Source organism: Kitasatospora sp. NPDC030952 (assembly GCF_055571335.1).
On the sequence record NZ_JBVIFM010000018.1, the window covers coordinates 115,344 to 171,608 of the forward strand.

Genomic DNA, 56,265 nt, shown 5'->3' on the forward strand with positions numbered 1-56,265 from the left:
CTGAGCCACCGAAGCCGCCCCCGCTCCAACACCACCGACGAGCAGTCCTGACCCCAACTCCCCCACCCCGCACCACCGCTGGAGCCGAAGTGCGCACCTCTCTGGTCCTCCTCTCCGCCCGTCTGCTCGACCCCGCGTCCGGCGGGTTCCTCCCGCAGTCCGCGCTTGCCGTGGTCGACGGCCGGATCGCCGCCCTGGGCGACGACCGGACTATCCGCGAACTCGCCGACGCCGCAACGACGGTGATCGACCTCAAGGGCGCCGTGGTCACCCCCGGCCTGGTGGACGGCCACCTGCACCCGGTCACCGGCGCCGAGCTCACCCACGGCCTGGACCTCTCCGGCTGCAGCGACCTGCCGTCCGTCCGCGCCGCCCTGGCCGCCGAGGTCGAGGGCCTGGCTCCGGGGGCCTGGCTGCACGCCTGGGGCCTGGACCCGAATGTGTTCGGCGACCGTCCCGTCGCCGCCTCCGCCCTGGCACCCGTGCTGGACGGTGTCCCCGCGCTGCTCCAGCTCTTCGACGCCCACTCCATGCTCGCCAGCCCGCGCGCCCTGGAGCTGGCCGGCGTCGACGGCCCGCGCGCCTTCGCCCAGGCGGCCGAGGTGGTCTGCGACGCCGACGGCCGCCCCACCGGTCTGCTGCTGGAGGACGCAGCCTGCGAGCTGGTCGAGCGCGCCGCCCCGCAGCCCGCCCGCGCCGAGCGCCGCGAGCGCCTGGCGGCCGCCCTGCGCGCCATGGCGGCGAACGGTCTCACCGGCGGCCACGCGATGGACGCGGGCGGGGACAGCCTCGACCTCTACACCGAGCTGGACGAGGCGGGCCAACTGCCGGTGCGGCTGCGGGTCGCCCCGTGGTGCCAGCCCGGCGTGGACCCGGACGGGCTGCGCACGCTGGTCGAACTCCAGGGCCGGGGAGGGAAGTTGTGGCGGGTGGACGGCGTCAAGCTGTTCATGGACGGCACCATCGACAACGGCACCGCCTGGCTGGAACGCCCGGACTGCCACGGGGAGTCCACCCACGCCTTCTGGCCCGACCCGGCGCACTACACCCGGGTGATCGAGGAACTGCATCGGGCCGGGGTGCCGACCGCCACCCACGCGATCGGCGACGCGGCCGTCCGCCACGCCCTCGACGCCGTCGCCAAGGCCACCGCGAACGGCCCGTCCGACGGCACCCCCGGCTCGACCCTGAACGGAACCGACGGCACCCCCGGCCCGTCCCGGGACGGAACCAGCGGAACCCCCACCCGCTCCGCCCCGGTCCGGCACCGGATCGAACACATCGAGACCGTCCCCGACGAGGCGGTGGGCCGCTTCGCCGAGCTGGGCGTGATCGCCTCCATGCAGCCCACCCACTGCTGCGACTTCACCCGCGCCGACCACACCGACAACTGGTCCCGCCGCCTCGGCGAGGAGCGCGCCGACCGGGCCTGGCGCTGCCGCGACCTGTGGGACGCGGGCGCCACCGTCGTCCTGGGCTCCGACTGGCCGATCGCCCCCTACCCGCCGCTCGGGGTCATGGCGGGGGCCCGCCACCGTCGCCCCACCCGGGACCTCGACCAGCCCCCGCACAACCCCGGCCAGGCCCTCACCGCGCTGGAGGCACTGCGCGCGATGACCGTCAACGCGGCCTTCGCAGCGGGCGAGGAACAGTCGACGGGCCGGATCGCGGTCGGCCACCGCGCCGACCTCACCGTCCTGGCCGCCGACCCGCTCACCACCCCGGCCATCGAACTCGCGGAGGTCCCGGTGCTGCTCACCGTCCTGGACGGGCGGCCCACCCACCGCGCCGACCGGCTCTCCTGACGCCGAGAACACCAGAACGCCAGAACCCCGAGAACGCCAGAACGCCAAGAACGCCAAGAACGCCGAGCACGCCGCCCCCGACACCCGCCCCCGCCGCCCCAACACCCCTCAGCCAGAGTGGCCAGGCCCGTAGCCATGCAGGTGCGCCGCCCGTTACCAGCAGTTCGCCCACCCGTCCAGGTGACCCTAGGGGAACCGTCCCGGTGCCCCCAAGGGCCCGGGGCGGGTGGGGTTGCCCCCCGAGAAACCTGGCGGCCCGCCCCAGCGCGCCGCACCCCCTCCTCGGCGGAGGATTCTCTCACCGGCCAGGACGGCCGGACGAGTTGAACCGATCGACCCGCACGGACCGATCGCCCCCGCGATCGACCCAGGTCGAACCCATGAGCTGAGGAGTAGCCATCATGACCGTGACCCTGAAGCCGATCGCCCGCCGGGCCGTGCTGACCGCCACCACGGGCACCGCAGTCGCCGCCACCGCCGCGCTGCTCACCCCGGGAACGGCCAGGGCCGCGTCGGCGACGGGCTCGGCCCCGCAGTCCGCGACCGTCTCCGCGGACCTGGACCGGATCGCCCACCTCCTGCGCTCCACCGAGCCCGACGCCCTGACCGGCGGCCTACGGGCGCTGGGCGCGATGATCGGCGACGCCCGGGTGGTGGGCCTCGGCGAGGCCACCCACGGTTCGCACGAGTTCTTCACCATGAAGCACCGGGTGTTCCGCTATCTGGTCGAGGAGAAGGGCTTCACCACCTTCGCCCTGGAGGCCAGTTGGTCCGCGGGCCTGCAGATCGACGCCTTCGTGCAGGGCCAGGGAGACGACGACGCCCAGCGGCTGGTCCGCCGGGTCATGGCCGGATCGCCGTGGCAGCGGCGAGAGTTCGCCGAGCTGATCGGCTGGATGCGCGCGTACAACGGCAGCCGGCCGCAGCACCCGGTCCACTTCGTGGGCACCGACCTCGGCTTCCCCGGGATCGGCGACCAGCCCTTCGCCGAGGTCACCGCCTACCTGCGGAAGGCCGCCCCGGCCTCGCTGTCGGGCGTCGAGCAGCTGTACGCCGGCCTGCGGCCGTTCGGCGATGCCATGGGCTACCTGACCCGGACCCAGCTGTCCGAGCGGCAGCGCAACGCGGACCTGGCGCAGCAGGCGCTGGAGCTGGTCGCGGCGGCCGGCCGGGACGGCGACGAGGAGTACGACTGGGCCGTCCTGCACGCCCGGAACATCGCCCGCACCTTCGCCTTCTGCACCATGCGGACCGAGGACGGCTCCTCCGTCACCGCCGCGCAGGTGCTCCGTGACCGGGCGATGGCGGACAACACCCTGTGGTGGCAGCGCCGCCTCGGCGGGAAGGTGCTGCTCTCGGCGCACAACGGGCACGTCGGCTTCGTGTCGTCCGACCCCGCGCTGTACCCCCGGACGGAGGGCTCCCTGCTGCGCGACGCGCTCGGCGCCGACTACGTCAGCATCGGCTTCACCTTCGGCGGCGGCTCCTTCCTCACCGAGGCCGACCCGTTCGCCGACGCCTGGCGGAGCGCCACCGTTCCGCCGGCCACCCTGGGCATGAACGAGTACCTCCTCGACCGGGTCCGCCCCCGCGACTTCTACCTCGACCTGCGCCAGGCCCCGCCCTCGGCCCGCGCCTGGCTGGCGACCGCCCGCCCGACCTACGACGCCGGGACCACCTTCCGCCGCGACCCGCTGCCCACCCTCGCCCTCGGTGCCAACTACGACGTGCTGATCCACCTCCACCGGGTCCGCGCGGCCGACAAGCTCTGACCGCCGGCACCCCGAGCCACACCCGCCGACGCCACCCGGCCCCGCCAACTCCGCCACGAACACGGCGAGTCGACCCCAGGACCAGCGCTCCCCCAACAGCCCTCGCCCCCGGGCCCACGGCCGAAGGCCCGACCGCCCCGCCCCGCCCCGCCCCGCCCAGGCGACGAACGCAGGCCCGACCGCCCCGCCCGGATCGGCAAACCTCCCGCCGTCCCCCGCCGAAGACCGCACGTGCCGTCTGACATGATCGTCCCCCGTTGCCCCGGCGGCCCGCCCGCCCGAGGACGGCACGACCGCGAGGAACCAGGGCATGAGCAGGAAGCGCAGGTCCGCGACGAGCTCCGGACGGGCCCGCACCGCGCGCACCTCCGGACCGGCACGGCCCGGATCGGCACGGCCGCGCGGCGCCGCCCGCAGTACTGGGGCATGACCTTCCTGGCGGTGCTCGCGCTCGGTGGGGCCGTCATCGCCCTCGGCGTCCTGGGCGGCCGGGCGGCAGCGACCCCGTTCGCCTACGCGGCCGGGATGAGCGGCCGGCCGGGCATGCTGACCGCCGACCGCTGCTGGGGAGACAGCCCGGCCGAGCCCCACCTGATCACCTCCTGCACCGGGGAGTTCCGCTCCGACGACGGCCGAACGGTGACCGAGGACTCGCCGATCGGCGGCAGCCACCGCGTCGGCGCCGCCCTGCCCGTCGAGTACGGCGACGGCGACAGCGACAGCGACAGCGACAGCGACAGCGACGACTACCACGCCACCGGGTTCTCCTACGCGACCGGCGACCTGGACGGACTGCTCGCCGGACTGCTCCCCGTACTACCGGTCGGCATGCTCGGCCTGTGGCTGGTCGGTCTCGCGTTCGGCACGCGTTCGGCACCACCCCGACCGGGGGCCGACCGTCGTCGACGGTGACCCGGTCGCCGCCCGGCTGCTCCGGTGGGCGTGGGCGCCGACCGAGCTGCGGGGCAGCGGGGGCACGGGATGCTGATGGCGTCGATCCGGCCCCAGGTCCAACTGGCCCAGCGCGCGCCGGTGAGCCGTGGGCCGGGCCGGGTGGCGCGCCTATCGTGGGCTGGTGACCGATCATCGGACCGTCCCACCACCTGCCGCCCGGACGGACTACCTGCTCGCCGCCTTCGCCTTCGCCGTCTGCATGACCGGGACCACCCTGCCCACTCCGCTGTACGGGCTGTACCAGGAGCGGATCGGCTTCTCCGAGCTGACGGTGACGGTGGTGTTCGCCGTGTACGCCTTCGGGGTCATCGGCATCCTGCTGCTGGTCGGCAATGTGTCCGACGCGGTCGGGCGCCGACCGGTGCTGCTGTGCGGGCTGGTCAGCTCGGCCTGCAGCGCCGTCGTGTTCCTGACGGCGGACAGCGTGCCGCTGCTGCTCCTGGGCCGGCTGCTGTCCGGTCTGTCGGCGGGCGTGTTCACGGGTACCGCCACGGCGTACGTGCTGGAACTGGCGCCGCCACGGCACCGGGGGCGGGCGGGCTTCGTCGCGACCGCGGCCAACATGGGCGGCCTGGGTTTCGGACCGCTGCTGGCGGGCCTGCTCTCCCAGTACGCCCCGCACCCGCTGGTGCTGCCGTTCGTCGTGCACCTGGTGCTGATCGCCATGGCCGTCGGTGCCCTTCTGCGGCTGCCGGAGACCGTCGCCGGTGCCCGTCCGCTGCGCACCGCCCGGCCGGTCCGGCCCGGTCTGCCGCCGGAGGTCCGGCGGGTGTTCGTGCCGGCCGCGCTCGCGGCCTTCGCCGGGTTCTCGCTGCTGGGCCTGTTCACCTCGGTCAGCCCGGCCTTCCTCGCCGAGGGCCTGGGCGTGCACAACCGGGCGCTGGTCGGCCTGGTCGTCTCCTCGGCCTTCCTGGCCTCCACCCTGGGCCAGCTCCTGGTCCCCCGGCTGGGCACCGCGCGGGCCATCCCACTGGGCTGCCTGGTGCTGATCGCCGGACTGGCCCTGCTGGCCGGCTCGCTGGCCTGGGCCGTCCTGGCCTTCCTGGTGCTCGCCGCGCTGGTCGGCGGCGCCGGGCAGGGCATGGGCCTGCGCGGGGCGGTGGGCGAGGTCGCCGCCGCGAGCCCGGCGGAGCACCGCGGCGGTGCCCTGTCGGCGCTGTTCGTGGTCGCCTACTTCGGCATCTCGATCCCGGTGATCGGCGTCGGCCTGCTCACCGGGCCGCTCGGCCTGGCCCACGCGGGTCTGGTGTTCGCCGCCTGCATGGCCCTGCTGGCCGCCGCCTCCGGCGCCTACCTGCTCCGCCAGGCGGGCGCCGGGGCCTGATCACGGGCCGACCCCGTCAGGGCCGACCGGTGCACGGCCACCCGACCCGTACACAGCCACCGGACCGGTGCACAGCCACCCGGCGGGTGCACAGCCACCCGGCGGGTGCACGGCTACGCGGTCGGTACACGGCTACGCGGTCCGTGCACGGCTACGCGGTAGGCGTCCGCCCGGCGCGGATCCGCTGGCGCAGGAAGAGGGCGGCGCGGTCGAGCGCCTCGTCCGCCTCGTCCAGGACGCCCGCGAAGCACTGGAACACGTGCGGCGCATCGGCGGTGATGTCCAGGACGACGTCCACGCCCGCCGCGCCGGCCCGCGCGGCCAGCCGGGTGGAGTCGTCCAGCAGCAGTTCGTTGGTGCCGACCTGAATCAGCATCGGGGGCAGGCCGGTGAGGTCGGCGTGCACGGCCGGGCTGAGCAGCGGCTGCCGAGGATCGGCTCCGCCGAGGTACATGGCCCCGGTGTGGTCCAGGGCGGCCCGGGTGAAGATCGGGTCGATGCCCTCCTTGGTCCGCATGCTCGCGCCGCTCCGGGTGGCGTCGAGGCCCGGGGAGAAGGCGAGTACGGCGGCCGGCTGCGGCAGGCCCGCGTCCCGGGCGGCGAGGCACGTGGTGACGGCGAGTCCGCCGCCGGCCGAGTCCCCCGCGAGGGCGATGGCCGAGGGGTCCTCGCCCTGGTCGAGGAGTGCGCGGTAGGCGCTCAGGCAGTCCTCGATCGCGGCCGGGAAGGGGTGTTCGGGGGCGAGACGGTAGTCCAGCGAGTACGCCCCGAGACCGGTCCTGGCCACCAGGTTGCCGGTCAGCGAGAGGGCGGTCTCGGGCGAGCCGAAGACCCAGCCGCCGCCGTGGAAGTACAGGATCGTCCCCGCCCCCGGACCACCGTCCGGACCGCGCTCGGCCCCGCCCTCGGCCCCGCCCTCCGCCACGCCCCTCGGCTCGACGCGCAGCGCGGGCCGGTCGCCGAGGACGGTCGGCGCGGTGCGGATGGAGTCGTGGGGCACGATCATCCCGGCCATCAGCTCCCGGAACCCGGCCCGGATCTCCTCCACCGACGGCGGCCCCGCGGGCCCCGCTGCCCCCGGCTTCGCCTCAGCCCCCGACTTCGTCCCGGCCCCCGACTGTCCCTCAGGCCCCGACTGCCCGGCCGCCCTCGGCTGCCGCAGCATCGCATCGATCCGGCTGCGCTGTTCCCTGCTCATGGGCACACTCCTGCCTCAAGTAGCTTCCCGTACACTATATGCCGTGGAAGATACATTGCACGGAGCCCTCTCCGCAGCCGACCTCCCGGAGCTCTTCGCCGACCTGGTCCGGTGCGAGACGCGCCTGTACAACGCCCTCAACGACCGGCTCCGCGAGCGGCACGGGATCGTCACCTCGCAGTACGAGCTCCTGGACCACCTGCGCCGCCACCCCGGCTGCCGGGTGGCCGACGTCGCCGCCGAGTTCGCCATCGGTGTCGGGGCGACCAGCAAGGGCGTCGACCGCCTGGAGAAGCAGGGCTGGGCCGCCCGCCGGCCGAACCCCGCGGACCGCCGGTCCTCGCTGCTGGTCCTGACCGACGACGGGGCGCGGCTCGTCGAGGCGGCGGAGCGGACCTTCAGGGAGGGCCTGGCAGAGTTGCTCGCGGGCGCGCTCGACGCCCCCACCCTGTCGGCGACCGCACGCACCCTGGCCACCCTGCGCTCCGCACTCGAACGCGACCAGGTCGGCACCCCCACCGGCTGACCCCCCAGCCCGCCCCGGAACGCCCTCCGAACGCAGCAGCCGCGGCGGTCGCGAGGGCGACCGGCGCGGCCGGAGCACCAGGCGCGGTTCCACCGCGCCGTCCGGTACCTGGGGGATGCCAACAGCCGCTCGCCCCAAGGAAGCCCGGGCTAGACAGGCACTGATTCCGCCTCCAGCCTGTTGTAGTCGCCCCAGGCGTGGAGGTACTTGTTTGAATCGGAGTAGAACGACAGGGGCTGGTGGTTCCACCGACACCGGAGCCGCTTGACGCCGTCGACGACTTCGAACCTCCACGGCACGGCCTTGGACCAACCGTGGAGCCCGACATAGGCGTTGTTGCTGCAGGAGAGGTAGGAGCCCTTCCAGCCACCTTGAGTGACCCGGAAGTAGATCTTGCCGCCGCTGTCCGTCTCTTCGATGAACGTCAGCGCCGAGTCGGACCAGGTGGTGCAGCCGTTCCCGTAGAGGCCCACGTACCCCTTGAAGGTGCCGTTGTAGGACAGCTTGATCTCGAACTCCCCACCGCTCTCGGCGAGATCGGCCGGAGGGTTCTCGACGCTCTGGGCGAAGCTTTCCGGGGACCTGGAATCATGAGGCTGCACGGGACTCCTTCGACGGAGCCTCCGCGCTTCTCCGGAGACCCCTGGAGTCCACTCGCCTGGCTGAGCGAACCCCGCAACCGTACAGGCGACTTGACCCCGAGTGATCACGCACGCCGACCACGACCGCGCCGGTTCCCCTAACCTTGGGGCCGAGGCCCCCGGACGCCGGGCGCCGGCCGACGCGACCAGCCACCGGGGGGGTCGCGTGATCCGCGTACAGCAGCACACCTTCGCCTTGATCCCGTGGCCGTGGCGCGTCATGCCCTGGGCCCAGGCGCCCGAGGGGCTGGAGTTCACCCTCTACGACGTCATCGACCCGACCGCACCACCCCTGCGCGGTGTCGGGGTGCCCGGGACCCCGGCGGAGGCCGCCCGCTGGAAGACCGGCCACGACGCCTACCTGAGCCTGCTGCGGGAGGCCAAGGAGGAGGTGCGCCACGCCCACGGGGTGCGCTGCCGGCCCGGTTTCATGGTCGACATGCGCTCGGTGCGGCTGCGCCGCTACGACCTGATGCCCCACCGCAAGGCCCGCTCCCGGCGGCTGTTCGCCGAGTGCCTGACCAGGATGCGCCTGTACGAGGAGACCTACCGGCCGATCCTCCAGGACATCGAGGCCCGCATCGCGGAGGCCTCCGCCGACGTGGCCTGACCGGGGAGCTTCAATCCCGCTGCGGGAGGCGAGAGTTCAGCACTTCATGAGTTTCGCGAGGAGTTCGAAGACCGGCCTGGCCAGGGCTCGTCTGACAGACACGCCCTAACGGACGATGACGACCTTGCCCGCGACGGTGCGCGACTCGGCCAGGGCGAGGGCGGCCGCGGCCTCGTCCAGCGGGAACTCCGCGGCGATCTGGGCGGTGAGCGTGCCGTCGGCCAGCAGGGCCAGCACCCGGGTGAGGTCCTCGCGCAGCCGGGCGCGGAAGGCGGCCGGGCGGCGGCTGCCCGCCCAGAAGTTGTAGAAGTGCGCGGACCGGCCGTTGGGGAGGTGGTTCCAGAGCGCCAGCCGGGCGAACAGCTTCAGCACCGGGAGCCGCGAGTCGCCCTCCTCGTCCTTGGTGGCGGCGGTGCCGTAGGACACCAGGACCCCGCCGCGGCGCAGCAGCCGCCACGATTCCTCCAGTCCGGCGCCGCCGACGTGGTCGAACACCGCGTCGACGCCGTCCGGTGCGAGCTCCCGGATGCGCCGGTAGGCGTCCGGGTCGCGGTAGTCGACCGGGGTCGCGCCCAGCCGGCGGACGGTGTCGTGGTGCCGGGCGGACGCCGTGCCGATCACCGTGATCCCGGCGTGCCGGGCCAGTTGCACCAGCGTCGACCCGACGCCGCCGTTGGCGCCGAGCACCACGATCGTGGCGCCCGACGGCACCTTCGCGGTGCGGTGCAGCATCTGCCAGGCCGTCACCCCGTTGACCACGACGGTCTCCGCGTCGGCGGCCGTGACACCGTCCGGCACCGCTACCAGGTCGGCGGCGTCGAGCAGTTGGAGGCTGGCCCAGGCACCGGTCTTGGTGACGGCGGCGAACCGCCGCCCGACCAGCGCGGGGTCGACCTCCGGGCCGGTCGCGACGACCGTGCCGACCACGTCGTAGCCCGGCACGAAGGGGAAGGGCGGCTGGTCGTAGTACTTGCCGCGGCGCATCTGCTGCTCGGCGAAGGAGACGCCGGTCGCGTCCATCCGCAGCAGGACCCGGCCCGCGGTGGGCAGCGGGAGGTCGCGGCTGCGCACCTGGAGGCCGTCCGGGTCGACGGTGCCCGGCAGGACGACCTCGGTGGCACGGGTGGGGAGGGTGTCGTTCATGGCGTCGCTCCGTATCGGCCGATGTGTGACTACGGCCGTAAAGTTACACCTGTAATCTCAGGGCGCACAAGAGCTGCCGCCCGTAAGTTCTCACCTGTAAGCTCACGCCATGGACAACGAACCGAGCGCACCCCCCAGCCGCCCCCGCAACCGCCGCGGGGAGGGTGCCCGCCTGCGGGACGACATCGTGGCCGCCGCGGTCGAACTGCTCGACGAGGCCGGCACCGAGACCGCCGTCACCCTGCGGTCGGTCGCCCGCCGGGTCGGGATCGCCGCACCCTCGATCTACCGGCACTTCCCCGACCAGCCGACCATCATGCTGGCCGTGGTGCGGCAGGCCTTCGACCAGCTGGAGGCCCAGCTGCGCGCCGCCCTGGACGCGGCCGGCGAGGACCCCCGGCAGCGGCTGCTCGCCCTCTGCCACGCCTACCTGCGGTTCTCCGAGGACCACCCGGAGCGCTACCGCACCATGTTCGGCGGCGTCTGGGTGCCCGCCCTCCAGGACACCGCCGTGACGGCGGACGAGATGCGCACCCTCGGCCAGGAGTCCCTGCAACTGCTCACCGAGGCCCTGGCCGGGTGCGTCGCCGCCGGCCTGGCCACCAGCGACGATCCCTCCGCGGACACCGTCGCGCTGTGGCTGGGGCTGCACGGGCTGGCGCACCAGCGGGCGGTGACGGTCGCCTTTCCGTGGCCGCCGGACATCGCCGAGCGGCTGATCACCGCGCTGGCGCACCTCAAGGCCGAGTAGCCCACTGTCCTGGTGGACGGCGGGCGGCCGGGTCAACCGATCGGTCGACCCGGCCGTCCTCCGTTCCGCCCCAAGAGCCTGACGGCGCGCGCCCACGCCTAGCGACGGGGCTTCCGGGACATGGCGGCCGCCCCGCAGCAGGCCGAGGAGCGGACGCCCGCCTCCTGAGCCCGAGCCCCCTCAGCCCCAGCCCGGCACCGGCGGCAACGGCCAGGCGGGCAGCGCGGGCAGAGCGGGCAGAGCAGGCAGAGCGTCGAGCCCCGACGCCGCCGCCCCATCCACCCGCAGGTCCGCCGCCGGGCCGCGCCCGGCCAGCCAGGCGAGCAGGACCCGCCCGGGGCCGCGCACCACCGGCCCCGAGCCGCTGACCGTCCACCCCGAGCCGAGATCCTCGGCCTCGACCCGGGCCAGCGGAACCCCCCGCGCGCCCAGCGTCGCCGCCGTCTCGGCCAGCGCCCGCTGAACGAACCCGTCCGGCCAACCGGACGGCGTAAGGCCGTGGTTCAGGTCCACCCCGTGCACCTCCAGCTCCCGCCAGGCCCGCCACAGCAGGTACCAGGCCGGGTGCCGCCAGCCCGCCAGCGCCGGGACCAGCACCGCCCGGCGGGCGGCGGGCAGTTCGGCGGCGTCCCGCAGCAGCCCGTCCAGGGCGGCCCGCAGGTCGGCCACCAGGGCCTCGGCGCCGCGCCCCGCGCCCTCGCCCAACTGCCGTGCCAGCTCGGCGGCGTCGACCCGCGGCCCGGGCGCGGTGCCGGTACGGGCCAGGGCGAACATCCACCGGTAGGCGTCGGCGCTGCGGGCGAGGTGGGTCAACACATGGCCCCGGCTCCAACCGGGCAGCAGCGAGGGCTCCCGGGCCTGGCGGTCGGTGAGCTGCTCCAGGCCCGTGCGGAGGCGTTCCGCCGAGGAGCGGACGGCCCCGTACAACTCGTCGAAGTCCGGCTGTCGATCGGCCTCCAGCACGCTAACTTCCGGCCTCGGCAAGGGACTTGACGCCCTCCAGGGTCGCCGTGATCCCGGTCCGCAGCTCGCCCAGCCGGAAGGCGACGATCTTCTCCTCAGCCTCCGGCCGGGCGTCGATCGCCCGGGTGACACCACTGCGACCCGGACCGATCACCACCGAGTGGCGCACCCGGGTGCCGCCGTCCTCGGCGGCCAGGTCGAAGCGCCAGCGGGCCAGTGCGCCGGCCGGCTCCGCCACCGGGTCGCCGTACCGGCCGTCCGCGTCCATGACGGCCCAGGCGAAGGCGCGGTGCTCGGCCAGCTCCAGCACCTCGGAGACCGTCCGCCAGTCCGGCATGCCCGCCCGGCTGTTGTGCCCCTCGAAGCGCGCGCCCGGGGCGGGGCCGTCCGCGCCGTCCAGCCACTGGACCCGCTGCAGCTCCGGGCTGAACCGGGCGGACAGTCCGATGTCCGTGACCAGCGCCCAGACCCGTTCCAGGCCGGCCCGGACGAACACCTCGCACTGGGTGCCCGGACCATCCGCGTACCGCATTCCGCTCCCCCTCGACTGCCTGACCGCCTCGACACTCGACCAGCGACCTCATGGGTCGACACCCGCCGTGCCCCCGCCTCTACGCGTCCGGAACGCCGCGAAGGCAGCGGGCGGGTTGCCGCCCTCTCGCGGGCCCTGGCAACGATGGTCGATCCTGGCGAACCTCCAAGTCAATCCGTTGATTTCCTGGGAAACCCCCAAGCTGCCGCTTGGGTGGGCGTGGGCCCGCGACCACCGGCTCGGTCCCGGCAGTACCCTGGGCGCTCGTGACCCTCGACGACCTCCGCGTGTTCGCCGCCGTCTGCCGGGCCGGCTCACTCAGCGCCGTCGCCCGCGAGCTGGCGTGCAGCCAGTCCGCCGTCAGCCAGCACGTCAAGCGGCTGGAGCGTGAGCTGGGCCTGACCCTGATCGAGCGGCATCCGCGCGGAGTGGTGCCCACCCAGGCCGGACGCCATCTGCAGACCGCCGTCGCCACCGGCCTGGGCGGCATCGACCACGCGCTGCGGACCATCGCCGAACTCGCGCGCGGCGAGGGCGGATCGGTGCGGATCACCACCGGTGCCACCAGCATCCGGCACTTCATGTCCGCGGCCGTGGTGGCGTTCCGCGAGCGGTTCCCGCAGGTCAGCCTGGAGTTCCAGACCGGCATCTCCAGCCGCAACTGCCTGGAGGCGCTCACCGCCGGGCACGTCGACCTGGCCTGGATCACCCTCGGCACCCCGGTCCGCGGCGTCGAGCAGCGGCCCGTCGCCGACCTGCCCTGGGTGCTGGCCGTGGCGGCCGCCGACCCGCTCGCCGCCCGGGAGCGCATCGAACCCGCCGACCTGCAGGACGCCCGGCTCATCGGACTGCCGCAGAACTCGGTGTCCCGCTCCCAACTCGACGACTGGCTCGGCAAGTCGGGGATCCGGCCGGTCTTCGACACCAGCGTCACCGACTGGGACACCGCGATCCTGCTGGCCGAACTCGGCCTCGGCCACGCCGTGGTGCCCGCGCTGCCCGAGTGGCAGGGCCCCGGCCACCCCGGCCTGCGGCTGGTCCCGCTGCCCGACCTGCCGGGCCTCACCGTCGGCTGGGCCGCCCGGGACTGGGACACCCTGGGGCCGCTGGCCCGCGCCTTCGCGGAGACCGTCGCCAGTCACTGGGGGCGCCCGGCCCCGCCGCCGGTCAGCCCTGGAGCCCCTCCTCGAACTCCCTGACCGACCGCAGCCCGCCGCCGCCCAGCAGCCGGGCCACCGGCAGGCCCTCGTCCCGGGACGTCACGGCCGACAGCCGCTCGAAGTCCTCGGGCAGCACGTCCAGCAGGCTCAGCAGCTGCTCGCCGGTCCGCAGCTCCAGCACCAGGTCGCAGCGCAACTGGCGTGGCAGTGCCGGGCGGTGGGCCATGGCATGCCACCGTGCCGCCCGCAGGTAGTGCCGCCCCTCGGGTGCCGCGTGCGTCCTCAGCCAGGCCGGGTCCAGGCGCTGGGAGAGGCCGAGGTCGGCGGCCCGCTCCGCCAGCCGCAGCAGCGCCGGGGTGTCGACGGCCATCAGGTCACCGGGCAGCGCCCGCTCCGCGTCCATGCCCCCATCCTGGCTCATCCGCACGATCGCGCACGACCTCGCACGTCCGGGCACGTCCGGGCCGTCAGTGCGTCTGGAAGGACAGGCTGCGGCCGATCTCGACGAAGCCCCGGCGCGCGTACCACTCGCGCGGCCAGTCGGCCGCGTCCGCCAGCAGGAACAGCCGCGGGATCCCGGCCGCCGCCGCCAGGGCCAGGCCACTGGCGAGCAGGGTGTCGCCGTGGCCGGCCCCACGGTGCGGGAGCGCGGTGACCAGATCCTCCAACTGGGCCAGCCCCACGGCCGGTTCGAGGTAGAGGTCGACCCAGGCGGCGACCTCGCCGTCCGCTGCCCGGGCGGCCAGGAAGTGCACCTGCTCGGCGCCGCGCAGCCTGGTCGGCCGACGGTCGGTGAGCTGCCGGAGCAACTCCTCGTCCTCGTACCACTCCCTCTGCTGCCGCCGGACGGCCTCCCGCAGTTCGGCGAACTCCGTCGGCAGGGCGGCCGGTTCGGGCAGTGCGCAGCCCGCCGTACCCCTGGCCAGGACCACGACGGCGCTGCGCTCGTAACCGGCCTCGGCCAGCACCGGCGCGGCCCGCTCGCCCCACGCCTCGTCCAGCACGCTGATCACGTACTGCCGGCGCGGCCCGAGCCAGCGCGCCGCCAGCCCCGGCAGGGCCGCCGGGTCGGTGCCCGGACCGGTGACGACCAGCTGGTTGTGCTCATGGGAGAGCACGAACTCCGGGTCCCGCACGGCGAAGACCCCGGGGAACTCCGGCAGTTCGATGACCTCGGCCGCCAGGCGGCGGGCGAAGGCGACGTGGAAGGCGGCTACCCGCTCAAGCAGATCCGACATCCTGCCATGATCGCCCCGCCCGCCGCCCGGGCCAACCCAATATCGGCCGCCGGTCAGCGCGCCCGGGCGCGGTCAGTGCGCCCGGCCGGGCGGCAGTCGTCGATGAGCTGCCGGAAGTGTCCTCGGTCATGCCCGCGGGCATGAACCACCGCGGCGCCAGCCCCGCACCGGAAGTCAGCCCGGCCGACTTCCTACTCCACCCCCACCCCCGCCCCCGCTGCCCCCACGCCCGCCTCCGCCGCCCGCCCGAAGCGGGCCGACCACTCCGCGATCAGCTCCCGCAGCTCCGGCGGGTGGACGACGTGGAACTCCGCGCCCAGGGAGCCCAGGGCCATCGCGGGCCAGTCCAGGGAGTCGGCGGTCATCCGCAGCCGGCAGCGGGCGTCGTCCACCGCCTCGACGTCGCCCCAGCGGCCGACGTGGGCGCGGACGCGGCCGGCGGGGGCGTCGACGAGGGCCTCGACACGGTTGGGCCGGGGCATGCCGCTGAGGCCCGCGCGGACGAACTCGGCGGCGTCGGTGGCCGGGAGGGTGCGCGGGGCGAAGCGGGCGCCGGTGGCCTGGGCGGCGGTGAGGCGGTCGAGGCGGAAGGTCCGCCAGTCGCCGCGGTCGAGGTCGTAGGCGACGAGGTACCAGCGCCGGTCGAGGCAGACCAGCCGGTGCGGTTCGACGTGCCGTTCGGTGCGTCGCGCGGAGGCGGCGGTGTACGAGAAGCGCAGCCGTTCGCCGTCGCGGCAGGCGAGGGCGGCGGCCGTGAGGGCGTCGGGGTCGACGCCGGTGCCGCCGGTGGTGCCCCAGTCGACGGGGACGGTGACGGCGCGCAGCGCCTCGACCCGGCGGCGCAGCCGGGCGGGCATCACCTGGACGACCTTGGCCAGGACTCGTACGGAGGCCTCGGCGACGCCCTCGACCGGGCTGTCGGTGGCGGCCTGGAGCCCGACGGCGAGGGCGACCGCCTCCTCGTCGTCGATGACCAGCGGGGGCAGGGCCGCGCCGGCGGCCAGCTGGTAGCCGCCGTCGACGCCGCGCTGGGCTTCGACGGGGTAGCCGAGTTCACGCAGCCGGTCGATGTCGCGGCGCAGGGTGCGGACGGAGACGCCGAGCCGGTCGGCGAGTTCCTCGCCGGGCCAGTAGCGGTGGGTCTGGAGGAGGGAGAGCAGTCGCAGGGTCCGGGTGCTGGTGTTCGCCATGTCCCGATTGTGGCCGGATTCAGGACAGGAAGTGGCCGCAATGGTCCGTAGCGTGGTGGTTGTCCGAAGGAGCAGGAACCGAACGGAAGGCCGGCACCATGACCACGACCACCACCACGTCCACCACCACCCCCGTCACCGGCGAGCGCGCCGACCTCCTGGTCGCACTGGAGAAGCAGCGGCACTTCCTGCGCTTCACCACCCGCGACCTCACCGACGAGCAGGCCGGCCTGCGGACCTGCGCGAGCGAGTTGTGCCTGGGCGGCCTGGTCAAGCACGTGACCTCGGTGGAGCGGATGTGGGCGAACTTCATCGTGGAGGGCCCGTCCGCGATGCCGGACTTCACCGCCTGGACGGAGGAGGACGTGGCCCGCCGGGCCGACGAGTTCCGCCTGCTGCCGGGCGAGACGCTCGCCGGGGTGCTCGCCGCGTACGCCGAAGCCGCCCGCCGCACCGACGAGTTGGTGACCACCCTGGCGGACCTGGACGCGACCCAGCCGCTGCCGAAGGCGCCCTGGTTCGAGGCGGACACCGAGTGGTCGGCCCGCCGGGTGCTGCTGCACATCGTGGCCGAGACCGCCCAGCACGCGGGCCACGCCGACATCATCCGCGAGTCCCTGGACGGCGCGAAGAGCATGGGCTGAGAAGAGCATGGGCCGGCCCGCCGCACCTCGGCGGCGGGCCGCGACCGGGCCGGGCTCAGATCTCGTCGACGAGGGTGAAGCCGGCCCCGTCCACCGCGCTGCGGACCGCCGCCGTCTCCAGCGGCTGGGCGGAGGCCACGGTGACCCGGCCGCTCGGCGCGTGCGCGACGACTTCGGTGACCCCGGGGATGGCGGCGAGGCCCGCGCTGACGGTCTTCTCGCAGTGGCCACAGCTCATGCCGTCGACGGTGAGGACGGTGGTGATGGACATGACGGCGCCTCCAGGCGGCTCGGGTGAGGGATCAACGGGGTGAGGGACCAGCGGGGTGAGGGACCAGCGGGGTGACGGACCAGCGGGGTGACGGATCGGTCGGGTGACGTCGGGGACGCCGGGTGACGCACCCGTCGGGTGACCGATCAGGGGGCTGTCAGCGGAGCACAGCTGATCGACCCGCACTACGACAGCCGAATCCGGCCGCGAACCCCAGGGACACGCCGCACGGGTGGCACCATCGAGTGGTTCCGGGAACCGGGCGCCCCCCGCAACCGACGGGGCCCCCTGAACCGTCATCACTGACGTCCTCGTTCCTCCCGTTGTACGCCCATTCGGCCCTGCCCAGGAGTTGTCCCACCACCATGGCCGTCAGTCCCGCCGCCCCATCCCGTCGAATACGGCACGCCGCGCTCGCCCTGGCCCTGGTCGCGGCGGTGACCGCCGGTCTGCTGTGGTGGCAGCCCTGGCACCACGAGCCCGCGCCGCTGGCCTTCACCACCGCGCCGGGCGGCTCCGCCCGGTTCGGCACCGGGGAGCACCTGTACCGCTACAAGGTGCGGGTGGAGGACGGGATCGCGGAGAGCCCGGCGCAGTTCGCCGCCGAGGTGGACGCGGTCCTCGGCGACACCCGGCGCGGCTGGGCGGCCGGGGACACCGCGTCGTTCCAGCGGATGCCCGCCGACCCGGTGGACTTCACGGTCTACCTGGCGACCCCCAAGTCCACCGACCGGATCTGCGGCCAGTACGGGCTGGACACCGGCGGCTGGGTGAACTGCGGTGTCCAGCACCAGGTGGCGATCAACCTGAAGCGCTGGACCGAGCTGTCCGAGTTCTACCAGGGGCAGCCGGAGCTGTACCACGCGCTCGCGATCAACCACGAGGTCGGCCACATCCTCGGCAACGGCCACGTGGACTGCCCCGGCCCCGGGGCGCCGGCGCCGGTGATGATGCAGCAGATCAAGGGCCTGCACGGCTGCGTCCCCAACGGCTGGCCGTACTCCGAGACCGGCACCCTGCTGACCGGCCCGCCGGTCCAGGCCCCGAGCAACGCGCCCTGACGGCCCTGACCACCCTGACCACCGCACCACTCCCCCGGGCACGGATAATCACTGGTCGGACCGGGAGCCGCCGCACGACACCCCGGTCCCGATCGTGTCCCTACCGTCCGCGCGTGGAGTGAAGAACCTTGTTCGATGTGGAGAACCTCGACTTCCCGGTCCTGCTGGAGGCCTCCGAGGCGGCCGCCCGGGCGACCACGGGCCGGGGCCATGTCGCCGACTACATCCCGGCCCTCGCCGAGGCCGACCCGGAGGCCTTCGGGATGGCCGTGGCCACCGTCGACGGCGAGCTGCACGGCGTCGGGGACTGGGAACGGCCGTTCTCCATCCAGAGCGTCTCCAAGCTGTTCTCGCTCGCCCTCGCCCTCGCCTACAGCAGTGACGGCGGCGAGGACCTCTGGCGGGGCGTGGGCCGCGAGCCCTCCGGCAACCCGTTCAACTCGCTGGTGCAGCTGGAGACCGAGCACGGCATCCCGCGCAACCCGTTCATCAACGCGGGCGCGCTGGTGGTCACCGACCGCCTGCAGTCCCTGACCGGCGACGCGTCCGGCGCCGTACGGCAGTTCCTGCGCCGTGAGTCCGGCAACCCGCTGCTGGACACCGACCCGGTGGTCGCCGCCTCCGAGGCCGAGCACGGCCACCGCAACGCCGCCCTCGCCCACTTCATCGCCAGCCACGGCAACCTGCAGAACCCGGTCGACACCGTGCTGGAGCACTACTACGCCCACTGCGCCATCGCCGCCAGCTGCCGCGACCTCGTGCTGGCCGGTGCCTTCCTCGCCCGCTACGGCGTGCGCACCGACGGCACCCGGCTGATGACCCGCAGCGAGGCCAAGCGCATCAACGCCGTGCTGCTCACCTGCGGCACCTACGACGCCGCCGGCGAGTTCGCGTTCCGCGTCGGGCTGCCCGGCAAGAGCGGCGTCGGCGGCGGCATCCTCGCGATACTCCCCGGCCGCGCCGCCGTCTGCGCCTGGGGCCCCCGCCTCGACCAGGCCGGCAACTCCGTCGCCGCCGTCACCGCCCTGGACACCCTCACCACCCTCTCGGGCTGCTCGGTCTTCTGACGCCGGACGCCGAACGCCGAGCGCCGAAGAACGAACTACGGCCGGGCCCGGCCGCGGCACCCACACCGCGACCGGGCCCGCCCACCGTTTGCCGATCGGTCCTACTCCACCGTGACGCTCTTCGCCAGGTTGCGCGGCTTGTCCACGTCCCGGCCGAGGGCGACGGCCGCGTGGTAGGCGAGCAGCTGGAGCGGGATGTTGAGGAGCAGCGGGTCCAGCTCGGGCTCGCTCTTGGGGACCAGGATGCAGTGGTCGACGAGCTTGTCCTCGGGCCGGCGGTGGGCGACGGCGATGACACGGCCGGAGCGGGCCTTGATCTCGCCGAGGGTGGTGAGGTTCTTGTCGAGCAGCTCGTCGTCCGGGACGAGGGCGACGGTGGGCAGCTCGGGGCTGATCAGGGCCAGCGGGCCGTGCTTGAGCTCGCTCGCCGGGTAGGCCTCGGCGTGGACGTAGGAGATCTCCTTGAGCTTCTGCGCGCCCTCCCGGGCGACGGGGTAGCCGCGGACCCGGCCGATGAACATCATGCCGGTCGAGTCGGCGTACTCGGCCGCCAGCTTGGCGATGGACTCGCTCTGCTCCAGAACCTCGCGGATCTGGTCGGGCAGGGCCTGGAGGGCGGAGACGATCCGGCGGCCGTCGGCGGGCGAGAGGTCGTGGATGCGGCCGAAGTGCAGGGCGAGCAGGGCGAACGCGACCACGGTGGAGGTGAACGCCTTGGTGGAGGCGACGGAGACCTCGGGCCCGGCGTGGAGGTAGATGCCGCCGTCGCACTCGCGGGCGATGGCGCTGCCCACGGTGTTGACGACGCCGAGGACGCGGCCGCCCTTGCGCTTGATCTCCTGGACGGCGGCGAGGGTGTCGTAGGTCTCGCCGGACTGGCTGACCGCGACGTACAGGGTGTCGGCCTCGATCACCGGGTTGCGGTAGCGGAACTCGGAGGCGGGCTCGCTGTGGGCGGGGATCCGGGCGAGTTCCTCGATCAGCTGCGCGCCCATCTCGCCCGCGTAGTAGGCGGATCCGCAGCCGAGGATCTTGACCCGGCGGATCTCGCGCAGTTCCCGGGCGTCCAGGTTGAGGCCGCCCAGGTGGGCGGTGCTGAAGCGCTCGTCGAGCCGGCCGCTGAGGGTGCGCTCGACGGAGCCGGGCTGCTCGTGGATCTCCTTGAGCAGGTAGTGCTCGTAGCCGCCGGTGTCGAAGGAGTCGATCTCCCAGTCGACGGTGGACGGCTGGCGGTGGGTGGTGCGGGCGTCCGCGGTGAAGGTGCGGAAGCCGTCGGCCCGGACGGTGGCGAGCTCGCCGTCCTCCAGGTGCACCACCTGGCGGGTGTAGCGGACGAGGGCGGAGACGTCGGAGGCGGCGAACATCTCCTTCTCGCCGATGCCGAGCACGATCGGGCTGCCGTTGCGGGCGACCACGATGCGGTCGGGCTGCTCGGAGTCCAGCACCGCGATGCCGTAGGTGCCGACGACCCGGCCGAGCGCGGCGCGGACGGCGTCCTCCAGCTCGACGCCCTCGGCGGCGTGGGCGGCGATCAGGTGGGAGAGCACCTCGGTGTCGGTCTCGGAGCGGAACACCGCGCCGTCGGCGGTCAGCTTGGCGCGCAGCTCGTCGGCGTTCTCGATGATGCCGTTGTGGACGACGGCGATGCGCTCGGCGTTGTCCAGGTGCGGGTGGGCGTTGGCGTCGCTGGGCACGCCGTGGGTGGCCCAGCGGGTGTGGCCGATGCCGGTGCCGCCCTTGAAGCGGGCCGGTACGGCCGCGGCGAGGTCGGCGACCCGGCCCTTGACCTTGCGGAGCTTGAGCCCGCCGGTGCGTCCGGCGACGGCGACGCCGGCCGAGTCGTAGCCGCGGTACTCCAGCCGGGCGAGGCCCTCCAGCAGGAAGGGGGTCGCGTCCTTGGGGCCGATGTAGGCCACGATTCCGCACATGCGTGGACTCCTCCAGAGATAGGGGTGGGACCGGGCTCAGCCGTAGACGATCCGGCGCAGCTGACGGGCCGAGAGCTCCGGCGCCGCGACACGGCGGGCGGGCAGCTCCTCGGCGAGCCGGGCGAAGATCCGTTCGTTGGTGAGGCCTCGTGCCTGCAGCTCGCCGTGGCGGCGACGGACGTACTCCTCGGTGGTCTCGGAGAAGTACGCCAGCACCTCCGCCACGACCCGCGCCGCTTCCCGGGGCCCGAGCGGGCTGGTCCGGGAGAGATGGGCGAGGAGGTCTTCGTGAGGGTGGGGTGAGCTCGGCACGACTGAGAACTCTAGGTCGTCTCGCTCGCCGAGACCAAAGATCTTGCCCGAAATCGGGCAGGCTTTGCGACTTTCCGCTCAGGTGACCAATCGGACCCCCTGCTGTCACCTTCCCGACGGACTCTTGATGCCGCGCCGATTCCGCCCTTAGCGTGATCTCCGGCACACACCCAGCCGAAGACCGGAGGGCTTGCTGATGTGCGGGATCACCGGATGGGTCGCCTACGACCGCGACCTGACCGCCGAACGGGCCGTCCTCGATGCGATGACGGCCACCCAGATCTGCCGCGGCCCCGACGCCGGGGGCGTCCACCTGGAGCCGCACGCCGCACTCGGCCACCGCCGCCTCGCGGTGATCGACGTCGAGGGCGGCGTCCAGCCGATGGCCGTCGAGCACGACGGCCGCACGCTGGCCGTGCTCAGCTACAGCGGCGAGGTCTACAACCACCGCGAGCTGCGCGCGGAGCTGGCGGCGGCCGGCCACCGCTTCCGCACCCGCAGCGACACCGAGGTCGTGCTGCACGCCTACCTGGAGTGGGGCGAGGGCCTGGCCGAGCGGCTGAACGGCATGTTCGCCTTCGCGATCTGGGACGCCCGGCGCGAGGAGCTGCTGCTGGTCCGCGACCGGATGGGCGTCAAGCCGCTGTACTACCACCCGACCCCGGACGGCGTGCTGTTCGGCTCCGAGATGAAGGCGCTGCTGGCCCACCCCTCGGTCCGCGCCGTGGTCGACCTGGACGGGCTGCGCGAACTGCTCGCCCACACCCGCACCCCCGGCCTCACCCCGTACCGGGACGTCCTGGAGGTCCGGCCCGGGCACCTGGTGCGGGTGCGCCGCGGCGGCCTCTCGGTGCGCCGCTACTGGGGCCTGGAGGCGCGCGAGCACGCCGACAGCCTGGAGTCGACCATCGCCACCGTCCGGGCGCTGCTGGACGACATCGTCCACCGCCAGCTGGACGCGGACGTGCCGCTCTGCTCGCTGCTCTCCGGCGGCCTGGACTCCAGCGCCGTCACCGCCCTCGCCGCCAGGACGCTGGCCGCCGCCGGCGCCGGCCCGGTGCGCTCCTTCGCGGTGGACTTCGCCGGGCGGCCGCAGGACTTCCACGCCGACCCGGTCCGGCAGTCCCAGGACGGGCCGTTCGCCCGGCTGCTCGCCGACCACGTCGGCGCCGACCACAGCGTGATCGAGCTGGACCCGGCCGAACTCGCCGACCCGGCCCTGCGCTCCGCCGCGGTGCGCGCCCGCGACCTGCCGAACGGCGTCGGCGACATGGACGTCTCACTGCTGCTGCTCTTCCGGGACGTCCGCCGGCACTCCACCGTCGCGCTGTCCGGCGAGTCCGCGGACGAACTCTTCGGCGGCTACCGCTGGTTCCACGACCCCGCGGCCGTCGCCACCGACGACTTCCCCTGGGCCGCCAGCGTCGCCGCCATCGCCGGCACCGGCTCCGCCCCGCGCGAGCGGCTGCTCGACGCCGACCTGCTCCGCAAGCTCGACCTGGACGGCTACCGCCGGGCCCGCTACCGCGAGGCGCTCGCCGAGGTCCCGCACCTGGACTCGGCCGACCCGCTGGAGCGGCGGATGCGCGAGATCTCGTACCTCAACCTGACCCGCTTCGTCTGCATCCTGCTCGACCGCAAGGACCGGATGAGCATGGCCGGCGGACTGGAGGTGCGGGTGCCGTTCTGCGACCACCGGCTGGTCCAGTACGTCTTCAACACGCCGTGGGCGATGAAGGCCTTCGACGGACGGGAGAAGAGCCTGCTGCGCGCCGCCGTCCGAGACGTGCTGCCGGCCGCGGTCGCCGACCGGGTGAAGAGCCCGTACCCGGTGTCGATGGACCCGCTGTACCCGGCGCAACTGCGCGCCGGACTCGCCCGGCTCGCCGCCGAACGGAAGTCCCCGGCGCTCGACCTGCTCGACCCGCGGCGCCTCACCGACGCGCTCGCCCCGGACACCGACCCCCAGTCCGTCCGACTGGCCGTCGACCTCGCGCTGGACCTCGACGCCTGGCTGACGGAGTACCAGGTGACGCTGGAGCTCTGACGCCCCCGGCGCGGCGGCGGCCCGCACCGGCGGCCGTTGCGCCGTCCGGGTGAACACCGGGAACCGGAGCCCCCGACCGACGGTTGACCACCCCGCCCGGGTGGTCGGCCGTCGATCCCCCTTGATCATCGGGAACCGGCCCGCCCCACCGGGGCGTCCCGACGATGCGGTAGCGTCGCCGACACCTCCCGAATGGCGGGCGAAAACGCGGGTTCCCCGCCCCCGTGCCGTCAGGATGGGAGCGAACCGTTCACCTCGATCCGCCGGGGGATCCCGTCATGCAGCCGCGAGTCTTCGCGATTCTCACCGCCTTGCTCCTGGGGGTCCTGGGCCTCGGCTCGGTGGCCGTCACCGACTGGTCGCCCGCCACGGCCACCACGTCGCCCGCCCCCGCCACGGCCCCCGCCGCCCCCGGCGCCCAGGCGGTCGGGGCCGGCGCCGCGAGCGCCACCACGCCCGGCGATCCGGCGGTGTGGACCCGCTCGACGCTGCGCAACAAGATGATGGCCGAGATGGACGCCACCGACCCCGGCGTCGCCCTCGCCGACCTCGACAAGATCACCAAGGAGAAGCCGTACACCGTGCGCTTCTGCCACCCGATCGCGCACGAGCTCGGCCACGCGGCGGTCAAGCGCTTCAACGCCGACTTCCAGAAGGTCATCTCCTTCCCCCACGAGACCTGCGCGGCCGGCTACCTGCACGGCGCGGTCGAGGAGATGCTCAACGCCTCCACCCAGCCCGAGGTGGACCTGCTCAAGCTGTGCGCCCCCAAGAACAGCGGCCCCTGCATCCACGGCGTCGGCCACGGCACGATGTTCGTCGCCAAGCAGGACGTCGCCAAGGCGCGCGAACTGTGCAACAAGTTCACCACCGACCAGAACCGGATCCGCTGCTCCGAGGGCCTGTTCATGCAGCTCTTCGGCCCGGACGAGGAGGACGAGCAGGCCAAGGCCAACCTGCCCGCCGACAAGCTCGCCCAGGACCCGCTCTACCCGTGCAAGGACCAGCCCTCGCTGTTCCAGTCCGCCTGCTACTTCTACGCCCCGACCTTCTACCTGTCCTCGCACGACTACCCGAACCACCCCGAGGTCTACGCCGACGCCCTCAAGTGGTGCCTCAACGGCAAGGCCAACGGCGGGGCGGTGGACTGCAGCCGGGGCGTCGGCTCCCGGACCATGAAGTACAACCTGGACCGCGAGGACTGGGCCGCCCAGCAGTGCGCCACCGCCGCCGACGGCTGGCAGCGCAAGGCCTGCGCGGAGGGGCTGGTCAGCTACTACACCGTCAACTACACGGACGGCGGCGCGGCCGGGCGGCTCTGCGCGAAGATCACCAACAAGGAGATGCAGGGCTACTGCCGCTCCGCGGGCGGGCTGTCCTCCTCCCTCGACTGATCGTCCCCGTCCCACCCACCGGGCCCGCGCCACACGGCGCGGGCCCCTTCCGTACCATCTGCTGATCACGGTGCGCCGAGGACGCCGCGCCTCCCCCGGCCCCTGGAGCACTCCGTTGACCACCGAGAACTTCCGCAGCGCCGCCCACGCCACCGCCGACCTGGTCGCCGACTACCTCGCCGGACTGCCCGCCCGCCCGGTCTGGCAGCCGATGGACGACGCCGCCCGGCAGGCCCTGCTCGACGCCCCGCTGCCCGCCGAGGGCCGACCGCTCGCCGAACTGCCGGCCGCCATCGGGCGGGACGTCCTCCCGTACCCCATGGGCAACGGCAACCCGCGCTTCTTCGGCTGGGTCAACTCCGCCCCCGCCCCCGCCGGGGTGCTCGCCACCCTCGCCGCCGCCGCGATGAACCCCAGCTCGGCCGGCGGCGACCACGCCGACGTCCACCTGGAACGCGCCGTCGTCCGCTGGATCGCCGAACTCGTCGGCTTCCCGCACCCGGCCGGCGGCGGACTCCTCACCTCCGGCACCTCGATGGCGACCATCGTCTGCCTCGCCGCCGCCCGCAACCGCGCCGCCCGCCGGGCCGGCCACGACGTCCGCGAGGACGGCCTGACCGGCCTGCCGCCGCTGGTCGGCTACGTCACCGGCGAGACCCACTCCTGCGTCCGCAAGGCCGCCGAACTCCTCGGCCTCGGCAGCCGGCACCTGCGCACCCTCGCCACCGGCCCCGACGGCCTCCTCGACCCCGCCGAGCTGCGGGCGGCCGTCGAACGCGACCGCGCCGCCGGACTGCTGCCCTTCCTGGTGGTCGCCTCGGCCGGCACCGTCGGCACCGGCGCGGTCGACGCCTTCGAGCCCGTCGCCGACCTCTGCCAGGAGCAGGGCCTGTGGCTGCACGTGGACGGCGCGTACGGCGCCTTCGGCCGGCTCGACCCGGCCATCGCCCACCGCTACGCGGGCCTGGAGCGCGCCGACTCGCTCGCCCTCGACCCGCACAAGTGGCTCGGCGTCCCGGTCGACTGCGGCTGCGCCCTGGTCCGCGACACCGAGGAGCTCCGCGGCACCTTCAGCCTCGTCCCGTCCTACCTGCGCGACGAGGCCGCCGGGGAACTCGGCTGGTTCTCCGAGTACGGCACCGAGCAGACCCGCCCGTTCCGCGCCCTCAAGGTCTGGGCCACCATCGCCCACCGCGGCCGCAGCGGCCTCGTCCAGGACATCGCCCGGTGCACCGCGCTCGCCCGCCGACTCGGCGAACTCGTCCAGGCCGACGAGGAGTTGGAGCTGCTGGCGGAGGTGCAGACCTCCATCGTGGCGTTCCGCCACCGGGCCACCGGACGGAGCGAAGCGGCCCGCGACGCCCTCAACCGCGAGCTGCCGGTCGCCGTCCAGCGGCGCGGACGGGTCTTCGTCACGGGCGCCCGGCTCGGCGGCCACGAGATGCTCCGGGCCTGCCTGCTCAACCCCGCGACCACCGAGGACGACCTGCGGCTGCTCCTGGACGAGGTCAAGGCCGCGGCCCGCGAGCTGCAGCCGTAACACAGCCGGCCGGACCTTAACGGACAGGTGACGGCGGGGTCGTGACCGGGAAACACCGGTCGGGCACGGTGGATGCCATGGAGCACTCGAAGCCTTCCCTCCACCGTGCCCGCCGCTGGCGCCGGGACACCGTCGAACTCGCCGCCGCCTTCCTCTCCGTCACCGCGGCCGACCTGATCGCGAAGGTCGTCCTCCACGGCTCCGACGGCCCGATCGTCCTCGCCGGCTCCGCCCTCGCGCTGCTCACCGCGGCCGTGCTGCACGCCTGGTGGTCCCCCCACGCCCCACCCCCGACCACCCTCTGGCGGGTTCGCACCACCGCCCACGCCCACACCGGCGCCACCCTCGCCGAGCACCGGATCACCGTGCTCTCCCTCCACCCCCACCCCGCCGCCGACGAACTCTTCCTCCGCACCCCCCACGCACTGACCCCCACCGCCCTCACCACCCTGCTCACCACCACCGGCCACACCCTCACGGACACCCCGACCCGCATCGCCTGACCGGCCCGGCCCGGCCACCGACGGCGACGGCAACGGCAACGGCGAGAACCGAACCGGCCGGTCAGTCCTCGGTCTCGACCTCGACGGCCGTGCGGATCTCCAGCGTCCGCCTGGCCAGGTCCTCCGGGCGGGTCTCCCTCACCGGCGGCTCCGCAGCGGGCAGCTACCGGAGTGGCGGCGGGCGCCTGATCGGGCGCCCGCCGCCGCCTGCCGCGCGGCCGGCTCAGCCCTGGTCGGCCGGCTGCACCACGCACACCGCGTTGCCCAGCATGCTGCCGAAGCCGCCGAGCAGGGCGCCGGTGACGCTCTTGCAGGCGGCCGCCTCCTGTGGGGTCTTGGGGCCGTTGTTGCCGCTGCTGCCGTTGGCGGCGGCGGCCGACTGGGCGAGGGCGAGCGGCGCGGCCAGCAGCAGGGCGCAACAGGCCGTGGCCAGTGCGGAGTTCTTCGAGAGCATGGGGAAGCCCCTTCGGATCGAGACGGGTTCGGCGGAAAGCCGAGCCATCCCTATCCGAAGGGGCTCCCGCGGTCACGGATCCTGGGCCATCCGTGAGCGTGTCCGCGTCAGCGGTGGCCGCGCCGCGTCAGGCCGTCTTCCGCGCCACCGCCCGGATGGCGGCGACCAGTTCGAGCACCCCGTGCTCCTTCAGCACCCCGTAGTGGTCCCCGGCCAGTTCCACCACGGTGGGCGGGGCGGCCGAGTAGCCGGTGCTGCCCTCGATGAAGGAGTAGTCGTCACCGGAGGCCTTGAGGATGGTGACCGGCGCCGCCAGCCGCCGCTCGGCCAGCTCGCGGAAGCTGTACTCGAACTCGTAGGTCTCGCCCACGATCCGGGTGATCCGGCGGATCACCCGCTCGCCCAGCGCGGGCAGCATCCGGTGCACGCAGGCCACGAAGGTGGACTCGTCGACGGTCTCCGCCAGGCAACGCTCCAGCTCGGGCCCGCTGATCGCGCCGGCGAACACCGAGAACAGGATGGTCACGTACGCGGGGTCGGCGTACGAGGCCTCCCGGCCGTCCTGGCGGCCGTACTGCCGGCCGTCGGCCCGCCGGACGTGCGGGTTGCCGGGGCAGATCAGCAGCAGCTCCTCGACCTTCTGGCCGGCCTGCTCCAGCTGCCAGGCGGCCTCGAAGGCGACCCGGGCGCCGAAGGAGTAGCCCCACAGGGTGTACGGACCCTCGGGCTGCACCCGGCGCAGCTCGGCGACGTCGGCGTCGGCCGTCTCCCGGATGGTGGCGTACGGCGTCTCGCCCTCGTTGATGCCGTGCGCCTGCACCCCGTAGAAGGCGCGGCCGTCGCTCGCCTCCCGGCCGAGCAGCCGCAGGTTCATCGGGTAGCCGCCCAGTCCGGGCCAGCAGAACACCGGTCGGCCGCGCTCCCCGGTCTGCAGCGGCACCAGGCGGGAGGCCGCCGGGTCGTCCGAAGTGGAGATCCGGGCCGCCAGGTCCGCCAGCTCCGGGCACTCGAAGACCACCTGCAGCGGCAGCGAGGTGCCGAACTCCCGGTTGATCCGGTTGACCAGCGCGACGGCGATCAGCGAGTTGCCGCCGACGGCGAAGAACTCGTCCGTCACCGACACCTCCTCGTACCCGAGCGCCTGCCCCCAGGCCTCGGCCAGCCACCGCTCCTGCGCGGTGCGCGGGGCGACGTACTCGCCGCGCACCTCGGCGGTGCGGACGGCGTCGGAGCCGGCCAGGGCCTTGAGGTCGACCTTGCCGTTCGCGGTGAGCGGCAGGGAGTCGAGGATCAGCACCCGGTTGGGCAGCATGTAGTCGGGCAGCAGGGTGGCGAGTTCGTCCTTGATGATCTCGGCCGGCCCCTTCATGTGCACGGTGTCCTCGTGCATGCCCTCGCTGCGGATCTGCTCCTCGCTCACCCGGCCGCCGAGGAAGAAGTAGGACGCGCCGGTGGCGATGCCCACCGAACCGAGGATCTCGTCGATCCGGCGCGAAGCGGGCAGCGGGTGGCCGGACTTGGAGCTGTAGCCGGAGGACATGAAGCCCAGGCCCAGGCCGTTGCGCTGCAGGTGGTGCAGCTTGGCGCCGAGGGCGATGTACTCCAGCCAGTCCTCCCCGGCGCGCGAGACGGCGGTGATGCCGAACGCGGCCCGGGCGTGGACGGCCTGGTTGATCGCGATCACCTGCCTGGCCTCCACCACGTCGTCCGCGACCCGGGCCAACTCGCCGTCGGCGTAACGGTAGAGGCCGGCCGGCAGGCCGTCCACCCGGTCGGCGTGGGCCTGGACGTACAGCTCGGTGTGCTCCTCGGGGGCCGCGCCGCGGTTGCGGTCGACGGTGAAGCCGCCCAGGTAGTGGTCCTCCTCGGCGACGTCCAGCCGTCGTTGGACGGCCGGGTCGAAGCCGAGCGGGCGCACCTCCAGCCCGTACTCGGGCAGCACCTCCTCCAGGACGCCCAGCATGTGGCCGGTCTCGAACTCCAGCACCTCGCGGATGTTGTTCTTGTACACCGGTTCGATCGCCCCGGTCCGGCCGGAGAAGTGCAGCGTCAGGTACGGCTCGTCGGCGGCGGGCGCCTCGCCGATCCGGATCAGGCCGTGCTCGACCGGGTGGTAGTAGTACAGCCCGGCCGCCAGGCCGTCCAGGCCGCCGGTCTCCAGGTACAGCTGGGTCGCGTACAGCGCGCCCGGGGAGGCGTACGCGTACTTGGGCAGCAGTCGCTCCTCGCTGTGGAACTGGCCGAACCAGCGCAGCACGCGGCCGAGTTCGGGGAAGCTCAGCAGACCGAGCGCACGGCCGAACGGGCCGGCCGGGCGGGGGGCGAGCAGCGCGGTGAGGTCGTCCCGGGTGACCGGTCCGCCGTCGTAGAAGCGGTAGGTCTTGCGGGCGAAGACCGCCCGCCGCTGGGCCTCGCTCTCCCGCCGGCCCGGCAGTTCGACCTTCTCCCGGCCCGCCAGCCGGGCCGGGTCGCGCACCCCGGGGTCGGAGAGCTGGGCCCGGACCTGGAGTCGGCTGGCCTTGGACCGGTGGTGGCCGCCGTGGCCGCCCTGGTCCATCAGGGCGGCCTCGCGCGGGTTCAGCTCGACGCAGGCGACCAGGTTCTGGTGGCCGGTGCGCTCGTCACCGGTGACCACGGCGGCCGAGCGGCGGACCCAGGTGTGCTCCTCGATCGCGCGGGCGATCTCGTCCAGCTCGACCCGGTAGCCGCGCAGCTTGACCTGGTTGTCGACCCGGCCGGCGAACTGGAGGGTGCCGTCCGGGTTCCACTGCACCAGGTCGCCGGTGCGGTACAGCTTCTCGGCCGGGGCGAACGGGGACGGCACGAACCGCTCGGCGGTCAGCTGCGGCCGGTGCAGGTAGCCGCGGGCCAGCTGGACGCCGCCGATGTACAGCTCGCCCACGCCGCCGAGGCCGACCGGGGCCAGCCGCTCGTCCAGGACGTAGCACTGGGTGTTGTCGACCGGGCGGCCGATCGGCACCGAGCCGGCACCCTCGCCCAGCGCGGCCGGGTCGACCAGGTGCGCGGTGGCGTTGATGGTGCACTCGGTCGGGCCGTACAGGTTGACCAGCGAGGCCCAGGGCAGGGCGGTGCCCAGGGCGCGGGCCAGCCGCAGCGAGAGCGCCTCGCCGCCGGAGAACAGCCTGGTCAGGCCGGTGCACTCGGTGAAGCCCTCGGTGTCGAGCAGGGCCTGCAGCAGGGTCGGCACGCACTGCAGGGCGCTCACGCCGTGCCGGCGGACGGCGGCGACCAGCGCCTCCGGGTCCCGGTAGAGGCCGGGCGTGCCGGCCACCACCCGGGCGCCGACGGCCGGGGCGAGGATCTCCCACTGGGCGGCGTCGAAGCTCATCGGGGTCTTCTGCAGCACGGTGACCTCGGGGTCGAGGTGCCCGGCGGTGAGCATCCAGCGCAGTTGGGAGACCACCGAGCGGTGCTCGATCTGGACGCCCTTGGGGCGGCCGGTGCTGCCGGAGGTGTAGATCACGTAGGCCAGCGACTCCGGCGCGGGCCCCGGCTCGGCCGGGCCGGGCGCGGCCGGTGCCTCCTCGAAGGTGAGGATCGCGGTGCCGGCCGGGACCAGCGCGGCCAGCCGCTCCCGCAGGTGCGCCTGGGTGAGGACGATCCGGGTGCCGCTGTCCTCGATCATGTAGCGGAGCCGGTCCTCGGGGTACTCGGGCGACAGCGGCAGGTAGCCGGCCCCGGCGTACAGGACGCCCCAGGCCCCGGCGACCAGCTCCACCGAGGGTTCGACGTACAGGCCCACGCAGTCGTCCGCCCCGGCACCCAGCGCGCGCAGCTCCGCGGCCAGCCCGCGGGCCCGCTCGGACAGCTCCAGGAAGGAGAGGTGGCCGCCGTCCCCCAGGACGGCCGGGGAGGCGGGCCGGATCCGGACCTGCCGGTCCAGCAGCCCGGTCAGCGCGGCGCCGGCTGGGGCCCGACGGGCGTGCGGGACGGCGGCGGCCGGGGCGGCCGCGGTCGTGGCGGTCGTGGTCGTGGCGGTCGTGGTCGTGGCGGTCGTGGTGGTGGCGGTCGTGGTGGCGGTGGCCGTGGTGACGAGATCGGTGGTGCGCATGGGAGAGAGCTTTCGGTGCGTGGACGTACGGACCCCGGCGGACCTGCTCACCAGGAACGCCGGGCATGGACTCCACCGTCGGCCGCCCGTCGTCCCGACCGCATGAGGCACCGGTCTGGACCTGTGCCGGGGCCGTCCCGGCGGGGTGCCCACGCACCCCCGGGCATTCGTGCGTTCACGATCACGTAACCGGCCGGAAGCGAGGCGTCGGTAGCGTCGGCCCCATGACGGCATCCCGCACTCGCCTCGAACGGCTCTGGCACCGGCCCTTCCGCAGGTCGAACCGCAGGTGCGCGCCGCCCGAGGGCCAGGCCGCGCACCCCACCGGCCCGCGCCGCCACCCGCGCCCCCACCCGGCGGCGCACCCGGCCGCCGCGGACCAGGTGTCCCGGTTGTCCCTGCCGGACGGGACCGAGCTGCTGCTGCGCCCCGCCGACCCGGCCGACCGGGCGGCGGCCCTGGCGATGCACGGCCGCTGCTCCGCCGCGGCGCTGCGGCTGCGCTACCACGGGCCGGTACGCGACGCCGACCGCTACCTGGAGCACCTGCTGGACCCCCGGCACGGCCGCAGCCTGGTGGTGACCGCCCCCGACGGCCGGGTCCTCGCGCTCGGGCACCTGATGTGGGACGAGGACGAGGCGGAGCTGGCGGTGCTGGTCGAGGACGCCTGGCAGCGGCGCGGGCTCGGCCTGGCCCTGCTCCGGCGGCTGACCGCGGCGGCCCGCACGGCCGGGATCGGCACGGTGTACGCGGTGACCCAGGCCGCCAACACCGGGCTGATCGCCGCGATGCGCCGACTGACGGCGCCGCTGGACTTCCGTACCGAGGACGGCACCCTGGTGATCACCGCCACCCTGGCCGCCGCCGCCCCCGCGCCCGCCCCAGGGCATTGATCCGCTGATCGGCCGATCGGTTCTTCACCAGATCCTCACCGGACTCCTCCGGGAACCCCGGTTCGGGGCGGAGCGTCCTGCACGGAGGAGCGGCCCTCCGTACACCGTCCTCCTCGACGGACCGTCAGCACCCCCCGCAGCGGCGTCGCAGCTGGCCGCATGGGGTCCGGATCGTCCGGTCGGGCGACGGAGTCGGTAGGCTGGCCCCGTCCCCGCCGCCCGACGGCCCGTTATCCGGCCACCGGGCGGTGCCGCAGCAAGGAGGAACCACTGAGCATGGCAGGCACCGAATCGGAGCCCACAGGCGCACGCGACGCCTCGCTGCCGGCCCGCGCCAAGATCGCGGTCACGGCCGGCAAGGTCGCCGCCGCCGTGTCCCGTAAGGCCGGTCGCGGAAGCGGCTCGGTGATCGGCGGCAAGGTCGCCCTCAGGCTCGACCCCGACCTGCTCGCCACCCTCGCCGACCACCTCGACGTCGTCCTGGTCAGCGCCACCAACGGCAAGACCACCACGACCCGGCTGATCGCCGAGGCGCTGCGCGCCGCCGGACCGGTCGTCTCCAACGCCCTGGGCGCCAACATGCCGGCCGGCATCACCTCCGCCCTGGCGGGCGGCACCGACGCCCGCTTCGGCGTGATCGAGGTCGACGAGAAGTACCTGGCCGGGGTCGCCCGCGACACCCACCCCAAGGCGATCGCCCTGCTCAACCTCTCCCGCGACCAGCTCGACCGCGCCGCCGAGACCCGCATGATGGCGGAGAAGTGGCGCGAGGGCCTCCAGGACACCGAGGCCGTGGTCATCGCCAACGCCGACGACCCGCTGGTGACCTGGGCCGCCTCCTCCTGCAAGAAGGTGGTCTGGGTGGCCGCCGGACAGGCCTGGAAGGAGGACGCCTGGTCCTGCCCCGCCTGCGGCGGCGTGATGCAGCGCCCCGGCGACGACTGGTTCTGCCAGGACTGCGGCTTCCGGCGCCCCAACCCGCACTGGGCGCTCCAGGGCACCCACGTGATCGACCCGCAGCGCGGCGCCTGGCCGATCCAGCTGCAGCTGCCCGGCCGGGCCAACCTGGCCAACGCCACCAGCTCGGCCGCCGTCGCCGCCGTGTTCGGCGTCTCCCCGCAGGTCGCCCTGGAGCGGATGCGCTCGGTGAGCGCGGTGGCCGGCCGCTACGACGTGGTCCAGTACCAGGGCCGGGACATCCGCCTGCTGCTCGCCAAGAACCCGGCCGGCTGGCTGGAGACCTTCTCGCTGATCGACGGCCCGCCGGCCCCGGTGATCCTCTCGGTCAACGCCCTCGACGCCGACGGCACCGACACCTCCTGGCTGTGGGACGTCGACTACGAGCGCCTCGCCGGGCACCCGATCTTCGTGATGGGCCAGCGCAAGCTGGACCTGGCCGTCCGCCTGGAGGTCGCCGGGCTGCAGTTCCACGTGGTGGACACCCTGGAGCAGGCCGTCCGGATGGCCCCGCCCGGCCGGATCGAGGCCATCGCCAACTACACCGCCTTCCAGCAGCTGCGGAAGGTCGTGGCCGGCTGATGCCGCGCCCGCACACCAGTCTTTTCGTGATGGAAGGCCTTCGAGGATGAGTGAGAGCAGCCTGCGCGTGGTCTGGGTCTACCCGGACCTGCTCAGCACCTACGGCGACCGCGGCAACGCCCTGGTCGTGGAGCGCCGGGCCCGGCAGCGCCATCTCAACGTGACCCGGATCGACGTCCGCTCCGACCAGGCGATCCCCACCAGCGGGGACATCTACCTGATCGGCGGCGGCGAGGACCGCCCGCAGCGGCTGGCCGCCGAGCGGCTGCGCGCCGACAGCGGCCTGGTGCGGGCCTCCGAGAACGGCGCGATCATCTTCGGCGTCTGCGCCGGCTTCCAGATCATGGGCCACGAGTTCGTCAACGACCTCGGCGAGCGCGAGCCCGGCCTGGGCCTGCTCGACGTCTGGACCACCCGCGGCGAGGGCGCCCGCTGCGTCGGTGACGTGCTCGCCGACGTGGACCCGCGGCTCGGCCTGCCGCAGCTGACCGGCTTCGAGAACCACCAGGGCGTCACCCACCTCGGCCAGGGCGTCCAGCCGTTCGCGAACGTCACCGTCGGCCGCGGCAACGGCACCGGCGACGGCACCGAGGGCGCCTGGCGGGACACCGTCTTCGGCACCTACCTGCACGGCCCGGTGCTGGCCCGCAACCCCGCCGTGGCCGACCTGCTGATCAAGCTGGCGCTGGACGTCAACGCCCTGCCGCCGGCCGACACCACCTGGTACGACGCGCTGCGCGCCGAGCGCATCGCCGCCACGACGCGCCCCTCGTAGTACTCACCGGTACGCCCCGCCCGGGTGCCCGCGATGCGGTCACCCGGCCCGCGGGCGGCCCCGGACGTACGACAATGGGGCTGCCTACTGCACACCCTCCTCGGCAGCAGGCCGCAATTCCGCGCGGGGGCGCCGACGGCGCCGCTCCCGCGTCGGCTCCTGCCCGGCCGGACCAGGGGCCGTATGCTCGACTTCGCGGCCGTTTTCGGACGTTCTGTCCGGATCGGCCGGTCCTTCACCCCGCGGCCACCTCCCCGCCATCCCGGTGTGGGAACGCCTCGTCACGGTGACGGCTCGTCGTCCCAGCCTGTAGTCCGGCCGTTCCTCGGTTCTGCTCGGGAGTTGCAAAGCTAATGCGTATCGGAGTGCTGACCAGCGGCGGTGACTGCCCCGGCCTGAACGCGGTGATCCGTTCCGTGGTCCACCGGGGGGTGGTCGACCACGGCGACGAGATCATCGGGTTCGAGGACGGTTGGCGCGGTTTCCTGGAAGGGCACCACCGCCCCCTGACCCTGGACTCGGTGAGCGGCATCCTGGCCCAGGGCGGCACCATCCTCGGGTCCTCCCGGGTGCAGCCGAGCCACCTGCGGGACGGCGTCGAACGGGCCAAGAAGTACTGCTCCGACCTCGGCCTGGACGCGGTGATCCCGATCGGCGGCGAGGGCACCCTCAAGGCCGCCAAGCTGATGAGCGACGCGGGCCTGCCGATCGTCGGCGTGCCGAAGACCATCGACAACGACATCGCCGCCACCGACGTGACCTTCGGCTTCGACACCGCCGTCTCGGTCGCCACCGAGGCCCTGGACCGGCTGAAGACCACCGCCGAGTCCCACCAGCGGGTCATGGTCGTCGAGGTCATGGGCCGGCACACCGGCTGGATCGCGCTGAACGCGGGCATGGCGGCCGGCGCGCACGCCATCGTCGTCCCGGAGCGCCCCTTCCACATCGAGAAGCTCACCGCCGTCGTCCGCGAACGCTTCGACCGGCAGAAGAAGTTCGCCATCGTGGTCTGCGCCGAGGGCGCCAAGCCCGAGCCCGGCACCATGCACTGGGAGGAGGGCACCAAGGACATCTACGGCCACGAGCGCTTCACCGGCATCGCCACCCAGCTCTCCCGCGAGCTGGAGCACCGCCTCGGCAAGGAGGCCCGCCCGGTGATCCTCGGCCACACCCAGCGCGGCGGCACCCCGACCGCCTACGACCGGGTGCTCGCCACCCGCTTCGGCTGGCACGCCGTCGAGGCCGTCCACAAGGGCGCCTTCGGGCACATCACCGCGCTGCAGGGCACCAACATCAACCTGGTGCCGCTGGCCGAGGCCGTCGCCGAGCTGAAGACCGTCCCGCAGGAGCGTTACCTGGAGGCCGAGACGGTCCTCTGACCGCCGCCCCCGCGCACCACGGGAGCCCCCGGCCGTCCGCCGGGGGCTCCCGCGCACCCGGCGGGCGTTCCGCCCACCGCCCGGTTAGCGTGGGCCGCAGGAGAGCGACCGGAAGGGACGGCCCATGGAGATCCTGGCGTACGGTGTGCAGGCCGACGAACGCCCGCTGCTGGAACAGGCCTTCGCGGGCCGGCACGGGCTGCGCTGCCTGGACGTGTTCCTCAACCACGACACCGCCCCGCTCGCCGCCGGCTACCCGGTCGTCAGCAGCAGCGTCAACGCCGTCCTGGACGCCGAGACCCTCACCGTCCTCGCCGCCGGGGGCACCAAGCTGATCGCCCAACGCTCCACCGGCTTCAACAACATCGACCTGGCGGCCGCCGCCGACCTCGGCCTCACCGTCGCCCGGGTCTCCCACTACAGCCCCCACGCGGTAGCCGAACACGCTTGGGCCCTCGCCCTCGCCGTCAACCGCCGCCTCACCCGCGCCGCCAACCGCACCCGCGAGTTCGACTTCCGCCTCGAGGGCCTGCTCGGCCGCGACGTCCACGGCATGACCGTCGGCGTCATCGGCACCGGCAAGATCGGCGAGTGCTTCGCCCGCATCGCCGCCGGCTTCGGCACCACCCTGCTCGGCTGGGACATCACCCCCAACCCCGCCTGTGTCCAACTCGGCATGCACTACACCGAACTGCCCGAACTCCTCACCCGCGCCGACCTGGTGAGCCTGCACGTCCCGCTCGTCCCGGCCACCCACCACCTGATCGACACCGCCGCGCTGACCCGGATGAAGCGCGACGCCATCCTCGTCAACTCCAGCCGCGGCGGCCTGGTCGACAGCGCCGCCCTGGTCGAGGCCCTGCGCGCCGGACGCCTCTCCGGCGTCGGCCTGGACGTCTACGAGGAGGAGACCGGCGTCTTCTTCACCGACCGCTCCATCCAGGGCATCACCGACGACACCCTCGCCCGACTGGTCACCTTCCCCCAAGTGCTGGTCACCAGCCACCAGGCCTACTTCACCCACACCGCCGTCGGCCAGATCATCGACGCCACCGCCCGCAACGTCGACGACTTCGAAGCCGGCCGCACCAACGAGAACACCCTGGTCCCCAAGGCCTGACCGAGCAGCGGGAGGCCTGGCCGCCGGGCGTGGTGCGCAAGGCGGGCGGCCGGGGGTCAGGCTTGCTGGGGGGCTCGGTCGGTGTCGGCCTCGTCGCCGGTCGTCTTCGGGAGGGTGCCGTCGCCCATCCGGCGGACGTCGGGTGCGAGCACGAGGAGGCCGCGGACGACGAGGTTGGCCACCGCGGCGGTGACCAGGACGGCGGTCGGGCCGACGACCGGGACGAGCAGGCCGGTGACCGCCATGCCCAGGGGGTTGAGCGCGAGGGAGCCGATCCAGTCGTAGGAGCTGACCCGGGACATCACCTCGGCGGGGACTTCGCGCTGGAGGGTGCTGTGCCAGAGGGCGTCGCTCATGGTCACGCCGGCCGCGCCCAGCAGGGCGACGGCCGCGACCGGTCCCACCCCGGCGGCCATGGTGAGGGCCAGCAGGAAGAGGGAGTCCAGGCCGACGAGGAGGTTGGAGGCGAGCAGGGGGCGGGCGGGGCGCCACCAGAACAGCAGCACGCTGCCGAGCAGGGCGCCGATCCCCTGGGCGGCGATGACCAGGCCCCAGGCGGTCGCGCCCATGCCGTCCTCGCCGACGGCCAGGACCGGGCCGACGACGTAGACGGCCGGGCGGACGACGCCCTGGTAGAAGCCGAAGCTGCTCACCATGGACCAGACCCAGTTGCGTCCGGCGAACTCCCGCCACCCCGCGACCAGGGACTCGCGCAGGCTCTCCTTCGCCGCGGCGACCGGCGGCCTGAGCGGGAGGCGGGCCAGCAGGGCGGCGCTGACCAGGAAGAACACGGCGTCGCCGAGCACGATGTAGCCCGGGTTCCAGAGCAGGAGCAGGCTGCCGGCGGCCGCCGGTCCGCAGATGGCGGTGACGCTGCGGCTCAGGGTGATCAGCACGTTCGCGTCGTGGATGCGGTCGACCGGTACGAGGTCAGGGACGACGCCGGTGTTGGCCGGGGTGAAGAAGGCGCGCGCCGTGCCCCAGACGGCCTGGAGGGCCATCAGGGGGACCAGGTCCGGGTGGCCGAGGACCAGCAGGAGGGCCGTGCAGGCCTGGCTGCCGGCCATGACGAGATTGGTCGCGATCATGACCGTCCTGCGTGCGCGGTCCCCGACCGCTCCGCCCACCAGCAGGAACAGCACCTGCGGAGCGGTCTGCGCGGCGAGCACCAGGCCGAGGGAGGACGCCGAGCCGGTGGCGTGCAGCACGGCGAAGGCCAGGGCCACCGGCGCCATGGTGGCGCCGAACATGTTCAGCGCTCGGGAGAGCAGGTAGAACGGGAACCCGGGGACGTCGAACATCGCCTTGCGGCGCAGGGTCTGCATGATTTCCGTTCCGCTCAGGCGGGGCTGACGGCCCAGGCCGTGCCGATGACGGCACCCCGGAGCTGTTTGACGGCGCTGGAGCCCAGGCCGAGGTCGATGCTGCGGAAGCCGTGCCGGAGGGCGTAGCGGACCGGGCCGTGGATCATGGCCTGGAGGTAGCTGTGGTCGCGGCCGGGCATCTCGTCGACCAGCCCGATCTCGTAACTCTCCAGGACGGTGTCCTGCCTGGCGAAGAAGGACGCGACGAGCAGCTCCCCGTCGGTGCTGCGGACGGTCGACGCCCGGCAGGCTTCCGGACCCAGGGTCCGGACCCACTGCCGCAGCCGGTACTCGCACAGTCGCGGGTGGTCGGGCACCCCGTACTTGCGTTTGACGGCGCAGACCAGCGGGGCGGCCTCGGCGATGACGTCCTCGGCGGGGACGCAGTCCGTGCGGTGGCCCAGTGCGGAGAACTTCCGGCGGTCGCGACGGCAGGAGGCGCGCTGACTGGAGGTCAGCGCAGCGGTGTGCTCCTCCTCGTCGCCACCGGTGACGGGCAGTTCGGCGGTGGTGTCGAGCGGGCGCACGGTGGCCCGGCCGGCCAGGCCCGAGGCGAAGGAGTCGACCTCGGGGTCGCGGACGTACAGGGCGACCGGGTAGTTCCCCGCCGCCTCCGCCCGGCCGAAGGCCTCGGCCACCAGGGCGGACCGCACCTCGGCCGCCTCGGCCGGGGGCAGTTGACGGGAGGTGAGGACCCCGGCGGCGAGCTCGCCGCTGCTGCCGACGAACACCCATCGCCGGGGGTCGTCGGGGAGGACGCCGCCGAGCAGGTCGGCCCGCTCGCCGAGGTCGTGGGGGCCGTTGGCCGACTGCGGGCTGCGCGGGCTCCGACTGCTCAGCACGCCGAGGACGCGGCCCTGCGACCTCGCCACCGTCCATCCGGTGGTCCACCGGGCGTCGTCCGCGGCGGCGAGCAGCCGGCCGGGTGCGAGCGCCGGTGCGCCGAACTGCCATTCACCGTGCCGAAGTTCGTCGGGCACCTCACTGAGGGTCTCGATGATCAGCTGCATGGAGCGGAGGCTACCAACTGTCATGCGCACCGCACCACCGTCCATCTCGCCATGCAAGACGCCACGGTGACGTGGTCCGCAGGGGGGGGCGTACGGGCCCGCCTCCTGCGGTCCGTGCCTCAGACCCAGGCCCCCAGGACCGCGAACCGGTACCGCTTGTAGAAGCAGTCCGCCTCCCGGAACCCCGCTTCCGCCAGCCACTCCAGATGGGTGCGGACCGGCACCGACCGGTCGTACGCCATGCGTTCCCTGGCTTCGGCCAGTTCCCGGGCGCTCGCGTTCCGGCGGGCCACGTCGCGCGACCACATCTCGTCGTAGAGGGCGTCGAGGCGGGCGGTGGGACCGGCGACCTGCTCGGCGTGGACGAAGACGCCGCCGGCGGCCAGCACCTCGCGGATGCGCGGGTACAGGGCGCGCTGGTCCTCGTGCGGCAGGTGGTGGATGGCGAGGGCGGAGACCACGATGTCGAACGGGCCGTCCGGGAGGGGCGCCCGCATGTCCGCCTCGATGACCTCGTGACGGACGGCGTACAGCGCGAGTTCACGGCGGGCGATCGCGAGCATTCCGGGCGAGGAGTCCAGGAGCGTGTAGGAGGCGTCGGGGAGGACGGAGGCGAGTTCGGCGGTCATCAGGCCGGTGCCGGCGCCCAGGTCGAGGATGCGCACGGCGGAGTCCCCGTCGGAGTCCCGGGCGGCTTCGACGGCGATGTCCACGGCGGCCTCGTAAAAGGGCGTCAGATCCGGTACGAGCCTGGCCCTGGCGCGGTCGAATGTCTCAGCGCCTGCGTCGAACAGGAGGGATGCGTCGAGCACGGAGGGTTCACCCGTCGTTCGAGGAGGGGGCGCTCATCCTACAGACGCGAACGGTTCTACCAGGGCACGCAGTTGTCGCTCTCTCATTATCTGAAATGACTGTTGCGCTATGCGGACAAGGTCTCTAGGTTGACGAAAGATCATCAAAAACCAGCCGCTCACCCGTGGGACGAGCGTCTTTCCTGAGGAGCACTCATGACGTCAGAGCAGTCGACCGATTCCGTCGTCCGCGCCCTCTGGTGTGCTGTCCTCGGGGTCGAGGAGGCGCTACCGGAGGACGGGTTCTTCGAACTGGGCGGACACTCGCTGCTGGCCATCGAGCTGCTCCAGCAGGTCGAGACCGACCTGGACGTGGAGATCCCGGCCGACGTCCTGTTCCTGGACGGGACGCTGGCCGCACTGCTGGACGCGGCGCGGAAGGCGACGGCGGAGAAGGCGGCACAGAAGGCGACGGCGCAGTGAAACCCCGGGTAGGGGTGCTGTTCTCGCCCCGGGGCGCCGCCTCCGCCCGCGACGTGCTCGTCGCGGCGGCCGGCGACATCGAGATCGTTCCGCTCCTGCGGTCCGGTGCCGGCCAACGGCAGCCCGCCCTCCCCCTCCTGATCAACCGGTTGTTCGGTGCGCCCCTGGAGATCGACGAGGAGCGCCTGACGGACCCGGGCCCGCCGCTGGCCGGGGTGGTGACCTTCGCCGACGCGGAGCTCGAACTGGCCGCGGCACTCGGCGCCCACCTGGGCGTACGGCACCGGGACGCGACCCCGGCGGACAAGTACCGGCAGCGCACGGTCGTCGGCGGGGCCGGGTTCTCCCGCATCGCCGCACTCCCCGTGGACAGCGCGCAGGACCTGGCGGAGGCGGCCCGCCTCCTCGGGTACCCGTTCGTCGTCAAGCCGCGGCGCGGTGCCGGCGGCACCGACGTCACGATCGTCCGGGACGCCGCACAGGCCGCCGCACTCACGGAATCCTGGCGCTGGACGAGCGGCACCCTCTACGCCGAACAGTTCATCCCGACGGCCGACCGCCCGCCGGGAGCCTGGCGGGCCGACTACGTCTCGGTGGAGGTGCAGAGCATCGGCGGCAGCCACGACGTGATCACCGTCTTCGACAAGTTCCCCGTCCACGAGCGGAGTTCGCAGACCCGGCAGGGCGGCCGGATGGCCACGACCGGCGACATCCTCCCCAGCGGACTGCCGCTGCGCCTGCGCACCGAGGTCGAGGAACTCGTCCTCGGCGCACACCGGGCACTGGCCATGGACGACGGCATCACCCACACCGAGGTCAAACTCGGCGCCGACGGCCCGGAGATCATCGAGATCAACTGCCGGGTGGGCGGGCACCTGAGCCGGGTGCTCAACCGCCGCTCCGGCTTCGACCTGGTGCGCCAAGCCCTGCTGATCACCGCCGGACTGCCGCCCCAGCCGCTGCCCGACAACACGGGCGAGCGCCATGTCGCCGGCCTGTTCGTGCCGTTCGCCGACACCGACGGCCCGGTCCGCTCGCAGGTCTCCCCCCGCGCGCTGCGCACCCCGGGGGTCGCGGCCGTCGACGAGGTCGCCCGCGCGGGCGCCGCGCGGACCGACACCGACGCGATCGCCTGCAACGTCGTCCTCGACTGCCCGCAGGAGGACGACCTGCGTCACGCCACCGCCGGGTTCCTGGCCCGCGTCGGCGAACTCTTCGCCGAGGACGGCGTCGGCCACCGCGACTGGACCGCCGAGATGAGCGCGCGGCTCGACGCCGAACCATCCGCGGCCCCCGCGCCGCGCCCCACGCCCTCACCTGGCAGGAGCCTATGAACGCCCAGGCACAACAGCACGCCATGCAGACCGTCCTGCTCGAGTCGCTGACCCGCAAGGCCGGCGGCGACCCGGCGGGCCTGAGCACCGCGCGCTCGTGGGCGCAGAACGGCGGCAGCTCGCTGGACGCCTACGCCGCGATCATGCGCATCGAGGAGGAACTCGGCCTGGTCGTGCCCGTGGCCCGACTGCTCGGCCCGAAGCCCCTGGACGAGCTCATCCGGCAGGCCGCCGCCCCCGCCGCCACGGCGCCGGCGGGGGTGCCGTCCGAGGGTGCCGTGGCCGCGACGGCCTCGCAGCGGCGCCACTGGCGCCACGCCCAGGGCGAGGGTTCGGCCGCCTTCCTGAACATGGGCCGCGCCCTGCGCTGCGCCCGCGACTTCGACGCGGACCGCGCCGAGGCCGCCTTCCGGGCCCTCGTCGCACGCCACGAGTCCCTCCGCAACCGTTACGTCCCCACCGCCGACGCGCTCCTCCTGGAGGAGGTCGCGGACTGGCCGGAGCGGGTCGCGTTCGTCCGCCACCCCGAGGCGGTGGACGCCGAGGCCGCAACGGCCCTGGTCCGCACCGCACTCGAACCCGCCTTCCGCCTGGCGGAGGAACCGCCGGTCCGCGGCGGCTGCGTCCCGCTGAGCGACGGCGGCGCCGTCCTGTACCTCGGTGTCCACCACATCGCGGCCGACGGCTGGACCACCGACCTGCTCGTCGGCGACTTCCTCGCCCTCTACGCGGACGCCGGCCACGAGCTCGCCCCGGCGACCCCGTTCAGCCGGTACGCGGCCGCCCTGGAGGCCGCGGCCCACTCCGGGGCCTACGCCGACGACATCGCCTACTGGCAGGAGAAGTTCGCCCGGCTCTCGCCCGACTTCACCATCGCCCGGCGCAGCGGCGCCGCCGGCGGCCAGCGGGCCGGCACCTCCCGCCTGCTCTGGGACGGCCCCGGCGAGGCGACCGCCCTGCGCGAGCGGGCCCGTGCGCTGGGCGTCACCACGTACAGCCTGCTGCTGTCCGCCCTCCTGACCGCCGCCCAGGTGCTGTCCGGCGAGGACGAGGTCGTGGTGATGAGCGGCGTCGCCAACCGCAACCGCGCCGAGCACCGCAACACCGCGGGCCTCTTCACCAACCAGATCTTCTTCGTCGGCGACTTCCGCTCCCCGGGCTCCGTCGACGACTACGTGCGGCAGGTCCACGACGACGTGGTCGAGAGCCTGGCCCGCTCCCAGCTGCCCGTCGAGGTCGTCCTCGACCGGATGGGCGCCTACGACGCGGCCCGCACCCTCGCCCCGTACGCCAACATCCTCTTCCAGGCCGCCGAGGCACCGATCGACCCGCCGGGGCTGCGTGACGGCACCTGGCGGCCCCACCCGCTGGGCAGCGGCTCCATCAAGCGGCACTGCAACATCCACCTGGAGGACGACGGCGCCGACGGCCTCGCCCTCGAACTGGACTACAGCCTCGCGCTGGTGGGCGCGCACGACGCGGCCCGGCTGCTGCGCGCCCTGCGGGCCGCCACCGACCGCGTCGTCCACGGCGGCGACGGCCCGGTGACGGAGCTGCTGGCCGTCGCCCGGGAGGCGGCCGGGGACCCCGCGCCCACCCTGACCGTCTTCTCCGTGGACTACCCCGGTGCCCGGGCCGAACCGGCGCTGGCGTCCGTCGTCCGCGACAGCCTCCCCGGCGCCGACCTGGTGGAACTCCCGGTTCCGCAGAGCCTGGACGCCGAGGAGATCGAGGAGTGCCGGCGCCGGGGCCACGCCCTGGTGGCGCGCGACACCACCGGCCCGACGGCCGTCCTCGGCTACTGCTCGGCCGCCGCCTGGGCCCGGCACCTCGTCGCCACCCTGGACGGGGACGCCGCGCCGGCCCTGCTGACGCTGAACGGCAACGATCCGACCGAGGTCGACTGGTACGAGGAGTTCGCCCACCTCATCGGGCGGTTCGACGCCGACGCCGACCTCACCGAGGTGGCGCCCGAGCGCATCGCCCTGCCCCGCGACGGGGACCTGCGCAGTCGCTGCGCGGCCGCGCGGGACACCCTCGCCGTCATGCGCCGGCTCCTGGCGGGCGCGGTGGAACGGCGGTTCGGCGCCCCGCTCGGCCGGGTGGCCCGGGAGACCCTGGACGTCCAGGTCAAGTGGCTGACCTACCTGGGGAGCTGCGTCGTCGTCGGAGCCGGGACGGCCCGCCCGGCGGAGCGCGCCCTGCCGGACGTGCGACTGGACCAGAGCGGCCGGACGTCGGCGTGGCTGCACGCCGAACTCGATCCCGACGGATCCCTGCGGTGAGCGAGGACGCCTTCGTCCAGCGCATGCTGGCGGCCCATCAACTCCAGCGCCGGTACTGCCGGGAACCGCACCCGGTGAGCCGTCGGGTGTTCGCCGACATCCTGGGGCAGGTCCGGGACACGGCCTTCGGGCGCGACCACCGGCTCGGCCGGGTGCGCACCGCCGCCGACTTCGCGTCGGCCGTCCCGATCGGCGGTTACGAGTCCTTCCGGGGCTACGTGGAGCGCATCAGGGCGGGCGAGCAGAAGGTGCTCACCGAGAGCCGCCCGTACGCCCTGCACACCACGTCCGGCACCACGGGCAACCCGAAGTACATCCCGACCACCCGCCACTGGCGCAACCGGTACCGGGGGCCGGCCCTGTACGCCCAGTGGGGCCTGTACTTCCAGCGCCTGGGCCTGGAGCACTACCGCCCCGGCAACGTCCTGGACATGTCGTGGGAGCGGTCGGTCATCCACCACCTGCCGGGCCCGGACGGCACGGTGCCCGTCTACAGCATCACCAAGCGGCCGTCCGCCGTCGGCCCCCGCGACTGGAACCCGCCGTGGTACGGGGAGCCCTGGTTCCTCGACGACGCCGGCCGGTTATCGCTCTACGCCAAGCTGCGGCTGCTGGCCGGCTCCGACGTCCGCATGGTCGTGGCGGTCAACCCGTCCCGGATCACGGCCCTCGGCGAACTCGTCAACGAGGAGCTGGAGACGCTCCTCAAGGACCTCCACGACGGCACGCTGCGCGGCGCGTCCTTCCCCGGCCTGGCCCCCGCCCGGGAGACCGCGTACCGCCTGGAGGCCGCGCACTCCTTCGGCGGGCGGGTCACCCTGGTCGACCTGTGGCCCCGGCTCTCGCTCCAGGTGTGCTGGAACTCGGCCTCCGCCCGCTACTACCGGGGCTGGCTCGACCGCCTCGCCCCCGGCGTCCCGCTCATCCCGTTCAGCACCACGGGCACCGAGGGCATCGTCACGATACCGGTGGACACCCACTCCTCCGCCGGTCCGCTCGCCGTCGACCAGGGCCTCTTCGAGTTCGTGCCCTGCGAGCCGGCGGACCCGGGGGAGCCGCTCCCGCCCGACGCGGCCACGATCGGCCCCGACGACCTGGTCAACGGCGGCACCTACCGGCTGGTCATGAGCCAGGCCAACGGCCTGTACCGGTACGACTCCGGCGACATCTACCGGGTGGTGGGGCGGGTGGGCGGCCTGCCCCGGCTGGAGTTCGAGGGCCGCGGCGGATCCGTCAGTTCGTTCACCGGGGAGAAGCTGACCGAGTCCGACGTGCACGCGGCGATCCGGGCCGCCGTCGGGAGCGCCTCCGTGCCCAGCGTCTACTGCCTGGTGCCGTCCTGGGCCCGGCCGCCGGGCTACACCCTGGTCATGGAGTGGCCGGACGGGCCGGGGCCGGCGAGCGAGGCGTTCTGCGACCGCGTGGATGCCACGCTCCGCCGGGTCAACTCCGAGTACGACGAGAAGCGCGGCTCCGATCGGCTCGCCCCGGTCAGCGGCCGCACCGTTCCGCCAGGCACGTTCCGCGCGCTCGCCGAGCGCCACGTCGCCCGGGGTGCGTCCGCGGCCCAGGTCAAGCACCGCTGGCTGCACACCGACGACACCTTCCTGGCCGCCCTCCCCGCGCGCCCGACCGACGCGCGACCCACCGACCGAGCAGAGGACCGCACATGACCGATCTGGACACCCTCGCCGCCGACTTCCACCGCGACGGCTACGCCGTCGTCCCGGGCGTGCTCGACGAGGCCGACTTCACCGAGGTCCGGCAGGAGTACGCGCGCCTGCTGGACGAACGCGCCGAGCAGTGGCGCCGCTCGGGCGCCCTCACCGGCGGCGAGGAGCTCGTGGGCCGGCCCTTCGACGAGCACCTGGTGGCCCTCGCCGCGCTCCCCGGTTTCGACACCGCGCTGCTGAGCGAGCTCGACATCACCCTGCCGCACATGCCGTTCACCTCGCTCCAGCCGGGCAGCCGGGTGCACACCGGGCCGGGCGTCCTCGGACTGCTCCGCAACGCCCGGGTCCTCGACGTCGTGGGGCGGCTGGTCGGCGAGGAGATATCGGCGAGCCCCAACCAGCACGTGCGGCTCAAGCTGCCCGCCACGAAGACCCCGGGCGGGTTCGGCGCCCGACGCGGCGAGACCATGCACGCGCCCACCATGTGGCACCAGGACGCGATGACCCAGATCCCGCAGTCCGACGACACCACCCTGGTGACCTGCTGGATCCCGCTGATGGACGTCCCCGCGGAACTCGGCTGCCTGCTGGTGGTGCCCGGCCGGCACCGCGAGGAGAACCTGCTGCCCTGGCCGATGGGCCCCGACGTCGTCCGGGAGCTGGAAGCCGCCGCCGTGCCGCTGCCCGTCAGGAAGGGCGATCTCGTCCTGCTGCACAAGCGCACGCCGCACGGCTCCACCGTCAACCGCTCCGAACGCCTGCGCTGGAGCTTCGACTTCCGCTTCTACCCCTCGCACGAGCCCTCGGACCGGCCGTGGTTCCCGTCCGTGGTGACCCGCAGCGCCGCCGACCCCGCCCTGGCCACCACGGACGCCGGGCACTGGCGCGAGCGGTGGGACCAGGCCCGGGACATGTTCGTCGCCTCGGGCCAGATGGTCCCCGGCCGCCGGGAGTTCTCCCAGCTCGTCGCCGAGTCGCTGATCACCCGGTGGGAGAGCGGCGACGTCCCCCACCTGGCCCCGGCCGGAACCGCCGCCGATGCCTGAGCCGACCACCCGCCCGGACCCGGTCGTCAGCCGGGTGCCGGCCGGCGGGGAGACCCTCGCCCTGCACACCTGGGACGACGGTCGGCCCGGTCTCGCCGACCTGTTCTACGTCCACGGCCTGCAGAGCCACGCGGGCTGGCTCTTCGAGACCGGTCCCGCCCTGCTGGAGCGCGGTGTCCGGCTGACGGCGCTCGACCGCCGGGGGTCCGGCGCCAGCACCGGCCCGCGCGGCCACCTGCCGGACGCCCGCACCGTGCTCGACGACTACGGCACCGTCCTGGCCGGCCTCGCCGCCGAGGCCCCGGGCCCGGTCACCGTGCTGGGCCAGAGCTTCGGCGGCAGCCTGGTCGCCGCCATGGTCGCCTCCGGCCGGATCCCGCGCGGCTCGGGCGTCGTGCTGTGCGCCCCGGCCCTGGGGCAGCAGCGCGCCCGCCTCGACGAGGCCGCCCGCCGCCGCGTGCTGAGCCGGATCGGCCCGGACGCCTCGGTCGTGCAGCTGGAGGACGAGCAGTACACCACCGTGCCCGAGTACCTCGCGTGGATGGCCAACGACGGCCTGATGGTCCGGTCGGTGACGGACTCCTTCCGCGCCGCCATGGTCGAGACGGAGGACCTGTACGTGGGCGCGGGCCCCGCTCCCTGGGCGGACCGCGAGGTCTGGGTGGCCTGCCCCGACCAGGACTCGATCATCGACCTCCGGGCCTCCGAGGCGATGCTCGCCGACCTCGCGCCGCAGGCCGTGGCACGGCACTTCCCGGTCGCCTCCCACTACCTCGAGTTCACCGACGTCCGGGAGCAGTACTGGGACTGGCTGGCCGCGGTGGTCCGGAACGGGGCCCAGCGGTGATCGCCGGACATCCCCCGGCAGGGGCGGGCTCCCCGTGCTGACCCTCACCGTGCACGAGGCCCGGATCCCGATGGAACGCCCCTTCCGGCACGCCCGGACGACCCGCCGGGAAACGGCTTCCGTGCTGGTCGCCGCGGAGTACGACGGGGAGACCGGCTGGGGCGAGGCGGCGCCGCGGGAGTACGTCACCGGCGAGTCCGTCCGCTCGGTCCTCGCCGCGCTGCGCGGACGGGAACTGCCCCCCTCCGTCGTCGAGCTGCTCGCGGCCCCGCCGGCGGAGTCGCTGGCCGGCCTGGCCGCGCTCGAACTGCCGGAACTCCTCGGGGAGCCCGGCCGGCCCGCCCCGGCGGCCGCGGCCGCCCTGGAGACCGCCCTGTTCGACCTGGTCTGCCGCAGGCACGGGGTGGACGGCCTCCGGGCCCTGCACCTGGCCGGGTACGACGACGTGCTGGCCGCCGAAGCCGCCCCCGCGCCGGTGGCGACCGTCCTGGACCTGAGCGGTGCGCCGCCGGCCCGCCTCGCCGCGCTGTCCGACGCCGCCCGGAGGGCGATCCCGCACGTCAAGCTCAAGGCCGGTCCCGACGTGGCCCCGGTGGCCGACCTGGTGGCGCAGGTCGCCGCCCTGCTGCCCGGTGCCACCGTGTCGGTGGACGCCAACTGCGCCTGGGAGGTCGAGGAGGTCCTCGCCCACGCCCCGCGCCTGCTCGCCGCCGGACTCTCCTGGCTGGAGGAACCCCTCGCCCCGCGCCGGTGGGAGGAGCTGGCCCGGCTGCGCCGGGCCGGGCTCTCGGTGATGCTCGACGAGTCCTTCTCCTCGGCCCGCGACCTCGCCGACTGCACCTCCCACCGGGCGGCCGACCTGCTCAACCTGCGCGTCTCCAAGTGCGGCGGCCCCCTGCGGCTGCTGGCACTCGCCCGCGCCGCGCGCGCCGCGGGCCTCGGCCTCCAACTCGGCGTCCAGGTCGGCGAGCTCGGCCCGCTGTGGGCCGCCGGCCGCCTCGTCGGCACGGCCCTGCGCGCGCCCGTCGCCGTGGAGGCCGGCCGGCAGGACGAGTGGTTCGCCGACCGCCCTCCGCTCACCACCCCCGCCTACCGGGTGGACCGCGCCACCTCCCGGGCCCCCGCCCTGGGCGGCCCCGGCATCGGACTGCGCCCCACCCGGGCCCTGCTGGACCTCTGCACCCCCGGCTTCCGGCGCCCGTGGACGGCGCCCCGGCCGGCCGCCCCGCACCGCGCCCGACCCACCGCCCAGGACACCCCACCGGAAGGACGACCGTGAACACCGACCCGAGCCGCCCGCTCCCGGCGCGCCGCGCCTGGGTCACCGGCGCCGCCTCCGGCATCGGCGCCGAGGTCGCCCGGCGCCTCGCCGCAGAGGGCGTCGACGTCCTCATGATCGACCGGGATCCGGCCGCCCTGGAGGCCACCCGGCGAACCGTGCCCGGGGCACGCCCGCTCCTGCTGGACGTCACCGACACCGAGGCCGTCACGGCGTACGTCGAAGGAGCCGACCCGGACTCGCTCCCCGACGTCCTCGTCAACGGCGTCGGCGGCGACACCCGCCGCATCCCCCTGGAGGACCTCCGCGAGGCGGACCTCACCGCGGCGATCAGCAACAACCTCCTCGGCTGCTTCACGCTGACCCGGCTGTGCGCCCCCGCCATGCGCCAGCGCGGCCGCGGCCGCATCGTCAACCTCGCCTCGATCGCCGGGCGCACCTACTCGATCTTCAGCAACGCGGCCTACGTCGCCGCGAAGGCGGCCGTCCTCGGCTACACCAAGCAGTGCGCCTATGAACTCGCCCCGTACGGCGTGACGGTGAACGCCGTCGCGCACGGCCCCATCGCCACCGAGCGCCTCGTCGCGGCCTGGGAGGAGATGCCGCCCGAGCGGCAGGCCGAGGTGCGCGGCCGCCTCCCCATGGCGCGCTACGGAACCGTCGGCGAGGCGGCCGCCGCCATCGTCCATCTGTGCGGCGAGGAAGCCGGATACACCACCGGTGCGCTCGTCGACGTCAACGGAGGTCTCCACATCTCATGAACAGTCACCCGACCCACTCCCCCGGCAACGACCTCAAGGACGCCGTCGTCATGGTCACCGGCGCCGGCAGCGGCATCGGCCGTGCCACGGTGACCGCGCTCGCCCGCGCGGGCGCCCTCGTCGTGGCCGCGGGACGCCGGGAGCACACCCTGCGCGAGAGCCTGGAGCTGGCGGGCCTGGAGCGCGACCGTGGCCTCGCCGTGACCTGTGACGTCACTGATGAGGAAGCTGTCGCGGCGTCAGTTGATACGGCCGTCTTGGAATTCGGACGCCTGGACGCGGCCGTGAACACGGCTGGTATGTTCGGCCCAAGTGGGCTCCTGTCAGAAGCGCTCCAGAAGGATGCCGTCGACGTCATGTCCGTCAATCTCATGGGCATGTGGCTGTGCTTGAAGCACCAGTCACGGGCGATGCTCCGGTCAGGTGGCGGAGCGATCGTCACCACGGGCTCGGTGGCCTCCTTCCTCGGGCACTCGGGCAGTCCCATGTATGCGGCGACCAAGCACGGCGTCGTCGGACTCACCAAGGCCGCGGCACTCCAGCTGGCCCCGCACGGGATCAGGGTGAACGCGGTCTGCCCCGGGTCCACCGACACCGCCATGCTGCGCGAGCTGTACCCGGACGAGGGACAGCTCGCGGCACGGGCCCGGCGCGCACCCCTCGGCCGGATCGGCCTGCCGGAGGAAGTGGCCGCGGCCGCCCTGTGGTTGGCCGGCCCGGCGTCGAGCTACGTGACCGGGCAGGCGCTGGCCGTCGACGGAGGCGTGACCGCCGGGTCCGCCGCTCCCGTCAGGCCCACCGCGTAACCGTTCATTTCTTCGAGACGACCGACGAGGAAAAAGCTCATGGGTTCAACGCTGTACAACAAGGTCTTCGACCTGCATACCGTGCGCGACTACGGCGACGACCGGGTTCAGCTCTTCATCGGCCTCCACCTGGTGCACGAGGCGACCAGCCCGCAGGCCTTCGCCATGCTGCGGGAGCGCGGCCTCGGCATCGCCATGCCCGAGTGCAACGTGGCCACCGCCGACCACGTCATCCCCACGGACACCATCGCCCGCCCGCTCCTCGACCAGCTGGGCGAGGACATGCTGGCCCAACTGGAGACCAACACCGAGGACTTCGGGCTGCGCTTCTTCTCCCCGAGCAGCGGCGACTACGGCATCGTCCACGTCATCGGGCCGGAGCAGGGCCTCACCCAGCCGGGCATGACCATCGCCTGCGGCGACTCGCACACCTCCACCCACGGCGCGTTCGGCGCGGTCGCAATCGGCATCGGCACCTCCCAGGTGCGCGACGTCCTGGCCACCCAGACCGTGACCATGAACCGGCTCAAGGTGCGCCGGATCCAGATCGACGGCGAACTCGCCCCCGGCGTCACGGCCAAGGACGTCATCCTGCACGTGATCCACGAGCTCGGCGTCGTCGGCGGCGTGGGCTACGCCTACGAGTTCGCGGGCTCCGTCATCGAGAACATGTCGATGGACGAGCGGATGACGGTCTGCAACATGGCCGTCGAGGGCGGCGCCCGCTGCGGCTACGTCAACCCCGACGACACGACCTTCGCCTACCTCAAGGGCCGCCCCGCCGCCCCCACCGGCGAGGCGTGGGACCGCGCCGTGGCCTGGTGGCGCTCCATCGCCTCCGACCCGGACGCCGGCTACGACGACGTCGTGGTGATGGACGGGGCCGACATCCGGCCCATGGTGACCTGGGGCATCAACCCGGGCCAGTCCGTCCCGGTGGACGGGCTGCTGCCCTCCCTGGAGGGCGCCTCGCAGGACGTCGCCGACTCCTACGCCGAGGCCTACGACTACATGGGCATGAAGCCCGGCGACAAGCTCGGCGACTACCCCATCGACGTCGCCTTCATCGGGTCCTGCACCAACGGCCGGGTCTCCGACTTCCTGGAGGTGTCCGAGGCGCTCAAGCGCAGCGGCGCCCGGGTCTCGCCCGGCGTGCGCGCGCTCGCCGTGCCCGGTTCCAACGCCGTGCGCGAGGAACTCCTCCGCCTGGGCGTGGACAAGGTGCTGGAGGAGGCCGGCTTCGAGTTCCGGCTGGCGGGCTGCTCGATGTGCCTGGCCATGAACATGGACAAGCTGGTGGGCCGCGAGCTCGCGGCGTCCTCCTCCAACCGCAACTTCAAGGGCCGTCAGGGTTCGCCCACCGGCCGGACGATGATCATGTCCCCGCTGGCGGTGGCCGCGGCCGCCGTCAACGGTTCGGTCTGCGACCCGGCGACCGTGTTCGGCCCCGCGACCGTCGTCTCTTCCTCCTAAGGAGCCCCAGCAGTGACCAGCGCCACCGATCCGCGGATCAGCACCGTCACCGGCACGACGGTCGTGCTCAGCGGCAACGACATCGACACCGACCGGATCATCCCGGCCCGGTTCCTCAAGCACCTGACCTTCGACGCGCTCGGCGAGCACGTCTTCGAGGACGACCGCAAGCAGGAGCACGCCCGCGGCGTCACCCACCCGTTCGACCAGCAGGAGCGCTCCGCCGGCAGCGTCCTGCTGGTCGCCAAGAACTTCGGCTGCGGCTCCTCCCGCGAGCACGCCGCGCAGGCCCTGCACCGCTGGGGCATCCGCGCCGTCGTCGGGGAGAGCTTCGGAGAGATCTTCCGCGGCAACTGCGGCACCATCGGGCTGCCCTGCGTGACCCTCGCCCCCGAGCACGCGGAGGAGGCCCGCGCCATCGGCCTGGCCGACGCCGACGCCGTGGCCGACGTGGACCTCGGCAAGGGCGTCCTGCGGATCGCCGGCCGCGAGTTCCCCGTGCAGATCCAGGCGTCGCTGCGGGACTCCTTCCTGGAGGGCACCTGGGACACGCTCGCCGAACTCCTCAAGAACGCCGACCAGGTGAGCGGGACGGCCGCCCGGCTCCCCTACCTGACCGGGTTCTAGTCGGATGCCGTCCATAGTTCCGCCGTCCGGCCACCGGGTCTTCGTCGGCACCGACCGGGTCCTCGACGAGCTGCTCGACGAGATCGCCGGGCGGCTCGCCGCCCTGGGCCACCAGGTGGTCCGGGCGGCGGATCCGCGGGCCGTCACGGACGGCCCGCTGGACGCCCTCGTGCTCACCTCCCGCACCCCCGTCGGTCCCGAACTCATGGACGGGCACCCGGAGTTGAAGGGAGTTGTGTTCGCCTCCAGCGGCTTCAACTCCATCGACGTCCCCGACGCCACCCGGCGCGGCATCGTCATCGCCAACGGGGCGACCCCGGAGAACCACGGCAGCATGGCCGAGGCCACCATCATGCTCGCCCTGGCCCTGCGGCTGCGGCTCGCCGACCGCCTCGCCGCCGTCGCCGAACAGCGCCCCCGCCCCCGGCCCGCCGAGCTCGACAGCCGCTCGCTGCGCGGTGCCACCCTGGGCCTCGTCGGCTTCGGTCGGATCGCCCGGGAGGTGTGCACCCGCCTCGCGCCCTGGGGCACGGGCCCCGTCCTCTGCCACACCCGGACCCCCCGGCCCGAGGACTGGCCCGAGGTGGACTTCTGCTCCCTGGACCGCGTCCTGACGGAAGCCGACGTCGTCAGCATCCACCTGCCGCTCAACGCCGCGACCCGCGGCCTGATCGGCGAACCCGAACTGCGCCGCATGCGCGACAGCGCCGTCCTCATCAACACCGCCCGCGGCGGCATCGTCGACGAGGCGGCCCTGGCCGACGCCCTGCACGGGAACCGGATCGCCGGCGCCGCCATCGACACCTTCGACGTCGAACCCCTCCCCGCGGACAGCCCGTTGCGCAAGGCCCCGAACGTGCTGCTCACCGACCACGTGGTGGGCCACACCGTGGAGATGTACCGCTCACTGGTACCGGCCGCCGTCGAGAACACCGCGTGCATCCTGCGCGGGGAACGCCCCCCGTACCTGGTCAACCCGGACGCCCTCGCCCACCCCCAGGAAGGGACCGCATGAGCAGCAGCACCCCGCCGCCGTCCGCCGCACCGACCCGGCTGTACGGGCTGGTCGAGGCGACGGCCGCCCGCCACCCCGAGGCCGTCGCCCTGGAGACCCCCGGCGAGGACCCCCTGACGTACCGCGAACTGACGGACCAGGCGGAACGCCTGGCCCGCGGCATCGCGGCCGACCACGGCCCGGTACCGCCCCGGATCGGTCTGATCGGCACGAAGTGCGCCCGCACCTACGTGGCCTACCTCGCCGTCCTGAGGCTGGGCGCCACGATCGTCCCGATCAGCAACGCCGCCCCCGCCGACCGCATCCGCGCGATCGCCGGGGCCGCCGACCTGACCCTGGTCCTGACCGACGACATCGGGGGGCCGGCCGCCGCCCTCGCACCGGACGCGGACGGCCCGTCGCAGACACTGCCGCGGCTCGTGGAGATCCCCGCCCTCGGGACCCCGGCGGACGCAGCCCCGTTCCGGGCCCCCGCGGCCCAGCCGACGGCGTACGTCCTCTTCACCTCGGGCAGCACCGGCCGGCCCAAGGGCGTGCCCGTGTCGCACGCCAACGCCCTCAGCTTCGTGAACCACAACCTGGCCCGGTACGGGGTGGGGCCCGGCGACCGGATGACGCAGAACTTCGACTTCGCGTTCGACGTCTCGGTCTTCGACCTGTTCGTGGCCTGGGGCTCGGGCGCCACCCTGGTCGCCCCCTCCGCCCGGGACCTGATGCATCCGGTCCGCTGGGTCAACGAACGCTCCCTCACCCACTGGACGTCAGTGCCGTCCGCCGTCTCCACCGCCCTCGGCCTGGGCGAACTCGCCCCCGGCGCCATGCCGTCGGTGCGGACGAGCCTCTTCCTCGGCGAGCAGCTCACCGTCGAACAGGCCGGGGCCTGGCACGCCGCCGCCCCGAACGGCGTCGTGGAGAACGTCTACGGTCCCACCGAACTGACCGTCTACGTCTCCGCCTACCGGCTGCCCGCCCGCACCGAGGACTGGCCCGCCACCTCCAACGGCACCGTCCCCATCGGCCACGTCTACCCGCACCTGGAGTCCGTCGTCGTCGCCGACGGGCGCCAGGCCGACGAGGGCGAACTCTGCGTCCGGGGCCCCCAGCGCTTCGACGGCTACCTCGCCGCGGAGGACAACGCCGGCCGCTTCCTCGCCGACGACGACTCCGTCGGCTTCGCCCCGGTCACCGGCCGTCCGCCGGTCCCCTCCGACTGGTACCGCACCGGTGACCTCGTCCGCCGCGCCGACGACGGCACCCTGACCCACCTCGGCCGGCTGGACTCCCAGGTCAAGATCCGCGGCCACCGGGTCGAGCTCGCCGAGATCGAAGGCGCGCTGCGACGGCACGAGAAGGTCACGGACGCCGTGGTCCTGGCCCTCCCCGGCCCGGTCGGCAGCCTCGACCTGATCGGCTTCCACACCGGTGGCGAGACCGACTCCCGCACTCTGCGCACCCACCTGGCGGCCGTTCTTCCCGCCTACATGATCCCCCGGCGCTACGTGCGCCTGGACGCGTTCCCCCTCACCGGCAACGGCAAGATCGACCGCCTCGCCCTCAGGGCCGCAGACGGCCGATAGGTACCGGTAACCCCATCCGTCCTTCCCAGGAGGCGATTCCCGATGACGGTGCTCTTCGAGTGCGACTACCAGGGGGCGTCGTACTTCGCCCTGGGCGCGGCCCCGAGCGGAGCCCCGCTGCGCCTGTACCCGCTGTCCGACGAGCGACTGGCCGTGCTCGTCCGGGAGTCCGGCGGGGACGCCGGTGCCCTGACGTCCGGCCGGACACCGGTGGACGTGCCGGCCGGGGAAGTGCACCAGGTGCGCACGCGCGTGCCGTGCCTCCCGCGCCAGGTGGGGGACGCCCTGGTCGGCGGCTTCATGATGACCCACAACGTGAAGGTCGACGAGACCACCCCGGACCAGCCCGCCTGGTTCTTCAAGGGCCTCGGCGACGCGCTGCGGCTGCCGGGCGAGCCCCTGGACGTGCCCGGCGGGGCGCTCGCCGTCTGCGAGGAGGCGGAGGTCGTCCTCGTCTACGTGGGTGACGAGGAAACCGGCCGGCCCCGCTACGTGGGCTACACCTTCGGCAACGACGTGACGGACATCGGCCGGTTCCGACGGCACAACGGCCACCTGTCGTACGCGAAGCTCTGCAGCGCGGGCATCTCGCCCGCCCTGCACCTTGGCCCGCCGCCCCGTCACGTCACCGGTGAGACGACGATCGAGCGGGACGGCGCCCTCGTCTGGAAGGGCACGTTCACCACCGGCACCGACGCCCTCCACTACGACCTCGACACCATCACGGCGGGGCTGTTCGCCCACGAGGCGCTGCACCGGCCCGGCCGCGTGCACTACGTGTACATCGGGGCCGACCGGAGCAGCTTCCACGGCGGGCACACCATGCTGGACGGCGACCGGGTCACCCTCGACTTCCGGAGCCACGGCGTCACGCTCGCCAATCCGCTCGTCTGGACGCCGCAGGCCGGCTGACCCGCCGGGAGGGTGCCGCCGGAGCGCCCGTCACTCGCGGTAGACCAGGAGGGTGCCCCCGGCCAGGAGGCCGGGGGACGAGGGTGTTCTTACGTGGTACTGGCACTGCAGGTGTCTCCTTGCGGGCCTGACCGGCTCCCGCGGGGTCTGCTAGCGTCCCGCGCATGGTCAAGATC

The 56,265-nt window shown here is 73.8% G+C and carries 52 protein-coding genes (2 of these 52 running past the window's edge); 36 read left to right on the forward strand and 16 right to left on the reverse strand.

Features of this window, described 5'->3' with window-relative positions:
- The 5 genes from ACZ47G_RS27900 to ACZ47G_RS27920 form a co-directional block, all read left to right on the forward strand.
- Nucleotides 1-4 carry the 3' end of a TetR/AcrR family transcriptional regulator gene (locus ACZ47G_RS27900; RefSeq protein WP_465747217.1) on the forward strand. 782 nt of this gene lie to the left of the window's left edge, so only the last 4 of its 786 coding nucleotides appear in the window; the start codon falls outside the window, past its left edge; it ends in the stop codon at nucleotides 2-4.
- Nucleotides 5-89: 85 nt separating this feature from the next.
- On the forward strand, nucleotides 90-1,805 hold the full coding sequence (locus tag ACZ47G_RS27905) for an amidohydrolase (protein ID WP_465747219.1): 1,716 nt from the start codon (nucleotides 90-92) through the stop codon (nucleotides 1,803-1,805).
- 401 nt (nucleotides 1,806-2,206) lie between these two features.
- Nucleotides 2,207-3,577: an erythromycin esterase family protein gene (locus ACZ47G_RS27910; protein WP_465747221.1), complete on the forward strand. Its 1,371-nt coding sequence runs from the start codon at nucleotides 2,207-2,209 to the stop codon at nucleotides 3,575-3,577.
- A 231-nt stretch (nucleotides 3,578-3,808) separates the two neighbouring features.
- Entirely contained in the window at nucleotides 3,809-4,489 is a 681-nt protein-coding gene (locus tag ACZ47G_RS27915) for a hypothetical protein (protein WP_465747223.1), read from the forward strand.
- Nucleotides 4,490-4,652: 163 nt separating this feature from the next.
- Nucleotides 4,653-5,855: an MFS transporter gene (locus tag ACZ47G_RS27920; protein ID WP_465747225.1), complete on the forward strand. Its 1,203-nt coding sequence runs from the start codon at nucleotides 4,653-4,655 to the stop codon at nucleotides 5,853-5,855.
- A 151-nt stretch (nucleotides 5,856-6,006) separates the two neighbouring features.
- Here the strand turns inward: ACZ47G_RS27920 and ACZ47G_RS27925 are convergent, their stop codons facing one another.
- Nucleotides 6,007-7,053: an alpha/beta hydrolase gene (locus ACZ47G_RS27925; RefSeq protein WP_465747227.1), complete on the reverse strand. Its 1,047-nt coding sequence runs from the start codon at nucleotides 7,051-7,053 to the stop codon at nucleotides 6,007-6,009.
- A gap of 43 nt (nucleotides 7,054-7,096) precedes the next feature.
- On the opposite strand from ACZ47G_RS27925, the gene ACZ47G_RS27930 reads away from it, so the two are divergent.
- Entirely contained in the window at nucleotides 7,097-7,579 is a 483-nt protein-coding gene (locus ACZ47G_RS27930) for a MarR family winged helix-turn-helix transcriptional regulator (RefSeq protein WP_465747229.1), read from the forward strand.
- Nucleotides 7,580-7,728: 149 nt separating this feature from the next.
- Here the strand turns inward: ACZ47G_RS27930 and ACZ47G_RS27935 are convergent, their stop codons facing one another.
- Nucleotides 7,729-8,181 carry a hypothetical protein gene (locus ACZ47G_RS27935; protein ID WP_465747231.1) on the reverse strand — a complete coding sequence of 151 codons (453 nt, stop codon included), beginning with the start codon at nucleotides 8,179-8,181 and terminating at the stop codon, nucleotides 7,729-7,731.
- Nucleotides 8,182-8,386: 205 nt separating this feature from the next.
- Here ACZ47G_RS27935 and ACZ47G_RS27940 point away from each other — a divergent pair, with 205 nt between their 5' ends.
- Entirely contained in the window at nucleotides 8,387-8,830 is a 444-nt protein-coding gene (locus ACZ47G_RS27940; RefSeq protein WP_465747233.1) for a hypothetical protein, read from the forward strand.
- A 105-nt stretch (nucleotides 8,831-8,935) separates the two neighbouring features.
- On the opposite strand, the gene ACZ47G_RS27945 is transcribed toward ACZ47G_RS27940, so the two are convergent.
- On the reverse strand, nucleotides 8,936-9,973 hold the full coding sequence (locus tag ACZ47G_RS27945) for a medium chain dehydrogenase/reductase family protein (protein WP_465747235.1): 1,038 nt from the start codon (nucleotides 9,971-9,973) through the stop codon (nucleotides 8,936-8,938).
- A gap of 109 nt (nucleotides 9,974-10,082) precedes the next feature.
- Here ACZ47G_RS27945 and ACZ47G_RS27950 point away from each other — a divergent pair, with 109 nt between their 5' ends.
- Nucleotides 10,083-10,724, forward strand: a complete 642-nt coding sequence (locus ACZ47G_RS27950) for a TetR/AcrR family transcriptional regulator (protein WP_465747237.1) — start codon at nucleotides 10,083-10,085, stop codon at nucleotides 10,722-10,724.
- Nucleotides 10,725-10,904: 180 nt separating this feature from the next.
- Here ACZ47G_RS27950 and ACZ47G_RS27955 read toward each other — a convergent pair whose 3' ends face one another.
- Both ACZ47G_RS27955 and ACZ47G_RS27960 read right to left on the reverse strand, forming a co-directional pair.
- A complete protein-coding gene (locus tag ACZ47G_RS27955; protein WP_465747239.1) occupies nucleotides 10,905-11,687 on the reverse strand; it encodes a maleylpyruvate isomerase family mycothiol-dependent enzyme in 783 nt (260 codons plus the stop codon).
- Nucleotide 11,688: 1 nt separating this feature from the next.
- Nucleotides 11,689-12,219: an SRPBCC family protein gene (locus tag ACZ47G_RS27960; RefSeq protein WP_465747241.1), complete on the reverse strand. Its 531-nt coding sequence runs from the start codon at nucleotides 12,217-12,219 to the stop codon at nucleotides 11,689-11,691.
- Nucleotides 12,220-12,485: 266 nt separating this feature from the next.
- Between ACZ47G_RS27960 and ACZ47G_RS27965 the strand changes: the two genes are divergently transcribed.
- Entirely contained in the window at nucleotides 12,486-13,418 is a 933-nt protein-coding gene (locus ACZ47G_RS27965; RefSeq protein WP_465747243.1) for a LysR family transcriptional regulator, read from the forward strand.
- On the opposite strand, the gene ACZ47G_RS27970 is transcribed toward ACZ47G_RS27965, so the two are convergent.
- The 3 genes from ACZ47G_RS27970 to ACZ47G_RS27980 all read right to left on the reverse strand — a co-directional run bounded on the left by ACZ47G_RS27970 (nucleotide 13,387) and on the right by ACZ47G_RS27980 (nucleotide 15,807).
- Nucleotides 13,387-13,782 carry a hypothetical protein gene (locus tag ACZ47G_RS27970; protein WP_465747245.1) on the reverse strand — a complete coding sequence of 132 codons (396 nt, stop codon included), beginning with the start codon at nucleotides 13,780-13,782 and terminating at the stop codon, nucleotides 13,387-13,389. The two genes, ACZ47G_RS27965 and ACZ47G_RS27970, sit on opposite strands and share 32 nt — an antisense overlap.
- A 64-nt stretch (nucleotides 13,783-13,846) precedes the next feature.
- Entirely contained in the window at nucleotides 13,847-14,617 is a 771-nt protein-coding gene (locus ACZ47G_RS27975) for a GNAT family N-acetyltransferase (RefSeq protein ID WP_465747247.1), read from the reverse strand.
- Nucleotides 14,618-14,808: 191 nt separating this feature from the next.
- A complete protein-coding gene (locus ACZ47G_RS27980; RefSeq protein WP_465747248.1) occupies nucleotides 14,809-15,807 on the reverse strand; it encodes a helix-turn-helix transcriptional regulator in 999 nt (332 codons plus the stop codon).
- 98 nt (nucleotides 15,808-15,905) lie between these two features.
- On the opposite strand from ACZ47G_RS27980, the gene ACZ47G_RS27985 reads away from it, so the two are divergent.
- The gene (locus ACZ47G_RS27985; protein ID WP_465747250.1) at nucleotides 15,906-16,451 is read left to right on the forward strand and encodes a DinB family protein; all 546 of its coding nucleotides are present in this window, start codon (nucleotides 15,906-15,908) and stop codon (nucleotides 16,449-16,451) included.
- 55 nt (nucleotides 16,452-16,506) lie between these two features.
- Here ACZ47G_RS27985 and ACZ47G_RS27990 read toward each other — a convergent pair whose 3' ends face one another.
- Complete coding sequence (locus ACZ47G_RS27990; RefSeq protein WP_188304488.1) at nucleotides 16,507-16,722, reverse strand: heavy-metal-associated domain-containing protein; 216 nt, start codon at nucleotides 16,720-16,722, stop codon at nucleotides 16,507-16,509.
- Nucleotides 16,723-17,087: 365 nt separating this feature from the next.
- Between ACZ47G_RS27990 and ACZ47G_RS27995 the strand changes: the two genes are divergently transcribed.
- Together ACZ47G_RS27995 and ACZ47G_RS28000 are read left to right on the forward strand one after the other, a co-directional pair.
- Nucleotides 17,088-17,783, forward strand: a complete 696-nt coding sequence (locus tag ACZ47G_RS27995; RefSeq protein WP_465747253.1) for a DUF3152 domain-containing protein — start codon at nucleotides 17,088-17,090, stop codon at nucleotides 17,781-17,783.
- 128 nt (nucleotides 17,784-17,911) lie between these two features.
- Nucleotides 17,912-18,850, forward strand: a complete 939-nt coding sequence (locus ACZ47G_RS28000; protein WP_465747254.1) for a glutaminase — start codon at nucleotides 17,912-17,914, stop codon at nucleotides 18,848-18,850.
- Nucleotides 18,851-18,951: 101 nt separating this feature from the next.
- On the opposite strand, the gene glmS is transcribed toward ACZ47G_RS28000, so the two are convergent.
- Both glmS and ACZ47G_RS28010 read right to left on the reverse strand, forming a co-directional pair.
- Entirely contained in the window at nucleotides 18,952-20,778 is a 1,827-nt protein-coding gene (gene glmS, locus ACZ47G_RS28005) for a glutamine--fructose-6-phosphate transaminase (isomerizing) (RefSeq protein WP_380460980.1), read from the reverse strand.
- Between the two features lie 36 nt (nucleotides 20,779-20,814).
- Nucleotides 20,815-21,090 carry a hypothetical protein gene (locus ACZ47G_RS28010; RefSeq protein WP_360237016.1) on the reverse strand — a complete coding sequence of 92 codons (276 nt, stop codon included), beginning with the start codon at nucleotides 21,088-21,090 and terminating at the stop codon, nucleotides 20,815-20,817.
- 196 nt (nucleotides 21,091-21,286) lie between these two features.
- Between ACZ47G_RS28010 and asnB the strand changes: the two genes are divergently transcribed.
- The 4 genes from asnB (at nucleotide 21,287) to ACZ47G_RS28030 (ending at nucleotide 26,574) form a co-directional block, all read left to right on the forward strand.
- Nucleotides 21,287-23,137: an asparagine synthase (glutamine-hydrolyzing) gene (gene asnB, locus ACZ47G_RS28015; RefSeq protein WP_465747257.1), complete on the forward strand. Its 1,851-nt coding sequence runs from the start codon at nucleotides 21,287-21,289 to the stop codon at nucleotides 23,135-23,137.
- 311 nt (nucleotides 23,138-23,448) lie between these two features.
- The gene (locus ACZ47G_RS28020) at nucleotides 23,449-24,531 is read left to right on the forward strand and encodes a hypothetical protein (protein WP_465747259.1); all 1,083 of its coding nucleotides are present in this window, start codon (nucleotides 23,449-23,451) and stop codon (nucleotides 24,529-24,531) included.
- A 115-nt stretch (nucleotides 24,532-24,646) separates the two neighbouring features.
- A complete protein-coding gene (locus ACZ47G_RS28025) occupies nucleotides 24,647-26,071 on the forward strand; it encodes a pyridoxal phosphate-dependent decarboxylase family protein (RefSeq protein WP_465747261.1) in 1,425 nt (474 codons plus the stop codon).
- A gap of 77 nt (nucleotides 26,072-26,148) precedes the next feature.
- Nucleotides 26,149-26,574: a hypothetical protein gene (locus ACZ47G_RS28030; protein WP_465747263.1), complete on the forward strand. Its 426-nt coding sequence runs from the start codon at nucleotides 26,149-26,151 to the stop codon at nucleotides 26,572-26,574.
- Nucleotides 26,575-26,797: 223 nt separating this feature from the next.
- Here the strand turns inward: ACZ47G_RS28030 and ACZ47G_RS28035 are convergent, their stop codons facing one another.
- Together ACZ47G_RS28035 and ACZ47G_RS28040 are read right to left on the reverse strand one after the other, a co-directional pair.
- Nucleotides 26,798-27,028 carry a hypothetical protein gene (locus ACZ47G_RS28035; protein ID WP_465747265.1) on the reverse strand — a complete coding sequence of 77 codons (231 nt, stop codon included), beginning with the start codon at nucleotides 27,026-27,028 and terminating at the stop codon, nucleotides 26,798-26,800.
- Nucleotides 27,029-27,155: 127 nt separating this feature from the next.
- Nucleotides 27,156-31,100, reverse strand: coding sequence for a non-ribosomal peptide synthetase family protein (locus ACZ47G_RS28040; RefSeq protein WP_465747267.1), 3,945 nt, complete (start codon nucleotides 31,098-31,100; stop codon nucleotides 27,156-27,158).
- A 224-nt stretch (nucleotides 31,101-31,324) separates the two neighbouring features.
- Here ACZ47G_RS28040 and ACZ47G_RS28045 point away from each other — a divergent pair, with 224 nt between their 5' ends.
- The 5 genes from ACZ47G_RS28045 to ACZ47G_RS28065 all read left to right on the forward strand — a co-directional run bounded on the left by ACZ47G_RS28045 (nucleotide 31,325) and on the right by ACZ47G_RS28065 (nucleotide 36,806).
- Nucleotides 31,325-31,993, forward strand: a complete 669-nt coding sequence (locus tag ACZ47G_RS28045) for a GNAT family N-acetyltransferase (protein ID WP_465747269.1) — start codon at nucleotides 31,325-31,327, stop codon at nucleotides 31,991-31,993.
- Between the two features lie 276 nt (nucleotides 31,994-32,269).
- The gene (locus ACZ47G_RS28050) at nucleotides 32,270-33,532 is read left to right on the forward strand and encodes a MurT ligase domain-containing protein (protein ID WP_380457094.1); all 1,263 of its coding nucleotides are present in this window, start codon (nucleotides 32,270-32,272) and stop codon (nucleotides 33,530-33,532) included.
- Between the two features lie 46 nt (nucleotides 33,533-33,578).
- Complete coding sequence (locus tag ACZ47G_RS28055; RefSeq protein WP_465747271.1) at nucleotides 33,579-34,307, forward strand: type 1 glutamine amidotransferase; 729 nt, start codon at nucleotides 33,579-33,581, stop codon at nucleotides 34,305-34,307.
- 353 nt (nucleotides 34,308-34,660) lie between these two features.
- Nucleotides 34,661-35,686 (forward strand): 6-phosphofructokinase, encoded by a 1,026-nt coding sequence (locus tag ACZ47G_RS28060; RefSeq protein ID WP_380457097.1) that lies wholly within the window; start codon nucleotides 34,661-34,663, stop codon nucleotides 35,684-35,686.
- Between the two features lie 124 nt (nucleotides 35,687-35,810).
- Nucleotides 35,811-36,806, forward strand: coding sequence for a 2-hydroxyacid dehydrogenase (locus tag ACZ47G_RS28065; RefSeq protein WP_465747274.1), 996 nt, complete (start codon nucleotides 35,811-35,813; stop codon nucleotides 36,804-36,806).
- 56 nt (nucleotides 36,807-36,862) lie between these two features.
- On the opposite strand, the gene ACZ47G_RS28070 is transcribed toward ACZ47G_RS28065, so the two are convergent.
- From ACZ47G_RS28070 to ACZ47G_RS28080, 3 genes are all read right to left on the reverse strand, one after another.
- Nucleotides 36,863-38,131 carry an MFS transporter gene (locus tag ACZ47G_RS28070; RefSeq protein ID WP_465747276.1) on the reverse strand — a complete coding sequence of 423 codons (1,269 nt, stop codon included), beginning with the start codon at nucleotides 38,129-38,131 and terminating at the stop codon, nucleotides 36,863-36,865.
- 14 nt (nucleotides 38,132-38,145) lie between these two features.
- Nucleotides 38,146-39,180, reverse strand: a complete 1,035-nt coding sequence (locus ACZ47G_RS28075; RefSeq protein WP_465747278.1) for a GNAT family N-acetyltransferase — start codon at nucleotides 39,178-39,180, stop codon at nucleotides 38,146-38,148.
- A 119-nt stretch (nucleotides 39,181-39,299) separates the two neighbouring features.
- A complete protein-coding gene (locus tag ACZ47G_RS28080) occupies nucleotides 39,300-39,893 on the reverse strand; it encodes a class I SAM-dependent methyltransferase (protein WP_465747280.1) in 594 nt (197 codons plus the stop codon).
- 294 nt (nucleotides 39,894-40,187) lie between these two features.
- On the opposite strand from ACZ47G_RS28080, the gene ACZ47G_RS28085 reads away from it, so the two are divergent.
- From ACZ47G_RS28085 to ACZ47G_RS28155, 15 genes are all read left to right on the forward strand, one after another.
- Nucleotides 40,188-40,454 (forward strand): phosphopantetheine-binding protein, encoded by a 267-nt coding sequence (locus ACZ47G_RS28085; protein WP_380457106.1) that lies wholly within the window; start codon nucleotides 40,188-40,190, stop codon nucleotides 40,452-40,454.
- Entirely contained in the window at nucleotides 40,451-41,788 is a 1,338-nt protein-coding gene (locus ACZ47G_RS28090; protein WP_465747282.1) for an ATP-grasp domain-containing protein, read from the forward strand. Before ACZ47G_RS28085 ends, ACZ47G_RS28090 begins: the two co-directional genes overlap by 4 nt.
- Complete coding sequence (locus ACZ47G_RS28095; RefSeq protein ID WP_465747284.1) at nucleotides 41,785-44,073, forward strand: condensation domain-containing protein; 2,289 nt, start codon at nucleotides 41,785-41,787, stop codon at nucleotides 44,071-44,073. The genes ACZ47G_RS28090 and ACZ47G_RS28095 overlap by 4 nt, the downstream gene beginning before the upstream one ends.
- Complete coding sequence (locus ACZ47G_RS28100; RefSeq protein WP_465747286.1) at nucleotides 44,070-45,746, forward strand: GH3 auxin-responsive promoter family protein; 1,677 nt, start codon at nucleotides 44,070-44,072, stop codon at nucleotides 45,744-45,746. Before ACZ47G_RS28095 ends, ACZ47G_RS28100 begins: the two co-directional genes overlap by 4 nt.
- Nucleotides 45,743-46,792, forward strand: coding sequence for a phytanoyl-CoA dioxygenase family protein (locus tag ACZ47G_RS28105; protein WP_380457114.1), 1,050 nt, complete (start codon nucleotides 45,743-45,745; stop codon nucleotides 46,790-46,792). The genes ACZ47G_RS28100 and ACZ47G_RS28105 overlap by 4 nt, the downstream gene beginning before the upstream one ends.
- Complete coding sequence (locus ACZ47G_RS28110) at nucleotides 46,785-47,639, forward strand: alpha/beta hydrolase (protein ID WP_465747288.1); 855 nt, start codon at nucleotides 46,785-46,787, stop codon at nucleotides 47,637-47,639. Before ACZ47G_RS28105 ends, ACZ47G_RS28110 begins: the two co-directional genes overlap by 8 nt.
- A gap of 34 nt (nucleotides 47,640-47,673) precedes the next feature.
- A complete protein-coding gene (locus tag ACZ47G_RS28115; protein WP_465747290.1) occupies nucleotides 47,674-48,918 on the forward strand; it encodes an enolase C-terminal domain-like protein in 1,245 nt (414 codons plus the stop codon).
- The gene (locus tag ACZ47G_RS28120; RefSeq protein WP_465747292.1) at nucleotides 48,915-49,679 is read left to right on the forward strand and encodes an SDR family NAD(P)-dependent oxidoreductase; all 765 of its coding nucleotides are present in this window, start codon (nucleotides 48,915-48,917) and stop codon (nucleotides 49,677-49,679) included. Before ACZ47G_RS28115 ends, ACZ47G_RS28120 begins: the two co-directional genes overlap by 4 nt.
- Before the next feature lie 50 nt (nucleotides 49,680-49,729).
- Complete coding sequence (locus ACZ47G_RS28125; protein WP_380457122.1) at nucleotides 49,730-50,485, forward strand: SDR family NAD(P)-dependent oxidoreductase; 756 nt, start codon at nucleotides 49,730-49,732, stop codon at nucleotides 50,483-50,485.
- Between the two features lie 39 nt (nucleotides 50,486-50,524).
- A complete protein-coding gene (locus ACZ47G_RS28130; RefSeq protein WP_465747295.1) occupies nucleotides 50,525-51,958 on the forward strand; it encodes a 3-isopropylmalate dehydratase large subunit in 1,434 nt (477 codons plus the stop codon).
- A gap of 12 nt (nucleotides 51,959-51,970) precedes the next feature.
- Nucleotides 51,971-52,585, forward strand: coding sequence for a 3-isopropylmalate dehydratase small subunit (locus ACZ47G_RS28135; RefSeq protein ID WP_380457126.1), 615 nt, complete (start codon nucleotides 51,971-51,973; stop codon nucleotides 52,583-52,585).
- A gap of 4 nt (nucleotides 52,586-52,589) precedes the next feature.
- Nucleotides 52,590-53,600, forward strand: a complete 1,011-nt coding sequence (locus ACZ47G_RS28140; RefSeq protein WP_380457128.1) for an NAD(P)-dependent oxidoreductase — start codon at nucleotides 52,590-52,592, stop codon at nucleotides 53,598-53,600.
- Complete coding sequence (locus tag ACZ47G_RS28145; protein WP_465747298.1) at nucleotides 53,597-55,177, forward strand: amino acid adenylation domain-containing protein; 1,581 nt, start codon at nucleotides 53,597-53,599, stop codon at nucleotides 55,175-55,177. Before ACZ47G_RS28140 ends, ACZ47G_RS28145 begins: the two co-directional genes overlap by 4 nt.
- 42 nt (nucleotides 55,178-55,219) lie before the next feature.
- Nucleotides 55,220-56,089: an FAH family protein gene (locus ACZ47G_RS28150; RefSeq protein WP_465747300.1), complete on the forward strand. Its 870-nt coding sequence runs from the start codon at nucleotides 55,220-55,222 to the stop codon at nucleotides 56,087-56,089.
- Nucleotides 56,090-56,253: 164 nt separating this feature from the next.
- A protein-coding gene (locus ACZ47G_RS28155) for a DinB family protein (protein WP_465747302.1) crosses the window boundary here: on the forward strand, nucleotides 56,254-56,265 show its beginning. 492 nt of this gene lie beyond the right edge of the window; the window shows 12 of its 504 coding nt (coding positions 1-12); it begins with the start codon at nucleotides 56,254-56,256; its stop codon lies beyond the right edge, outside the window.

What these genes read in the sequence shown, in the direction of transcription:
- ACZ47G_RS27910 (WP_465747221.1), top strand. Translation starts at nt 2,207, where the DNA reads ATGACCGTGACCCTGAAGCCGATCGCCCGCCGGGCCGTGCTGACCGCC.
- ACZ47G_RS27925 (WP_465747227.1), bottom strand. Translation starts at nt 7,053, where the DNA reads ATGAGCAGGGAACAGCGCAGCCGGATCGATGCGATGCTGCGGCAGCCG.
- ACZ47G_RS27945 (WP_465747235.1), bottom strand. Translation starts at nt 9,973, where the DNA reads ATGAACGACACCCTCCCCACCCGTGCCACCGAGGTCGTCCTGCCGGGC.
- ACZ47G_RS27950 (WP_465747237.1), top strand. Translation starts at nt 10,083, where the DNA reads ATGGACAACGAACCGAGCGCACCCCCCAGCCGCCCCCGCAACCGCCGC.
- ACZ47G_RS27960 (WP_465747241.1), bottom strand. Translation starts at nt 12,219, where the DNA reads ATGCGGTACGCGGATGGTCCGGGCACCCAGTGCGAGGTGTTCGTCCGG.
- ACZ47G_RS27970 (WP_465747245.1), bottom strand. Translation starts at nt 13,782, where the DNA reads ATGGACGCGGAGCGGGCGCTGCCCGGTGACCTGATGGCCGTCGACACC.
- ACZ47G_RS27975 (WP_465747247.1), bottom strand. Translation starts at nt 14,617, where the DNA reads ATGTCGGATCTGCTTGAGCGGGTAGCCGCCTTCCACGTCGCCTTCGCC.
- ACZ47G_RS27980 (WP_465747248.1), bottom strand. Translation starts at nt 15,807, where the DNA reads ATGGCGAACACCAGCACCCGGACCCTGCGACTGCTCTCCCTCCTCCAG.
- ACZ47G_RS27985 (WP_465747250.1), top strand. Translation starts at nt 15,906, where the DNA reads ATGACCACGACCACCACCACGTCCACCACCACCCCCGTCACCGGCGAG.
- ACZ47G_RS27990 (WP_188304488.1), bottom strand. Translation starts at nt 16,722, where the DNA reads ATGTCCATCACCACCGTCCTCACCGTCGACGGCATGAGCTGTGGCCAC.
- ACZ47G_RS27995 (WP_465747253.1), top strand. Translation starts at nt 17,088, where the DNA reads ATGGCCGTCAGTCCCGCCGCCCCATCCCGTCGAATACGGCACGCCGCG.
- glmS (WP_380460980.1), bottom strand. Translation starts at nt 20,778, where the DNA reads ATGTGCGGAATCGTGGCCTACATCGGCCCCAAGGACGCGACCCCCTTC.
- asnB (WP_465747257.1), top strand. Translation starts at nt 21,287, where the DNA reads ATGTGCGGGATCACCGGATGGGTCGCCTACGACCGCGACCTGACCGCC.
- ACZ47G_RS28030 (WP_465747263.1), top strand. Translation starts at nt 26,149, where the DNA reads ATGGAGCACTCGAAGCCTTCCCTCCACCGTGCCCGCCGCTGGCGCCGG.
- ACZ47G_RS28035 (WP_465747265.1), bottom strand. Translation starts at nt 27,028, where the DNA reads ATGCTCTCGAAGAACTCCGCACTGGCCACGGCCTGTTGCGCCCTGCTG.
- ACZ47G_RS28040 (WP_465747267.1), bottom strand. Translation starts at nt 31,100, where the DNA reads ATGCGCACCACCGATCTCGTCACCACGGCCACCGCCACCACGACCGCC.
- ACZ47G_RS28045 (WP_465747269.1), top strand. Translation starts at nt 31,325, where the DNA reads ATGACGGCATCCCGCACTCGCCTCGAACGGCTCTGGCACCGGCCCTTC.
- ACZ47G_RS28050 (WP_380457094.1), top strand. Translation starts at nt 32,270, where the DNA reads ATGGCAGGCACCGAATCGGAGCCCACAGGCGCACGCGACGCCTCGCTG.
- ACZ47G_RS28055 (WP_465747271.1), top strand. Translation starts at nt 33,579, where the DNA reads ATGAGTGAGAGCAGCCTGCGCGTGGTCTGGGTCTACCCGGACCTGCTC.
- ACZ47G_RS28060 (WP_380457097.1), top strand. Translation starts at nt 34,661, where the DNA reads ATGCGTATCGGAGTGCTGACCAGCGGCGGTGACTGCCCCGGCCTGAAC.
- ACZ47G_RS28065 (WP_465747274.1), top strand. Translation starts at nt 35,811, where the DNA reads ATGGAGATCCTGGCGTACGGTGTGCAGGCCGACGAACGCCCGCTGCTG.
- ACZ47G_RS28070 (WP_465747276.1), bottom strand. Translation starts at nt 38,131, where the DNA reads ATGCAGACCCTGCGCCGCAAGGCGATGTTCGACGTCCCCGGGTTCCCG.
- ACZ47G_RS28075 (WP_465747278.1), bottom strand. Translation starts at nt 39,180, where the DNA reads ATGCAGCTGATCATCGAGACCCTCAGTGAGGTGCCCGACGAACTTCGG.
- ACZ47G_RS28085 (WP_380457106.1), top strand. Translation starts at nt 40,188, where the DNA reads ATGACGTCAGAGCAGTCGACCGATTCCGTCGTCCGCGCCCTCTGGTGT.
- ACZ47G_RS28095 (WP_465747284.1), top strand. Translation starts at nt 41,785, where the DNA reads ATGAACGCCCAGGCACAACAGCACGCCATGCAGACCGTCCTGCTCGAG.
- ACZ47G_RS28105 (WP_380457114.1), top strand. Translation starts at nt 45,743, where the DNA reads ATGACCGATCTGGACACCCTCGCCGCCGACTTCCACCGCGACGGCTAC.
- ACZ47G_RS28110 (WP_465747288.1), top strand. Translation starts at nt 46,785, where the DNA reads ATGCCTGAGCCGACCACCCGCCCGGACCCGGTCGTCAGCCGGGTGCCG.
- ACZ47G_RS28125 (WP_380457122.1), top strand. Translation starts at nt 49,730, where the DNA reads ATGGTCACCGGCGCCGGCAGCGGCATCGGCCGTGCCACGGTGACCGCG.
- ACZ47G_RS28130 (WP_465747295.1), top strand. Translation starts at nt 50,525, where the DNA reads ATGGGTTCAACGCTGTACAACAAGGTCTTCGACCTGCATACCGTGCGC.
- ACZ47G_RS28140 (WP_380457128.1), top strand. Translation starts at nt 52,590, where the DNA reads ATGCCGTCCATAGTTCCGCCGTCCGGCCACCGGGTCTTCGTCGGCACC.
- ACZ47G_RS28145 (WP_465747298.1), top strand. Translation starts at nt 53,597, where the DNA reads ATGAGCAGCAGCACCCCGCCGCCGTCCGCCGCACCGACCCGGCTGTAC.
- ACZ47G_RS28150 (WP_465747300.1), top strand. Translation starts at nt 55,220, where the DNA reads ATGACGGTGCTCTTCGAGTGCGACTACCAGGGGGCGTCGTACTTCGCC.